This window comes from Trichococcus patagoniensis, assembly GCF_003051085.1.
Taxonomy (GTDB): Bacteria; Bacillota; Bacilli; order Lactobacillales; family Aerococcaceae; genus Trichococcus; species Trichococcus patagoniensis.
The window spans coordinates 1-41,048 of sequence record NZ_QAOM01000023.1 but is presented as its reverse complement, the minus strand read 5'-3'; the positions used below and the strand labels follow the sequence as shown (position 1 = coordinate 41,048).

Here is a 41,048-nt window from a genome sequence, read left to right as displayed (position 1 = left end):
CCCCAAAAGAGAAAAATTCTCTTCTGGAGTTTGTGAATGTGGCTCCCTTATTTCAACAGATAAAATGTCTCATCAACACCATTTGACAGAGAGCCCAAAAAAAGGAAGTGCTCCAACAATCGGAACACTTCCTCCTAAATCAGTAGTCTCATCTTCGCTTCATTGATTGTTCAATCTTAATGATCTACGAACTTTTCAATACTAGTTATGCTTGTCTTTCAGGCAAGTCATGTAAGCTTTCGCTTCTAGCTGCTTGAATGAAATCTACTGTTTATTAATCTTAGAATGGTTCAAGTTTTCATGTCTTAGAAATGCATCTAGAACACAAATTCCGAACCATCTAAGACTTTGCATTAACAGCTTAACTGAAAAGCTGTTAACCAGAAAATCTTTTTGAAGGATTTCCCTGAAAGAGTGGCATACTCTTTTGTGTTTCTTTGTTTTACTTAGTATGTTTCTCTTTGTATAGTTATAATAACATGTAAGCGTTACCATGTCAAGCGGAAAATGACGTTTTAAACAAAATATTTTCGCCCAAATTTTTGTCTAAAACGTCATTCCGTTCCTGCATATCAGTCTATCATCAGACTCATCAATACGCCATCGATAAATTCCCCATCGATCAGCATGGCACGCGGCATCACCGCTTCTTGCTGATAACCCATTTTCTCATAGAGATGGATGGCCCGTTCATTTTCTCCATGGACTGTCAACTCCAAACGGCGGATCACGCCGCTCTCGATTGCCCATGTTTCGATTTCTTCCATCAGGACCGAGCCGATTCCGAATCCCCAATAATCCTTCTCGACGGTGATACCGACTTCCCCTACATGCCTAAGCTTCGGTTTGTCTGTTGCCCCGACGGACGCCAACCCTATCAACTGTTTGTTGTTTATCGTCGCAATCAGCATCACATTGTTGTCTTTCTCCATCAAATCTTCCAGATACAATTCTTCGAAGGCTTCGGACAATTCCAAGCCTTCAGCCCCATATGCCAAATAAGGCGTTTCGGCGCCGGTTTTTTTGCTGAAGGCGATGATGTCCTTCGCATCTGCCGGGATGGCTTCCCGGATCATGATTTCGACTTTCTCTCTTTTTTTCCGCATGCTATTTCCCTTCTTCCTTGAGTATTCCCTGTAGTGTTTCGACTAAAGTGGCGTATCGTTCTCCAGTAGGGAGAAAAGTGATTTCTCGGTTTTCAAAAAATTCCCCGGTAGGAACCAGTCGGATCGTCAAATAAGCATCCGGCAACTCTTCTTTGATGAATTGAGCCCATTCGATCACGGAAACGCCATTACCATAGAGATATTCTTCGAACCCCAGATCATCGCCGCCGACATCCTCCAAACGATAGACATCCATATGGTACAGCGGCAGCCTGCCCTTTGTGTACTCTCTGATTAAAGTATACGTGGGGCTTTTTATAACAGTGTCAATGCCCAGCCCCTTTGCCAGACCTTTTGTAAAGGTGGTTTTGCCGGCCCCCAAATTCCCCTCAAGGAGAATGACATCTTTGGGTTCCAATAGCTGCGCCAGTTGTGCGGCTAGCTCCATCGTTTCTTCTTCATTCTTTGCTAGTAAGGTGAACATTCTGAATCTGCCCCCATCTTCACCAATTTATTTTATTCCATTCCTTATTATAGGAATATTCACTCCGGAATGCACCTTTTTTCTGCGGATGGCCTATTTTCAAGAACAATAAAAAAAGGAAAGCCCGATTTGATCCAGGCTTTCCGATATTTCATTAATCAAGTAATGTTTGGTTTGCTGTGATGATGGCTGTTTTGTAGACATCTTCTTCGTTACATCCGCGTGACAAGTCGGAAATCGGTTTGTTCAAGCCTTGCAAGATTGGGCCTACTGCTTCGAACCCGCCGAAACGTTGTGCGATCTTGTAGCCGATGTTTCCTGATTGGATTTCAGGGAAAATGAATACTTTAGCTTGACCAGCTACTGTTGAGCCAGGAGCTTTTTGTTTAGCGACTACTTCAGAAAAAGCTGCATCGAATTGTAATTCGCCGTCGATGTTGTATTGAGGCGCCAATTCTTTTGCGATTCTTGTAGCTTCCACGACTTTGTCGACTTCCGGTGATGCTGCTGAGCCTTTTGTTGAGAAGCTCATCAAAGCAACGTTTGGTTGGATTTCGAACATTTCAGCCGTTTTAGCACTTTCCACTGCGATTTCAGCAAGCTCTTGTGCATTTGGATTGATGTTGATTGCGCAGTCAGCGAACAGGAATCTTTCAGTACCACGGAGCATAATGAAAGCACCACTTGTGCGGCTTACGCCTGGTTTTGTTTTGATGATTTGAAGCGCAGGACGGACAGTATCACCTGTAGAGTGAACAGCACCGCTCACCAGACCATCGGCTAAGCCCATGTGTACCATCATTGTTCCGAAATAATTCTCATCCAACAACAATTTTCTCGCTTGTTCCTCAGTTACTTTACCGTTACGGCGAGCGACGAAAGATGCAACCATTTCATCGAGTTCAGCATAATCAGCTGGGTCGATGATTTGGATACCACTTAGTCTAAATCCGCGGCCTTTTGCAGCTTCTTTGACTGCATCCACATTTCCGATAACGATTGGTTCCACTAAGTCTTCCGCTTTAAGACGTACGACTGCCCCTAAAATTCTTGGTTCTAAGCCTTCCGGGAAAACGATTTTTATTTTTTTTCCTACGATTTTTTGGCTTAAGCCTTCAAACATGTCCAAAAAAAATCCCTCCAGATTCGATTTATAATACTCAACTATCATACAGCAAACGAGAATAAAAAAACAGTCATTTATGGAAATTACTGTTACAATTTCATCATTTCTCATCAAACTGTCATATCTCCTTCGATTTTTGCCAGGGCTTTTCTTTTGCAATCCTTTACATTGTTGTTTATACTATGTTTTAACACGTATAAGTAGCATAACCAAAGGAGTCCTTCGATATGTCCATATATGAATATCATGTAAGAAAAACAGATCAGTCATCTGTACCATTGGAACAGTACAAAGGAAAAGTCATCTGCATCGTCAATACAGCTTCCAAGTGCGGCTTAGTGGGTCAATTGGATGAACTGGAGGAACTTTACGAGAAATACAAAGACAAAGATTTCGTCGTTCTAGGATTTCCATCGAACCAGTTCAATAACCAAGAACCATTGGACGGCACCGAAGCAGCTGAATTCTGCCGAATCAACTACGGTGTCACTTTCCCGGTTTTCGATAAGATCGAAGTGAATGGGGACAGTGCAGATCCGCTCTACAAATATTTGGTCGAACAGACCGGTGGCGGCGCCATCAAGTGGAATTTCACGAAATTCCTGATCGGCCGCGATGGCGAAATCATCAAGCGTTTTGCGCCGATCACCACACCAAAGAAAATGACGAAGCTGATCGAAAGTGCTTTGGAGCAACCAATCAGCAACGATTAGACAAAAAGAAAAGACATAGCCACTGAATTTCAGTGAGTATGTCTTTTCTTTTGGTTCCATTTCATTTTTCCGTATAGAACTCCTGTAACAACTTGCTCATCTCTTGATAACGAGGGAACATCGCTGCATAGACAGACTTGCTGTCTTCATTCGGTTGATGTTCGATCGATGCGCCCATCATTTCCTCCGCATCATCCACAGATTCCACCAACCCCAAGCTCTTCAGTGTGATCAAAGCGGCACCCGTACAGGAACTTTCGAAAGTTTCCGGGAATTCGATCGGCATACCGATGATATCCGTCAAGATTTGGCGCCAAGCCTGCGAGCGCGAAAATCCCCCGCTGGCCATAATTTTTGTCGGTTCGCCGTTCATCGAGATGACCGACGCTAGCACATCCTTCAGATTCAGGCAGATGCCTTCCAAAACGGAGCGCAAAAAATGTTCTTTCGTGTGCAACATGTTGATGCCGCTGAAATTCCCCCGGGCATCCGCATTCCATAAAGGCGCCCGTTCGCCATTCAGATAAGGATGGAAAACCAATCCATCCGCTCCCGGTGCAACGTTTGCGATCATCTCCATCGCTTTGTCATAGAGATCTTCATCAGCAATGTTCGCCGGCAAAAATTGTTTGATGGCCCAATCAAAGATGTTTCCGCCATTGTTGACGGCGCCGCCGTTCACATAATGGTTTTCATCCAGGATATAACTGAACGTACGTCCTTCCGGGCTTACATAAGGTTTTTCGCTCGTCATCCGGACCGCACCACTCGTACCGATTGTGATTGTTGCCGTACCCGCGCGAATCGCTCCCATACCCAGGTTGGCTAAGCAGCCATCATTCCCTCCAACTATAAAGGGTGTATCCGCAGCCAGCCCCAGCAACTCAGCAACTTCCTCCGAGAGCCCGCTCAGCTGGTGACGAGGATTTACCGGCAACGACAACATTTGACTCGTGATACCGCAGAATTCGAGAATTTCCTCATCCCAGCGGAATTCCCTGATGTTGAACAAACCGGTAGCCGAGGCAACGGAATAGTCCACGACGAATTCACCGAACAGGCGCCAAAAAATGTATTCCTTGATGCCGATGAACCAGCGCGCTGCTTGGAACACTTCGGGCTTTTCCGCCTTCAGCCAGAGAATCTTGTTCAAAGGGGACATTGGGTGCAATGGTGTGCCTGTTTTTTCGTAAAAACGCTGGCCCACTTCGGAATGTTTCAACATGCTTGCGTATTTTTTCGAACGATTGTCGGCCCAAGTTATGCTCCTCGTCAACGGAGTACCTTCCGCATCCATGAGGATCAGGCTGTGCATAGCGCTCGAAAAACCGATGCCGGCAATATCCGTCGGACCCAGTTCCGCTTTCTGTATGACTGCTTTTATTGTTTTTAATACGGCTGAAAAGATTTCATCCAAGTCTTGTTCCGCCATTTCGGGATTCTCTTTAATTAATGGATAATGCGCGTACGCTGATTCATAAGCTGAGCCATCCGTTTCGTACAGTACGGCTTTTGTGCTTGTGGTACCGACATCCACTCCCATGACATATCGTGCTGCCAAATAAAAAACCACCAATCCAAAAAATTTATCTTATTTTTCCACGACCTTAACCATTATAGCAAAATTCAACAAGCATTGGTGCAAATTTTTTGATAATGTTTGATATTCTGCCTTCGATCGTTTACATTTTCTTAACGCAATCTTTTCTTGAAATCCATCGCTGTCTGCTATACTGATGGCATCTACGCACAAGGAGGAATGATTTTGGGATACTACGATCAACATATGCATACGTATTTTTCGCCCGATTCTGCGGAATCATTTGAAAATTATCTGGAGCAAACAGACGGTCTGCTCGTCACAACCGAGCACTTGGATTTTCATGATGCCTACAACGGCGGCGTGGATACAGTCCTGAATTATGCCGCCTACTCAGAAAAAATAGCTGCTTTGAACGCGCTCCATGACGGACGCATCCGCCGGGGCATCGAAGTCGGCTACACGCCGGAATCCCACGACCAGATCATATCCTATCTGGAAGGCAAAGCGTTCGACGTCATCCTGTTAAGCGTCCATCAAAACGGGCGCTATGATTACCTGCAGCCGATCATCGATGAGCTGGATCCCAAAGCGGTCATGCAGGAATATTTCGAACTATGCGCGGAAGCCGTAAGGCAAGTGGATGGCGCCAACGTGTTCGCGCACTTTGATTACGGGATCCGTCGCCTGCCGGTCACTGTTGACGATCTGCGGGAATTCGAGCCGGCATTGAAAGGGCTGCTCGCTGAAATTTTGGCGAAAGACATGGCGCTTGAATTGAACACGCGCAGCATGTATGAATACAAAAATTCAGACTTGTACCGCTATATGGTTGGTCTTTATCTGGAAATGGGCGGCTCCCGTTTCAGCCTTGGTTCGGATGCGCACAGCATTCAAAAGTACCGTTACCATTTCGACGATGCCATCGCGTTGTTGCGCGAATTGGGTGTGACCGGATTGACCCTGTTCAAAGACGGGATTGCTTATACAGAAAAAATCTGATTCCGCTTTTTGGCGAAAAAAATTGTTGGAGGAAATTTATGTCCTATTCGAAAGAAATATACAAAGAAATCTGCCTTGTTTTTGCGCGGCTGGGCCTCTTTGCCTTCGGAGGTCCGGCCGCCCATATCGCCATGATGGAGGACGAACTGGTGACGAAGCGCAACTGGCTCACCAAATCGGATTTCATGGATCTGCTCGGCTTCACGAATCTCATCCCCGGACCGAATTCGACGGAGTTGGCCATCGCTTTGGGCTACAAGCGTGGTGGAAAGCTTGGGCTTTTCCTGGCGGGCATCTGCTTCATCTTCCCAGCCATGACGATTGTGCTTTTGCTGGCGATGTTCTACAAGGAATATGGTGCAGTGCCGTTCATCGAAGCGATCTTCACCGGCATCAAACCGGTGATTGTGGCTGTCATCATCCAGGCGCTTTTCCGCCTGGGGCAGACGACCATCAAGGATACCAAATCACTGGTGTTGTTCCTGGCGGCCTATCTTTTATCGTTGATGGGTGTCGGCGAAATCACGATTCTTATCCTGACCGGGTTGACGATGTTGCTGGCGCAACAGTTATCCAAATGGCGCTCGCGCCACCTGGCGATCGAGCCTATGTCACTGACCTTGTTGTTTCTGACTTTTTTGAAAATCGGTTCGGTCCTGTACGGAAGCGGCTATGTTCTGATAGCGTTTCTGCAAGCTGAATTCATCGACCGCTATGCCGCGTTGACCAGCACCCAATTGCTGGATGCTGTAGCGATCGGACAGTTCACCCCCGGTCCCGTCTTCACAACGGCAACTTTCGTGGGCTACCTGATTCAAGGAGTACCCGGTGCCATCTTGGCGACCGTCGGCATCTTTTTGCCGTCCTTCCTGTTGATCCTGTTGCTGCATCCCTTGTTCAACAAACTGCGTTCATCAAAGATCTTCGCCGGCATTCTGGACGGAATCACCCGAAAAAAACCTCTCCGCCGCCATTTTAGGCAACGGAGAGGTTTTTTAAAACTCCAGGACATTACGTTTCTCCACTTTCAAAAAGACGCGCGCGCCTTTATCAAGCAGATTGAAGGTTCGGTAGAGATGATCCGCCCGTAAATGGACACCTTGATCGGTTTCGATCACATAGGATAAGATATTCCCGCTGATTGTTTCGTCGATTACTTTCCCTTTAAAATATAAATGATCTTCCGTTCGGGGCTGAGGCTCCTTGAAATACTCGATGGCTTCCGGACGGATGGCAATTTGGCTTGCCTGCGTTTTTTTCTGGGTCAATTTTTCAAAATCCGAACTGCTCAACAGATTATAGTTGCCGATGAACGAAGCGACGAAATGCGTTTCTGGATGCGTGTAAATTTCGGTCGGTGTGCCCGACTGCTCGATTTTTCCGGAAGCCATGACATGGATGACATCCGACATCAGCATCGCTTCATCCTGGTCATGCGTGACAAAGATTGTTGTGATATGCAGTGCCTTCTGGATGCGGCGGATTTGCTTTTGGAGATTTTTCCGCAGCAACGCATCGATGGCGGACAAGGGCTCATCCAGCAACAACACTTTCGGCTCTGTTACGATGGCCCGCGCCAAGGCTACCCGCTGCTTTTGACCGCCTGACAGCTGCGTCGGATAATGGTCCTCTTTCCCCGACAATTCCACGAGTTCAATGATGCGGGCGACTTTTTCTTTGATTGTCGCAGCGTCCATTTTCTGCATCTTCAAACCGAATGCGATATTTTCCGCTACATTCATGTTGGGGAACAACGAGTATTGTTGGAAAACCATCCCGATATTCCGTTTCCCCGGCGGAAAATCCGTCACATCCTGGCCGTTTATGTGGATGCTGCCCCCGTCAATACTTTCAAAACCGGCAAGCGAACGCAGCAAGGTAGATTTCCCGCACCCGGACGGTCCTAACAGAGTGACCAAATCGCCTTCATTCACCTGCAGATTGAGATCTTTCAAAACTAAATTTTCACCGTCATATGATTTTCGAATGTTTCTGAACTCTATATACGCCATTATTTCTCCTCTATACTTCACAAAATGTGGTTCTTATTCATTTGTTGTGGCGTTCGTTTTTGCTTTTTTGGTCTCTTTCGATCCCAAATATCCCGCCAAATTGGTCAAAATCAGCATCATGCAGAAGATGACTACCGAAATCGCGCTTGCGGCATGACCCGATACGCTTCTGGTTTTATCCAGGAAAATGCTGGTTGTTTCGTAGTAGCTGCCGGCAATGATGTTAACCAGCACGAAATCGCTGAACAGGATGCCTATCGAGAGCAGTATCGTCGCAACCAACCCTTTCAATACACTGGGCACGATGATCCGGAAATAGGCATAAAGCTTGCTCGCCCCCAGTGTCTCCGCAGCCTCCAGAATCGGCATAATTTCCAATGTGGTCAACGCATTTTTTATGCCTTGGTACATATAGGGCAGAATCACGACCCCATAGGCACAGCTCAGCAAAAAAATACGGTTCGACAGAAAAGTGCTGGAAGAAGCATATAGCGAAATGATCGAGACCGCGAGGATGACCCCTTGGATGCCATACGGGATTTTCGACAACAGATCCAGGTATTTATCCCACTTTGGATAATGGATCTGCACGACATACATCGCCAATAACAGAAGCACCAATAAAACGAGCGTCGGTATGATGGCAATCACCAAAGACCTGCCGATCGCGCCTGTCATGCCTCCCGAACCCGCAAAAATATCTGCATAGAACGATAAAGTGAAGCCTTCAGGGATGATGTTGCTCAAGTCCCTGAACAAAGAATTCAGCAGCGTCACAAACAGAGGCAGCAACAGGAGGATCGAAAGGATCAGGATTATGAATGAAGAAAAGGCATTGCTTCGTTTCTTCATTTTTCACACACCCTTTCTGAATTTCTTCAATAGACTGTTGCTTATCAAGGTCATCGTGCTCATCAATACGAGCATCACGATCGACAAGGCACTTCCCAATTCCACTTGTTGCACGACATCGCCCGTGAACATGGATGAAATCCTGATCGGCAACAAGGCATAATTGTTCCCCAACAGAGCATAGGGTGTCGCATAGGCCGCCAATGCATTCGAAAACAGAACGGAAAATGTTCCGAAAATGCTGGGCAACACCAATGGGAGACCAATTTTTGACCAGAATTGCCAAGTCGTCGCATTCATCAGACTGGCGGCTTCCTTATATTCTGTCTTGATGCCGTCAAAAGAAGGATAGAGCAATAAGGTAGCCAATGGTATTTGGAAATAAATGAAGGTAATCAGGATACCCGATGTTGTGTACAGATCATAGTTGTTCAAGGCGGCCAAGTTCCATTTTTCACCCAAGGTTGTCAGGATCCCTGAATTCCCCAAGAGCAGAATGAAGGCAAAAGCCAATACGATGCCTTGGAAGTTCGAGGTCATATTCAATGTCGTGATATAGAGCTTTTTCATTCTGTCTCCTGCCGTATGGATGGCATAGGCGCCCAGGAGCGCGATCGCAATCCCGATAAATGCGGAAAGCAAGGAAACGAACAGGCTGTTCTTGATCGACATCAGATAATAATCGCTCGTAAAAATGGTCGTGAAGTTGGCGAACGTAATGCCGCCTGTTCCGGGTTCCAAAAAACTGTTGATGAGGATATTGGCTAACGGCAGCAGTTCGAACAGGAGGATCAGCAGCGCGAACGGCAACAACAATACTAGGTACTTGCGTTTTTCATTCCGCTGCATCATCATCTGAGCCCCTTTTCATAAGGATGCCCTGAATCGCCTGCATCCGATCCCCAGCCGGAATGCCCAATAATCTGCATAAGAATGGCGCTATTTCCAGTTGGGGCACAACGGCACCTTCTTTGCGGAAATCCTTGATGATCACTTTTTCCGAAAACAAATACAGCGGGACAAGACGGTCTTCATCCGAGATGCCATTATGCGTATGATAATCATTCATGCCGTGGTCGGAAGTGACCACAATCTGATAGCCTTCGTTCATCCATCTCCAGATGTACTGGGAAAGTTCGGCATCCACTCGGACGGTCGCCTGGACATATTCCTTGCTGCCGGCACCGAATTTATGGCCCGCGTCATCGATGTTCATCGAATGGATCAGCGTATAATCCGTCGCCTTCTTCCGGATCAGGTAATCGCCGTCCGCAATCAGATGGCTGTCCGGGTAATGATCCTCGTGATAAAAAATGCCATGCTCGATGAGGGAATCCGTATCCAGTTGGATCCTGTCCTCCATCAATTGAAACGGTGCGCGGTTATAGAGTTCGCTTACCCAGTAATAACTGGCTGCACCCGTTTTGAGTCCATTATCCTTGGCGATCTCAAAAACGCTCCGTTCTTTGGAACGACGGACCGTTCGGTTTGAGGTAATGCCATTTTCAGAAGATGGCACACCAGACTGCAAGACTTCATACAGAGGCCTTGATTGCGCAGGCATCTCTGATTTGACGGTATAAGCCGCCATAATTCCCTTTTCGACCAGATGCTCCAAGAAGCCCATATGGTTATGGGCTGTCTTGGCATTCAATCCGTCCAACACTACAAAAATCACTTTATCCACTGTATTCAACCTCGATTATTTTACTTTCGTCAGGACTTCTTCTTGCCATCTTTGGCCAAGACCGGCTGCAGCCTCTTCCCATGCATCGAAATCGGAAACCGGTTGTGCCTTGACATATTGTTCTGCCGGAAGCAGGATATCCTGCACTTCTTGCGGCAATTCGACATTATCGCGGATCGGACGTGCATAGCCTTTTGCCAAATTGATCTGTCCTTCATCAGAAAGGATATATTCACGGGCCAATGCTGCGGCATGCGGGTTAGGCGCGGTCGCATTGATGACTGTTGCGTATCCGCTTTGGATCGTTCCATCCTGCGGAATGGTCACTTCAAAACTGGCGTTCGGATTCGTTTCTGCAACCTGGTTTGCATAATTCAATGCGTTGAAGTCCCAGAACAATCCGACTTCGATTTCGCCTGATTCCAAACGGGCCAATGACGTATCGCCCAAGTCCAATCTGCCTTGTTCAGCTAATTGCGCGAAGAAAGCAATGCCGGGATCTAAGTTTGTTTCATCTCCGCCATTAGCGATTGCCGCTGCCAATACTGCGTTTTGCGCTTGTGTAGCGGCATTTACATCGCCAACCGTTACTTTGTAATCGCCCGCCAGGATATCGGCAAAGCTTGTCGGGGCGTCTGTTACTTTTTCCGAATTAGTGATGAACGAAAGCGTTCCGTAGTATCCGACGATCCAATCGCCGTCATCATCCTTGGCCCACTCGGGGATATCATCCCAATAAGAAGTTTTATAAGCTAAGGTCAACCCGTCCTCTTCTGCTACGGGCCCGAACGATTGACCGACGTCGCCGATGTCTTTCGTCGGATTATTCTGTTCAGCCTTGAATAACGCCAATTCTTCCGCTGAACTCATATCCGTATCGGCATGCGTCAAACCATATGTCGTATCCAGCTCTTCCCAAGTCTCGCCCCAGTTAGCCCACGTATCCGGCATCCCTACTGATTCCACATGGCCCTCTTCTTGGGCTTGCGTTTCGATTTCACCCAGTGTCAATGCATTCAGATCGACTTCCGCCTCAGTAGTAGTCGCTGCCTCTGTTCCGCACGCACTCAAAATTAGCATACTGCTTAAGGCCAAACCCGCAAACAATCTTTTGTTGGACAATCTCATTTTTTTCTCTCCTTATTTATGAATGATGTTTCATTCATTCTCATTCCGTATTTGACTACAAATAAATACTACCAGATGGTTGTAAATATCAGTTAAATTCGTTGTAATGGTTTTGTAAACAGCAATGAAACCATGCGGCTGCAGCATTTTTGTACAGATAGGCAGTCAGGTATAGCCATAAAGATGGATAATCGGAAATTATTCATCTTTATGGTCCGATTTCAGGCTGAAACCATGGATAAGCGGAAATTATTCATCTTTATGGCCCGATTTCAGGCTGAAACCATGGATAAGCGGAAGTTATTCATGGTTTCAGACCCAATTACGAGCCAAACCATGGATAAGCGGAAGTTATCCATGGTTCTGGCCCGATTTCAGGCTAAAACCATGGATAACAGGATGTTATTCATGGTTCTGACCCTGGCTCAGCAAGCAACCCTAGAATTGTCGAGGGACATATGCAAAAAAGCAAGGAAAGCAGCGAATCGATCCGCCGCTCTCCTTGCTTTTTATTTTAATCAATCCATTTGACGTAATCTTCGTCTTCCATCGCCTCGACGGCACCCAACAGGTAGCCGTTCCCGACTTGCGAGAAGAAATCGTGGTTGCTGGTGCCGGTCGAAATACCGTTCATGACGATTGGATTCACATCATCAGCCGTGTCAGGGAACAAGGGATCGAAGCCCAAGTTCTGCAGGGCTTTGTTCGCATTGTAGCGGATGAAAACTTTGACGCGCTCCGTCCAGCCCAACTCGTCGTAGATGTATTGCGTGTATTTCACTTCATTGTTGTACAGTTCATACGTCAGCATATAAACCCAATTTTTCATTTCTTCCTGTTCCGTTTCGGACAGTTGGTTAAATGCGATCTGGAATTTGTAGCCGATATACGTGCCGTGGACCGATTCGTCGCGCAGGATCAGTTTGATGATCTCCGCCACGTTCGGCAATTTATTGTTGCCCAGATACCAAAGCGGTGCGTAGAATCCCGAATAGAAAAGGAAAGATTCCAGCAGCACGCTGGCGGCTTTCTTTTCCAACTGATTCCCGGTCTTGTAGATATCGTTGATCAGACTGGCTTTACGCTGGATGAATTCATTGCTGTTCGTCCAGTTGAAGATGTCCTCGATTTCAGCCTTCGTGTTCAACGTGCTGAAGATCGAAGAGTAGCTTTTCGCGTGCACAGATTCCATGAACTGGATATTGTTCAATACCGCTTCCTCGTGTTGTGTGCGCATATCTTCCTTCATGGCTGCGATGCCGTCCTGCGATTGCAGCGTGTCCAGAAGCGTCAATCCGCCGAAAACTTTTCCCAACATATCCTGCTCGGGTTTGCTGAGGGTGCGCCAGTCGTCCAAATCATTGGACAATGGAATCCGCGTATCCAACCAGAATTGTTCCGTCAGTTTCTCCCATGTCAACTTGTCCAGCATGTCTTCGATGCTGTTCCAATTGATTGCTATATAAGGCTTGTTTGCCATCCTTCATTCCTCCGTTAGACTTTCCGATTATTACATGACGGGTAATCAAATACCGTTGCGCTGCATCATCAGATCGTGCATGATTCGCAAGCATTCGCTCCGATTTCGTCGTTGTTTTCCGTAAATGTACGCACATAATAAATGGATTTTGCGCCTTTTCTCCAGGCGTAATTGCGCAGAATGTTCAGGTCGCGTGTCGTCATTTTATTGGTGCGGCCTTCTTTCCATTCGTACATGCCTTCAGGTAATTCGGAACGCATGAACAACGTCAGGCTCATGCCTTGATCGATGTGCTTTTGGGCAGCGACATAAATATCGATGACCCGGCGCATATCGATATCATAGGCCGAACGATAATAAGGCATCGTTTCGTTGGAAAGCTGCGGTGCCGGATAATAAGTTTTGCCGGTTTTCTTCTCTTGCCGCTCTTCAATCAGACGCGTAATCGGGTGCAGGCTCGCACTCGTTTCATTTACATAACTGATAGAACCTGTCGGCGCGATCGCCAAACGGTTTTGGTGATACAAGCCGAATTCATGGACGGATTTTTTCAGACCAGACCACTCTTCCTTCGTAGGCACCTTGATTCCTTCGAAGATTTGTTTCACTTTTTCGGATTGGAAGACGACATCGGAATCGGTGTACGCATCAAAATATTCGCCTGTATAGTATGTGGATTTCTCGAAATTGACGAATGCTTCCCCGCGTTCTTTAGCGATTTTGTTGCTGGCCGCCAACGTATAATAATTCAAAAGCATAAAGTAGATGTCCGTGAATTCGATGGATTCCGGCGAACCGTAATGCATCTGATTGGTTGCGAACATCGTGTGCAGGCCCATGCCGCCCAAACCGATCGTATGTGCTTGATCGTTCCCATTTTTGATTGTAGGGACCGCATCGATGCTTGAGTGGTCGGTTACGTAAGTCAAGGCGCGGACCATCGTTTCGACCGATTTTCCGAAATCAGGCGATTTCATCAGGTTCGGAATGTTCGTTGAACCCAAGTTGCAGCTGATGTCCGTTCCCAGCACTTCATATTCTTGTTTATCATTCAATAAGGAGGGTTGCTGCACTTGCAGAATTTCCGAGCACAGGTTGCTCATGACGATCGTTCCGTCCACCGGATTCGCGCGGTTGGCCGTATCGATGTTGATGATGTACGGATAGCCGGATTCTTGCTGCAGTTTGCTGATCTCGTTTTCAAGGTCACGGGCACGGATCTTCGATTTGGAGATTTCCGGATTGTTGACCAGGTTCTCGTATTCCGCGGTGATGTCGACATAGGAGAAGGGTTTGCCGTAGATCCGCTCCACATCATACGGGCTGAACAGGTACATCTGGTCGTCCTTCGCCGCCAACTCATAAAATTTATCCGGAATGACCAGCCCCAGCGAAAGTGTCTTCACGCGGATTTTTTCATCGGCATTTTCCTTTTTCGTGGACAGGAAAGCCACGATGTCCGGATGGAATACGTTCAAATACACCGCACCGGCTCCGTTGCGTTGGCCCAGCTGGTTGGAATAGCTGAAGCTGTCTTCGAGAAGCTTCATGATCGGCACGACGCCGCTCGACGCATTCTCGATTTTTTTGATCGGATCCCCGGCTGCCCGGACGTTCGACAGGTTGACGCCGACGCCTCCGCCGATGCGGGACAACTGCAGCGCACTGTTGATCGTGCGGCCGATGCTGTTCATGTCATCCGTCGTTTGGATCAGGAAACACGACACCAATTCCCCGCGGCGTTTTCTGCCTGCATTCAAAAAGGTAGGCGTCGCCGGTTGGTAACGTTGATGGATCATCTCTTCCGCCAAGTCGACAGCCAACTGCTGGTCCCCGTCAGCCAAAAAGAGTGCATTGAAGACGATCCGGTCTTCGTAACGCTCCAAATAACGCTTGCCGTCGTTCGTCTTCAGCGCGTACTGGGTATAGAACTTGTAGGCCGCCATGAACGATCTGAAACGGAATTTCTTGTTGTACGTATCCTGCATCAACTTTTTGATGAAATCAAGTGGGTATTTCTCCAGGAATTCTTTTTCGATATAATCGTGTTCGATCAAATAATTCAATTTTTCATCCAAAGTATAGAAGAAAACCGTGTTTGGATTCACATGTTCCAGGAAATACGCCCTGACGGCTTCCTTATCCTTATGCAAAGGGATGGCATTATCAATCGGACGATTGATTTCATTGTTCAATTTATAATAGGTTACATCTTCTGTTTTGGTTACTAATTTTGGACTATCCAAGTTCCGTCACCTTCTCTTTCAAAATCTGAATGTCTTTCTCGTTTCCTTGAAACTCAAACAAGTGCAGCAGCGGGACGCCATAATCGTGTGCCAAGTCTTTTGCAGTAAACCCGAAAAGCTTACCGAAATTCAGGTTCCCACCACCTGCCACACCTTTGAAATAAGAACGGTTCCGATCGGTCTCGATGAAATCGACCAGAATATCCGTTACCTCTTTATCGTAGGTCGGGGCCACGATGATGAACGGCTCCTCAATCGGTTGGAAGGCGTTATCGGCCGTCAATTCGATAGTCTCAAGGTTCAGTTTGTTTACGAACTTCCTCGTTTGGCCGGTCAACGACATAAACACTACCTTCATTTTACCTCACCCTTTTCACAACTGTTATTCACCCATTATACGGTTGCGAGGATATAATTACAACAAGAAAGACACAATATGTAGTGTGCGTTTTTATAAATCACGCAACATATTGTGTCTTTGTTCGCATTTTCACTTTATCCGTCCAAAAATTGCGCGGCAGCGAATGACTGCCCCCGGCGACATTTCAGATTTTCATTCTAACATAATTTCCCGGAAGCACCGCCTGATACGCTCCGGAAATCACAAGGATGTATAGAATTTTTTTGCAAGACGTTCCAGCACTTTCGGATCATCCACGAAAAAGCCATGGCTTCCCCCGGGTACGATATATTTTTGCGATCCGGGAATCAGGCGATGCATCGCCTCCGTTTGGTCGTCGCGGATCAGATCGAATTCCCCCGCCAGCAGCAAGGTTGGCGCTTGGATGCTGCGCAAGGCTTCAGCCGAAAGGTCCAATTCCTCCAGCATCAGATTGTGGATGCAGAGGCGATGGATTTTTTCCGGATCGGTATCCGGCAAAGCAAGCAGCTCCTCGTATCGTTCCAGCGTCTCCTCATTGCAGGCGTCGGTCAGGCCGTCCGCTTCATAATTCGCCCCCATCGCGATCAATGAAACAATCCGATCCGGGTGATGGGCCGCAAAATACAGGCCCAGATTGCCTCCATCACTGAATCCCAGCACGTGGACCCGTTGAATCCGTTCCTTTTCGAGCAATGCAAGGATGTCCTCCGTAATCTGTTTGAATGTCAATCGCTCCACTCCCAGATCCGATCTGCCATGGCCTCGCGTATCGAGCGCCAAGACCCTGAAGTGTTTCGTGAAATAGTGAAACTGCTGAGCGAAGATGTCCGAACTCTCTCCGTTTCCGTGCAACAGAAGCAACGCATCCCCGTTACCGCCTACCTGATAGTAGAGTTTTCCTTTTCTGGTCTTCAATGATTTCCCTCTCACAGGCAGCGCCCCTTTCTTCTATTATTCCGGCAATTGCCAGTCGATCGGCTCCATACCGAACGATTTGAGTGCTTCATTCGTTTTGGAAAAAGGCTTCGACCCGAAGAACCCTCTATAGGAAGATAACGGGCTTGGATGCGGCGAAGTGAGCACAACATGTTTCGTTGCGTCGATGAACACTTTTTTGGCTATCGATGCATTTCCCCAGAGGATGAAGACAACCGGTTCTTCCCGCTCATTCAGCGCTCGGATGACGGCGTCGGTCAACATTTCCCAGCCTTTTCCGCGATGGGAATTGGCTTCCCCGCTTCGGACCGTCAGGACCGTGTTCAGCAGGAAAACGCCTTGCTTCGCCCAAGATGTCAAGTCGCCATGTTTTGCAATCGGAATGCCGAGGTCATCCTGCAGTTCCTTGTAAATGTTGACCAAGGAAGGCGGCAGCTTGACGCCTTTCTGCACGGAAAAGCTCAAGCCGTGCGCTTGGTTGGGTCCGTGATAAGGGTCCTGCCCCAGTATGACCACTTTCACCTTTTTGTAAGGCGTCAATTCGAAGGCTTCCCAGATATGCTGCATTCCGGGATAAACCGTCTCGTTCAGATACTCTTCCTTCAGGAATGCACGCAGCTGTTGATAATACGGCGCTTCAAACTCCTGTTCCAGCTTTTCTTGCCACTCGTTGTGGATAATTGCTTTAGCCATTTTTTTCACATCACTGTCCCTCAATATTTTCATTACTCGCATCGATAATCTTACCATAATAAGCAGATCTTTTTCAGTCCATCCGGCTTCCGTGCGGTTATTTTAGCCGGGCCTGAACAAATTTCAGGTCAAACTGAAAAAGCGTGGTAGAATATAAGTGTGAATATACTGCAATTACCGAACAGGAGGATGAATGTATGATTGAACTGATCGTCTCGGATATGGACGGCACTTTATTGAACGATAAGATGGAAGTCTCCGCATCGAACGTGAGCGCCATCAATGAAGCAAATAGATTAGGCATTAAATTTATGGTCGCTACCGGCAGAGGGTATACCGAAGCTGTTCCGGCCTTGCAGGAAGTCGGCATCGATTGCCCTATGATCACACTGAACGGCGGACAAGTCTTCGATGAAGACGGACAACTGGTCGAAAACTTGGGCATCGACAAAACAACCACCCGCCATATCTTGGAGGATGTGAAAAAATACGGACTCTATTGCGAAATCATGACATCCAAGGGCATCTTCTCGGATGACAAAGTGCGCCGGATCGAGTCAATGACTTCCTTGCTGCATGAGACAAACCCTGACACGACCTTCAAAATGGCGCTTGTTCTGGCGGTCGCCCGTTTGGAAGTGATGCATGTAAACTACGTTGAAAATTTCAAAGAAGTTCTGGAAGACAACGCACAGCAAGTCCTCAAGATTCTCGTCTTCAGCGATGTCGGCCAAAGCGAACTGGAGCCGATCCGCGCCAAACTGGCCGCAGACAGCCGTGTGGTCGTGACCTCCTCCTTCAAAAATAATATCGAGATCAACCATGTTGAAGCGCAAAAAGGGATCGCTTTGGCAAAGTTCGCCAAAAAAAGAGGGATTCCTTTGGAGAATGTCATGGCCATTGGGGATAACTTCAATGACGTCTCCATGCTGAAAGTAGCAGGCGCCAGCTTTGCAGTTGCCAATGCCGAGGATGGGGTCAAGGAATTCGCGAAGTACCTCACTTCCAAAAACTCAGAAAACGGCGTAGCCGAAGCCATCATGCGCTGCATCAACGAAAATTTGTGATTCCGACACAGAAACGCTGACAGTTACACATCCCTTCTTTCCTGCGTCTTTATAGATGTAGGAAAGGAGGGAAAATGAATGGATGCGAACGTGGATGTGCTGGCGTATATGGAATTGATCAGCAATACCGGCTTTCCGATCGTGATCGCGATGTACCTGCTGCACCGGATGGAAAAAAAGCTGGATGCACTGGTTGGCGCGATCGAAGACCTGAGCCGGGCCTTTAAATGATCACACACTTGCCTCACCAGACCTAAAAAAAGCCCTGACATGACAGCTTTTATGCCATCATATCAGGGCTTTTTGCTTTGCATTTCCGAACGCCCCCAAATATCCCGGATTGGTTGACACTTGTTTGTTAGCGTTTTTATAGCGCTCGGTTTTCGTGTTAGTTTTTCTAACATCATTTTGTCGTTATACGATTGTGGTTTCTGTGAATTTAAAATATAATCTCAATGTGGTATTATATGAATATTCAAGCAGAGGCTTCATCGTAATCTCATGGTTATTCAGAAGGAATGCTGATTATAAGGAGGAAAAAATATGTTAAGCAAGAAACTGCGACTAAAGTTGCCGATGCTCTTCATGGCTTTGGGCTTTTTTATTTTTGGGTCAGCCCAGCACGAAGTAGTTGAGGCAACAGAAACACAAATGTTTGTCATCGCGACAGACACCACTTTTGCACCATTTGAATTCCAGGATGTCAACGGAGAATTTGTCGGCATCGATATGGACCTTATTCGAGCGATTGCAGAAGATCAAGGATTTGAAGTGGAGATTCGTCCTTTGGGATTCAACGCTGCGCTCCAAGCCTTGGAAGCAAAACAAGTTGACGGCGTCATCGCCGGCATGAGCATCACGGACGAACGGAAACAGACCTTTGACTTTTCGGAACCGTATTTTGAAAGTGGCGTGGTCATGGCAGTTGCCGATGACAGCGACATCTCAAGCTACGAAGATTTGGAAGGCCAGAACGTAGCCGTTAAAACCGGAACGGAAGGGGCAACTTTTGCCGAATCCATCAAGGCTGAATATGGCTTCACTACAACTGTTTTTGAAGATTCCGCCAATATGTATCAGGATGTCCTATCAGGCAATTCTGTGGCGGCATTTGAAGATTACCCAGTAATGGCCTACGCCATCGAGGACCAAGGTCTGGCACTGAAACTGGCTACCGACAAAGAAGCCGGCGGTTCATACGGTTTCGCTGTAGCCAAAGATACTAATCCGGAATTGTTGGCAATGTTCAATGCCGGTTTGGCTAATCTGAAAGAGAATGGCAAATACCAAGCCATCCAAGAGAAATACCTCGGTGCTTCCGCGGATACGAGCCTAGATGTCCCGGCACAGAACGGAAAAACTTTTATCATCGCAACCGACACAACTTTCGCCCCATTCGAATTCCAGGACGCTAACGGCAACTATGTGGGTATCGACATGGATCTGATCCGCGAGATCGCTAAAGATCAAGGTTTCGGAATCGAAATCCGTCCACTGGGATTCAACGCAGCCCTTCAAGCGTTGGAGGCTAAACAAGTGGATGCCGTCATCGCCGGCATGAGCATCACCGACGAACGCAAACAGACTTTTGATTTTTCCGAACCGTATTTCGAAAGCGGCGTTGTCATGGCTGTGGCTGCCGATAGCGATATCGACAGCTATGAAGACCTGGAAGGCAAAACCGTCGCAGTGAAAACCGGTACGGAAGGCGCAACATTTGCCGAATCCATCAAGGATGAATTTGGTTTCACTTTATCGACTTTCGATGATTCAGCCAATATGTATCAAGATGTCATCGCCGGCAATTCCGTTGCAGCATTTGAAGATTATCCGGTAATGGCTTACGCTATCGAAGGCCAAGGCATCGCTTTGAAGCTGGCTACCGATAAAGAAGCCGGTGGTTCTTACGGAATCGCAGTCGCAAAAGATACGAATCCGGAACTGTTGAACATGATCAATACGGGATTGGCTAACTTGCAATCCAACGGCACGTATGAACAAATCGTGAATAACTACTTGGGATCCGACATTGAAGCAAGCAATACTTCTTTCTTCGGACTGATCCAAGAAAACTGGAAAACATTATTGCAAGGTTTGGGAAGAACGATCCTGATCACTTTTGCATCCATCGTGATCGCATTGGCATTGGGTATCTTCATCGGCTTGTTCAGCGTATCCCCTAACAAGGCATTGAACTGGATCGCAACCATCTATGTTGACATCATGCGCGGTGTGCCATTGATCGTCTTGGCATTCTTCGTATACTTCTCGATTCCGCAATTGATGGGCATCCGGATGAGCTCGACGGTTGCCGGTATCATCACGCTGAGTCTGAACGCTGCAGCTTATCTGGCTGAAATCTTCCGCGGCGGTATCAAAGCCGTTGATGTCGGACAGATGGAAGCAGGACGCAGCTTAGGATTACCTTATCAAACGACGATGAACAAAATCATTTTGCCGCAAGCAATCCGCATCATGATTCCATCATTCATCAACCAATTCGTCATTACCTTGAAAGACACTTCGATTTTGTCCATCATCGGACTTGTCGAGTTGACACAGACCGGTAAGATCATCATCGCCAGAACCTACGCTTCCGGTAATATGTGGTTGATCATCGGCTTGATGTACATCATCGTCATCACGATCCTTACGAAGATTTCCAAAAACCTTGAAGGGAGATTAAAGAATGGCTAACGCAAAAATAAATGTCATGAACCTGAAGAAAAGCTTCGGCACCAACGAGGTTTTGAAAGGGATTGATCTCGAAGTCGCTGAAGGCGAAGTGGTCTGCATCATCGGTCCATCCGGTTCAGGAAAAAGTACCCTTCTCCGCTGTCTCAATAAGCTGGAAGAAGTCACCGACGGACACGTGCTGATCGACGGAAAAGACATCACCGAAAAAACAACGGACATCAATGAAGTACGCGAAGAAATCGGGATGGTTTTCCAACACTTCAACCTTTTCCCGCACCTTTCGGTAATGGACAATATCACCTTGGCTCCGGTTGAACTGAAAAGGGAAAATAAAGAATCCGCAAAAGCGAAAGCTGTGGAACTATTGGAAACAGTCGGACTTTCCGAAAAAGCTGATGCATTTCCGAGTTCCCTTTCCGGCGGCCAAAAACAGCGTGTCGCAATCGCACGCGCATTGGCAATGAATCCGGAAATCATGCTTTTCGATGAACCGACATCCGCGTTAGACCCGGAAATGGTCGGCGACGTTCTTGAAGTCATGAAAGAATTGGCGAAACAAGGGATGACCATGGTTGTGGTTACGCATGAAATGGGCTTCGCAAGAGAAGTCGGCCACCGCGTCATCTTCATGGATGGCGGATACATCGTCGAAGAAGGCACGCCTGCTGAAGTATTCGGCAACCCGCAACACCCTCGTACGCAAGATTTCCTGAACAAAGTTTTGTAATAAGAAAAGCGGAACGGGTTCGTTCAGCCCTGAAAGAAATTTAGGAAATCGGTCCGCAACGTTCCCTACAGTCACCTTGTACTGGGGCTCTAAGGGATGAATCCCTAAGAGTCCCCATGCAACTGAGCATCGTAGAGCGCAATATGCTGAGAGACTTCCTGCGTCAGCAGGTTAGTCGAATAGTATCCTTGGCTCGTAGAGCCAAGGGGTTCCTTTTATTCTTTCCGAAGGGCTAACCCGTGTAGCTGGACAACTCAAACAGGCTGCTTCTCAAAAAAGAAGCAGCCTGTTTTTTGGCTTTTTTGCGTGAATGTGACAAAAACAGGAGCGGGAGAATTGGTTCGCCGGAGAAGCGCAGCGTTCGAGAGTCTGTCAACTCCGGAGAGCCTTTGCTTGCCCGGAGAAACGGAAGAACTCGGAGCTCGAACTCCGGCGAAGACCGGCTCGCCGGAGAAACGAAAGATAGCAGCCCCCGAACTCCGGCGAAGCCTCGCTTCTCCGGAGTTCGGGGCCGGAAAAAGCAGAAATAGCGTGCGACGGATACGTTCCCGTCGCACGCTATTCAAATTTCTATCTATTGCAGTATGGTGATCGTCAAAGTCTGTCTGCCGAAAGCAAGTGCAGCGTTCAGATCTTCCATATGCAAGTCAATTTTGTTTCCTATGATCGCTCCACCGGTATCCCCGGCAATCGCGATGCCGTAGCCCGGTACGCTGACTAAGCTTCCCAACGGAATCACGGAAGGATCGACCGCAATGACCATCGGATTGACCGACAAGTCGATGCCTGTAGCGGTAAAATTGGATAGGCCGGCTTCGTGGCGCGAATAGGCTGTTGCCGATACGACCAATGTTTTGCCTTGCGCAGCAGGTGTTTCCGTCACAGTCGGAGTAGCAACAGTCACGACTGGCGCGGTTTCAACTGCGGCAACGGAACTGTCTGTGATTTGGCTAACCGGTGCTTGCACGGATGATGCGACAGCACTCTCTTGCACGGACGCTGACGATGCCGATTCGGCAACCGCAACTTGCTGTTCTTCTGCCGCTTTCGCTGCAACTGCAACCGCCTCTGCATCAGCTTTGGCTTGAGCCTCTTCGGCAGCCAAGCGGGCAGCTTCATCCGCATACTCCGTTTTCACTTGCGACAACACGGTTTGGTTGTCGGATAGGATGCTCTTCAAAGAAGTCAATTCTTCCGCCAAGGCAGTGGATTCGGATTTAAGGCGGCTTTCTGCAGCCTTGACTGTTTGGATTTCATCAGCCAACTGCTCTTCCAATGCCGTTAGTTTCTCCTCTTCGGAAATGGCAGATTCGATTTGTTCATTATCGGCAGCCTGCAACTGACCGACTACATAGGCCCTATTGATGAAATCAGCAAAATTTTTGGAATCGATCAACATCAAAATTTGGTTCGTCGTTGCGTCAGAAGTCTGCAAGGCAACGAGCCGTGTTTTCAGTTGTTCCTTCCGCGAAGCGATCACTTCTTTTTGCGCTTCGATAGTCGCTCTTGTCTCGATTTGGCTCTCTTCAGTAGCAACAATCTGTGCTTTCAGGTCATCGATCCCCATTTTCTTCAGGTTGATCGACGCTAATGTTTCACCGATTGTCACTTCCACGGAAGCAATTTGGGCTTCCGTCTGTTTTTCTTCTTGGGTTAAGGTATCTAAGGTGGAACCTTGAACTTGTGTAATGGAAAGGGTCAGACTCGCTGCCAAGCCGGCCAACATCAGTTTCCCTATACGCTTTCTATGATTCAAAATCTCACGCCTCTCTTTTCTCGTTGGAAAATGCTCCTTCATTATATCGAAATTCCCTTAACGAAGGGTTGCAATCCTTTTACCGTTTCGTATCAAATGATTCAACCGCTGCTTATTTTGCCTTTTAACGAACGGTTTTGTAACCTGTCCGTAACATAAGATTCCCGACCGTAACAAAATTCCATGTTTTCTTACCTAAATCGGCAACAGCAAAAGATAATTTTATGACAAACTTGCCGAATTCCAGTAAAATGGAAAGTGAGGAATCTTGGAAGATCCGGGATTCAGAAGGAGACGCTCATGTTATTAGAGAGAATAGGTTTAATCGATATTGGATCCAACACCATCCGGTTGGTCATCTTTGAAATCGATGAACACTTTACGATGTTCCAAGTCCAGAATATCAAGACCCCCGCAAGACTGTTTCAGTATTTGGACAAAAAGAAAAAGATGTCCCAAGCAGGGATCGATGTCCTCATCAAAGTCCTGAAAAGTTTCAAATCGGTAGCTGACCAGTACCAAGTCAGCACGCTGATGCCGATAGCGACAGCCGCTATCCGCCAGTCCACCAACCGCGACGACATCATCGCGCAAGTGCGCAAGAAGACAGGCATCGAAATGCTGTTGTTGCCGGAAGAAAAAGAAGCCTTTTATGGAAATTATGCCGTTCTGCATACGACCCAATCCCCTAGCGGCATCACGATCGACATCGGTGGTGGCAGCACTGAAATCACTTACTATGAGAATAAAGAGCTCCTGCAATACCACAGCTTCCCGTTTGGGGTTGTGACCTTGAAACAGATGTTCTTTGACGGCAAGGAACACAATGACCCGAAAGCGATAAAGAAGATGCAGGAATTTGTGAAGGAACAGTTCAAATCGATCAAATGGCTGAGCAAGAAACAAGTGCCGATCGTAGCCATGGGCGGTTCTGCCCGCAGCATCGCAAATGTCCACCAACGCCAAGTCAATTATCGTTTAGCGGGCGTGCATGGTTACCGCATGTACCGAAATGACCTCCAACGGACAGTGGATTTGTTCCAGTCATTGAGCATTCCGCAACTGCAGAATCTCGATGGGTTGAGCCGGGACCGCACCGATTTGATCATACCGGCTAATGTGGTATTCAACACGCTCTTCGATGAAGTGAAGGCCCCAGTATTCCTGTTCAGCAATAAAGGCTTGCGCGAAGGCATTGTGATGGAATTTCTTAACAACAAGTACGAAAATAAAGCCTTCAGCGTTTTCAACATAGCGGCTCAAACGGTCAGCAGGTTGGCCGCCAGCTACCACACCTTAGCACATGTCGCACAACAAAGAGTGAAATTGGTCGATATGCTGTATGAGGAATTGTGCCGACTGGGTATATTTGAAAAAAATCCGGATATGGAAAAACTGTTGCATTTCGGAAGCTATCTTTATTATCTGGGTCAATTCGTCGAGACCGGCGCCAGTTCGCAGCATACTTTCTACATCATTTCCAACAGCGACTTGGATGGCATCAGCCACAAGGAACGGGTAAGCATCGCTTTACTGGCCAGCTTCAAAAACCGGTCGCTCGTCAACCAATACCTGGTGGGCTATACGGAGTGGTACACCGTGACCCAGATCGATCAGCTGCAATCAATGGGCGGCATCATCAAGTTCGCCGATGCCATCAACGACTCCCATATGGAAGTCATCCGGGACATCAAAATCAAAAAGACAAAAAACGGGCACGATCTGGTGCTCTATTACAAAGGTGATATCCTTGCCGAAGAGTACCGTGCCGAGCGTCAACGCAAACATATCGAGCGTCTGCTCAACGGAAAACTTAACATTGTATTTACAGAAATTTAACAAAATTATGCTATAAATAAAGCTTACAAATCGAACGAACGGATGTGTAATATGATGGAATCAGATAGTAAACCCAATCTTGCTCATGCAGATTATTATTTCAATCGAGAGTTGAGTTGGCTGGACTTCAACAAACGTGTCATTGAGGAAGCGAAAGATCCTCAGAACCCTTTGCTTGAACAGCTGAACTTTTTATCCATAGCAAGTTCCAATCTTGATGAATTCTACATGGTTCGGGTTGCCGGATTACAGGATCAGTTCAAACTTGGCTACCATATGACTGACCGCAAAACCGATATGAGACCCCTTGAACAGTTGTCTGCCATCTCCGAGAAGAATAACGGAAACATCTCCTTACAATATGAATACTATTATGAACTTTTGAATAAATTAGCTGAAAAGCATGTCCGCATCAAAAAAATCAGCGATCTTTCCAAAAGTGAATTCGCGCTGATAGAAGAAACCTTCCATGAGCAAATTTTCCCTGCTTTGACTCCGCTCGGGATCGATGCCTACCGCCCCTTCCCTAACTTGAACAACAAACTGATCCACATTTTCGTCAACTTGGAAAAGGAGGACACGACCCGGGTTGCGATAGTCCCTGTTCCCGCTCCGCTGCAACGGTTCATCTTGTTGGATGAAGACAAAAACGACATCGGCATCATCCTGCTGGAAGACGTCGTGCGCCATTTCATCCATACCTTATTCAAAGGCTTCAACGTCACGAACAGTTTCAGTTGCCGAATCACCCGCAATGCGGATTTGGAATTGCATGAGGATGGTGCGGATGATCTGCTGTTGGTCATCCAGGATTACCTGAAGAAGCGCAAAAACGGAATTGCAGTCCGCCTTGAAGTCGACACACGCGATACAATCGATTCACTACAGGGGGATGTGCGCTTTCTGCAGACAGAATTGGATCTTGACGATCGCGATGTCTACCTGATCAACGGCCCATTGGATCTTACTTTCCTCAGCAAATTGACCCGTCATCTGGCGATCGCTTCTCCGGATGACGTTTACCCTAGCTTCGCTCCTGTCACACCGAGTGATCTTTCAGGAAAAGACATCTTTGATGTGGTCGAAAAGCAGGACGTCTTCTTGCACCATCCTTATGATTCATTCGATCCGGTCGTCGATTTCATCAAGAGCGCCGCTGAAGATGAAGATACGATCGCCATCAAGCAGACCCTTTACCGCGTCAGCAAAGATTCGCCGATCATCGAAGGGTTGAAGACGGCAGCCGAATCCGGCAAACAGGTCACCGTGCTTGTCGAGCTGAAAGCCCGTTTCGACGAAGAGAACAATGTGCAATGGGCCAAAGAATTGGAAGAAGCCGGTGCACATGTCCTTTACGGGATGACCCACCTGAAGACCCACAGCAAGATCACGATGGTCGTAAAGAAACATCATGACCGGATCGTGCGCTATGTCCATCTGGCTACCGGCAATTATAACGACAAGACAGCCAGACTTTATACCGATATGGCCATCTTCACCGCCAATAAGGAAATCGGCGAGGATGCCACAAACTTCTTCAACTACTTGAGCGGCTATTCCGATCAACCGGAGTACACTCACCTGCACGTCTCCCCATTCGAAATCCGTGATTCCTTCATCGAGTACATCGACGACGAAATCGCCTCGCATGAACAATTCGGGAATGGGCATATCATCGCGAAAATGAATTCCTTGACCGACAAACGCGTCATCATGAAACTGTACGAAGCCAGCCAAGCCGGCGTTCGGGTCGATCTGATCATCCGCGGCATCTGCTGCCTGAAACCCCAAGTGCCGGGCGTCAGCGAGAACATCCATGTCCGCAGCATCGTCGGACGCTTCCTGGAGCATAGCCGGATCTACTATTTCCATCATAATGGCGATGAAAATCTTTTCCTGTCTTCCGCTGACATGATGACACGCAACATGATCAAACGCGTCGAAATAGAGTTTCCGATCCTGGACAAAGCCATCAAGAAGGAAATCCTGTCTTTGATGGATGTCTACCTTGCCGACAACACGAAAGCGCGCGAACTGCACCCTGACGGGACCTATCGACACGTCCGTAACGATAAGCCAGCCGTGGATGCGCAAAAATATTTCATGGAACTGGCGAATAAGGAAAAAGAAATCCCAATACTCTCTGAAAAAGATTCCTGGTTAAAAAAAATCCAACGAAGATTCAAGAAATAACGGAGAGTAAGACTGTCTCGCTGAGACAGTCTTATTTTATTGGAAAAACTTAGGGCTCTAAATGGCTCTCCTCCGGTGAACGCAGGTTTCACCGGAGGAGATGCCGACATTTAGTTTGCGTTCTCCGATGAGATCGGCTTCGCCGGAGTTCACGCCGATGGTTAACGGCGTGCTCCGGTGAACGTACCGCTGGCCGGAGCTGGGACTCGAATTCGCCGCCATCCTCCGGCCATCAATAGGTCAGCCAGCACTACGGAAAAACGGGGCTATCTCCGATTGAGACAGCCCCGTTCCTTCAATTTTTATGCTGTTTTATTGTTTTTCGAAACCGCCAAGCCGATCGCAAAACCGATCACGGATGGGATCAGCCACCCCATTCCGATATCTGATAAAGGAATCGCTGAATCGGTCCAGGCGATGACACCGTTCATGCCGACAGCATCCTTGATTCCTTGCGGCAAAGCTTTCAGGAAATCAATGGTCGCGAAAGGCAAGGTGAACAGGGTCGTCATCTGATAGACAATCGTCCGGTCATTGAAAAGGCTGCTCATGATCGACAGCAAAATCAAAGTGATCGCCAATGGATAAAGGAACATCAACACCGGAATCGAGAAAGCGATGATCTGACTCAAGCCCAGATTCGCCAAGCCGAATGAGATGGCTGTAAAAAGGTAGACGTATTTTTTGTAGTCCAATGAGTTAGGAAACATAAGCACAAATGTTTCGCTGATCGCCGTGATCAGCCCGATGGCCGTTTTCAGACAGGCCACGGTAATGATGGCCGCAAACAGAACAGCACCGAAGATGCCGAAGTACTCGTTTGAGATTTGCGCTAAGGCGATACCGCCATTGTCGCTTATTTCCAAAACACCACGGCTCGTTGCACCCAAGTAAACTAGCGAACCGTAAATGACAGCCATCAACAGCATGCTGATCGTTCCGGCTTTTATCGTATCCCTCGCGATGGTAGTCGTTTTTGTGACGCCCAGGCCTTGGATCGTCGTTACGACGATGATGCCGAAAGCCAAGGAAGCCAGAGCATCCATCGTGTTGTACCCTTCCAAAAAGCCTTTGAAGAATGCGCCTGTCTGATAGCTCGCATCCACCGGTATCTCACTCGCTGTACCCATCGGCGCGAAAAAGCCGAAGAGGATCAGAATCGAAAGAAAAACCAGGAAGATCGGGTTCAGAACCTTGCCTACCCATTTCAAAATTTCCGATGGCTTCAGCGAGAACCACAGCACAGCCGCGAAGAAAAGCAACGAGAACAGGAACAGCGCCATTTTTGTCATTGATGGATCCAGATATGGCGCAAAAGCTGCCTCGAACGAGACGGTCGCGGTACGCGGCGTCGCAAAGAAAGGCCCGATCGTCAGATAGAGTGCCGCTGTGAAGAAAACGCCGTACTTCGGATGGATCTTGCTCGCCATTTCCAACAGGCTTTCTTTACCGGACAACCCCATCGCCACGATACCCAGAAACGGCAGACCCACTGCCGTCACGATAAATCCTAGTATCGCCGGAATCAAGTTTTGTCCAGCCAATTGCCCCATATGGACCGGGAAAATCAAATTGCCGGCGCCGAAAAATAAACCGAAGAGCATGGAGCCTATGTATATGTATTCTTTATTCGATAATTTCTTATCCATTAAGTCTCAGCCAACTTTCTGTTTCAATTTTGTTCATTCTATCACGGCATTTCACCTGAGACTAGAATTGGGAGCGTTAACCAAAAAAACTTACCAATTTCTCATTTTCTCATCTATCCCCCAAGCATTGGTTGCCATCCGCAAAATAACAGCAATATTGCAACAAAACAGCACAAACGATTGCCACAAAAGATACAATCTCACTCGATTTTTGTAAACAGTATGTAAAATCCTTTTATTTTTTCAGGAATATGCTAGAATTAATTGACTATAAACAAGAATTGAGGAATGTAAAAAAATGATTACCGTATCAAATGTCAGCCTACAATTTTCCGATCGCAAGCTGTTTGACAATGTCAATCTAAAGTTCACCCCTGGTAACTGCTATGGCGTCATCGGTGCTAACGGAGCTGGAAAATCTACTTTTTTGAAGATTTTATCAGGCGTCATCCAGCCCACCACCGGAGATATCATTATGGATCCAAATGAACGTTTAGCTGTACTGAACCAAAATCACTATGGTTTCGAAGACCATCAAGTACTGGACACTGTCATCATGGGTCACAAACGTCTTTATGCCATCATGGATGAAAAAAATTCCATCTATGCAAAAACCGATTTCACTGAGGAAGACGGCATCAGAGCCGGCGAACTTGAAGGCGAATTTGCCGAATTGGATGGATGGGAAGCCGAATCCGATGCTGCAAGTCTCTTGCAAGGTTTAGGAATCGGTGAAGACTTGCACTTCAAGCAAATGAGCGACCTATTGGAGCCGCAAAAAGTAAAAGTTTTACTGGCGCAAGCATTATTCGGCAAACCGGACGTATTGCTGTTGGACGAGCCGACAAACGGTTTGGACAAAGAATCAATCGAATGGCTATCCGAATTCCTGATCAATTTCCCGAACACCGTCATCGTTGTTTCCCATGACCGTCACTTCCTGAATACGGTTTGTACGCACATGTGCGACGTCGACTTTGGAAAGATCAAACTTTATGTCGGAAACTACGACTTCTGGATGCAATCCAGTCAATTGGCTTCTAAACTGGCAGCCGATTCCAATTCGAAAAAAGAAGAGCAGATCAAGGAATTGCAGGACTTCATTGCGCGATTCAGTGCAAATGCATCGAAATCCAAACAAGCTACTTCACGTAAAAAGACCTTGGATAAAATCACCTTGGATGATATTCAACCGTCATCCCGTAAATACCCATTCGTCGGCTTCACCCCGGAACGCGAAATCGGTAATGACTTATTGATTGTTTCGAACCTTTCCAAGACAATCGATGGCGTCAAAATTTTGGACAACATCAGCTTTGCGTTGAACAAAAGCGATAAAGTCGCTTTCGCAAGCCGCAAAGATATCGCTACTACCACCCTCTTCAAAATTTTGATGGGTGAAATGGAAGCTGACGGCGGTACCTTCAAATGGGGCGTCACAACGTCACAAAGCTACTTGCCGAAGGACCACACGAACGAATTCCCGGTTGCCGACATCACTATCTTGGAATGGTTACGCCAATTCGCAGGCAAAGAAGAGGACGACAATACCTTCTTGCGCAGCTTCTTGGGCCGCATGCTGTTCTCAGGTGAAGATGTCATGAAGAAAGTTTCTGTCCTATCCGGGGGAGAAAAAGTACGTATCATCCTATCGAAAATGATGCTTACCAAAGCAAACGTCTTGGTATTGGATGATCCGACGAACCACTTGGATCTGGAATCCATCACTGCCTTGAATGACGGCATGATCGCCTTCAAAGGCGCTTTGTTGTTCACTTCACACGATTACGAGTTCATCAACACGACTGCGAACCGCATCATCGAAGTGACTCCAAACGGCGTTGTGGACAGAATGGAAACAACCTATGAAGACTTCTTGGCGGATAAAGATGTCCAAGCAAGAATCAACGCACTTTATAAAGAACAAGCATAAAGACGATTACCTGAAAAGCCTGAAGCGACCAGTTTTATCTGGTCGTTTCAGGCTTTTTTGAGGTTGCAGCGTTCTGTCGGGTTTTTGATCCATTTTCGTCGGCGAAATCCCGACACTGAGGCGTTCTGTCGGGTTTTTGACCCGCATTCGTCGGCGAAATCCCGACACGGGGGCATTCTGTCGGGTTTTTGACCCATTTTCGTCGGCGAAATCCCGACACGGGGGCGTTCTGTCGGGTTTTTTTCCCGCATTCGTCGGCGAAATCCCGACACCGGGGCGTTCTGTCGGGTTTTTGATCCGTTTTCGTCGGCGAAATCCCGACACCCAGATTTTTGTAGCCCTAACGCATCTTGCGGATCAAAAAAGAAGCAACAGCCACCGCATTGGGTCGCTGCTGCTTCGTTCTCATACTTTTTTCCAGATCATATGGGCTTCGCAGGCCAAGTCTTCGCCGTTCATGATGCGATGGGCAGTGATGATTTCGCCGTTCTCCGCTTCTTTCGTCGACATGACGCTGGTGATGCTGTTGCCGTACTCGACTTCTTTTTCATACTTGATGGTGACTCCGGACATCTGGTGATCCATGATGAACTTCGGGTCGATCGTGTTGATGATCCAATCGAAATATTTCGCGTTGTTGACATGGCGATTGTAGTCGATATCCAAGTATCTGACACGAAAATCCTGTTCTTTGCGGTTTTCCGGCTCCAGTTGGATCGGCTTCTGCATGCGCACCATCGTCCGGATTTCATCGGCCTGATAGACGGTCAGCAGGTCTTTTTGGATCTGGACCATTTTACGGGTCTCGATGTCCATCATGACGAAGTTCGTCATCACTTCCACACACAGTTGTTCGCTTTCATCATAAGCCCGGAAGCGGCGATAGGTGAAGAAGCGGTTATAACTCATCGCTTCCGTTTCCAGGATGATTGCTTCTCCCCTATGCGGCATGCGTTCGATCTGCATGTCGGACTGCACGATGATCCAACTGAGTCCTCTTTCGGACATCTGATCATTCGTGTTGCCCAATGAATCGCTCTGCTGTCCCGACAAATCCATCATCAGATTGACGAGCGATGGCAACGTGATTTCACCTGTGATGTCACATTCATAGCCTTTGATGCGATGGTTTCTGCGATAAGTTAATCCACTCAAGGTTTTGCGCCTCCAAAATCAATATTATAACAGAAAGCATACCACACTTCACAAAGCGATCCAACAAAAAATGGACAGGCTCAGACCCGCAGTTGCTGTCTGTCGTTGTAAAATTCGCGGTAGGCCAAGAAAGAGGCGATGTAGGAGGAGATACTAGTCGTCGCCACCAACATGAAAGTCACCATGATCTGATACATGATGGCCGTCATCGGTACGGTCCCGGCAAACATCAGACCCGACATCATACCAGGCAAGGATACGATGCCGATTGTTTTGGCGGAATCCAAGGACGGCTGCATGCCTGATTTGATTGTTTCCCGCAAAATGGTGCGCGATGCTTGATTAGGAGTCGCTCCCAGTGAAAGTTTTTCCAGAATCTGCTGGCGCTGATCGCGGAACAAGGAATTCAGGTTGCGGTAACACAAGCCGATGGTCGTCATCGCATTCCCGGCTATCATTCCGGTGATCGGCACGATCTGTGAGGGAATAAATTTGACCGATCCCGATAGGACCAGTACGGATAACGTCAAAATCGCTGAAGAGGAGATGGCGATCAAGGAAATCTTCAAGGAATTCGGGATACTGCTGCTGCGTTTGTGGGCATTCCATGACGCATTGAAAACGATGACCGCAACCATCACCAAGGTGACGATCGTATTGTTCACATTGAACAAATACGTCAAAACGTACCCTACCGCAATCAGCTGTACAACGGCTCTGGCGATGCTGTACAAAATGTCTTTGGCCGTGCCTAATTTTTCTTTGTAAGAGATGTAAACTCCCACCATTACCAATGAAAAGCTCAACATGAGCGTGATTGGGCTGACTTGTAGATCCATCTTAGTTCCCCTCCCCTTTTACGATTTTTCCAGCAACGATATGGATGTTCTTATCCGCCAAGCGGGACTCTTCCTCGTTATGGCTGACCATGATGATCGTCATATCGGCATGCTCGCGCATTTCGTGGAGCCATTTCCAGATGATTTGGCGATTCGCTTCATCCAAGGCGCTCGTCACTTCATCGAGCAAGAGGATTTTTGGTTGAAACAGGACGTTGCGGATCAAAGCGACACGCTGTTTTTCCCCGCCTGACAAGGTATTTATTTCTTTATCCAAATATTCCTTCAGCAGCCCGAGCGACTCCAGATATGCGACAGCTTTCTTTTCATCAAATTCTATTTTGCGGATTTCGTAAGGGAAAGCCAAATTATCGCGGACGGTTTTTCCGAACAAAACGGGTGTCTGGAACGTGTAGGAAACCTCCTTGCGGTATTCGGTGGGCTCGTAAGCATCCAGCGATTTGCCTTGGTACCGTATTTCCCCTTCGGTACGCGAAAGGATCGTCGCAATGATTTTCAGCAGTGTGCTTTTGCCGCTTCCTGAAGGGCCGGTTATCGAGAGAAACTCACCCTCCTCCAGCGAATAGCTGATGTCGTCCAGAATGACTTTGCCATCCGACACAAAACTCAGATGTTCCATTTCCAATAATGCCATTTTTAAGTTACTCCTTTATCATTCATTATGCAGCCGAATCCGGTGCGACCTCCAAAGATTGCTGTTCAGATTGGCTATGCCTCATCCCTCTATTCTATCACTTTTTGCCGCTTTTTCATTAATGATAATGATTATAATTTGGTAATAAATACAAAAAGATACGCAACTACCTAAACCCTGGCTGCGCTGCCCGCTCGCCGGAGGAGCGCAACGGTTTCTTCCCTTAGCTCCGGTGAGGCGGCAGCTCACCGGAGGACACCGGTAACTGTCAGCCGCAACTCCGATGAAGCCGCCCTCATCGGAGGACACACCTCCAAACGCTGGCCGAACTCCGGCGAAGCCTCCGTTCACCGGAGAACGACAAAGGCTGTCCCAAAAATGGGACAGCCTTTGTCGTTGCTCATTTCACTATTCTTTCAATTCAGCGTACGAAATCAACTGGATTGCCTCATCTTCCCGAATCCGGTCCGCAAAATCGGAATGCATCAAGAATTCCGCCATGTAGGCCCGCTCCTTCTGCAGACTGCTCACGCGTTCCAGACTTGCGTCGACATAGCCCGGATGGACAATCAGTTCAACCGATATGTCCGATTTTTCCATGACGGCCATGATGTCATCCAATTTCTCCATTACGTCCATCCCCAATTCGGCCTGCGGTTTTTCGGCTACGAAGCCAAGGTCGAATTGACGATCCGTGTGCAACACCCCATGGCTGCCTTCAAAGTGATCCCGGATAGGCAGTTCGTACTGGATCGCCAACGACAGGATGACTTTGTTGAGCGGCTCCAACATATGCACATGGTGATGCGAATCCAAATGCGTTGGTTTGATGCCCGCCTTGCGCACCTTTTCGATCTGTGCATGCCACTCCGCATAGACTTCATCCAAATCCAGCGAAGCCGCATGCTGCTGCACGTATTCCCTGGTGAGGAAACGCCCATTGGCACTGATGCTGTCTGCATCAGGCAATAAAGGCTTCCCGAGCGTCAAATTCAGATGGACACCGATTTCCAGATCCGGATAATCGGATGCCAATTCCACCGCATGATCGAATGCGGCTCCGTTCGCCAGCAGGGTCGTCGAGGTGGTGATGCCGTACAAAAAACTGTCGATGATGCCGTAATTCACGCCATTTGTGAGACCAAAATCGTCTGCGTTGATGATTACTTGTCCCATATTTCATTCTCCTGTCTGTTTCGGATGGCGGCTCGGCTTCAAATCGCTTTGACTGCCCCACCATCCACATATAGTGTGCTGCCGGTGATGTACGTATTCGCCTCGGAAAGAAGGAAAACGACGGCCTTCGCGAATTCTTCCGGTGTACCGTAGCGGCCTAAAGGAATGCCTGCGATCGCGTTCTTGTCGACTTCCGCCAATGACAACTCTTTCGCTCTGGCATTCGCTTCATTCAGGTATTTCAGGCGATCGGTTGCGATTTTTCCCGGCGCAACGACGTTCACGAGAATATTGTCGGGCGCCAATTCATCGGCAAGCGTCTTGCTCAGGCCGACGATGCCGTTCCGGAACGTATTGGACAATACCAGATTCGGCAACGGCGTCTTCACCGAAATCGAAGCGATATTCACGATGCGTCCGCCCTCTTTGCGCAGATCCGGCAGCACTTCGCGGATGATCCGGATATAGCTCAACAAGTTCAATTCGAATGCCTGTTGCCACGCCTCATCTGAAAAGGAATCGAATGTCCCGCTTGGTGGACCACCTGCATTGTTCAACAAAATATCGATTTTCCCGAACACTTCATGCGTCCTTGCCACAAGCTTTTGGATATCCTCATTTTTGGTGATGTCACAAGGAAAATATGCGACCTTACCGCCATGCAAGGCTTCCAGTTCTTCTTTCACCTCAGCCAATCGGTCTTCACTCCTGCTCGTGAGCATGACATGTGCGCCTTCTTTGACGAGTTCCTTCGCCACCGCCTTGCCCAACCCTTGGCTCGAAGCGATGACCAATGCCACTTTATTCGTTAACCCCAGATCCATTTCGGCTCCTCCTTCAACTGCTTTATCTTCCTTATCTCATACCCATACTATAGCCCAAAAGTGCCAACATCACTAGCATTTCACTCACCCCACTGCATTTGTCCCTGCTAGCCTCCAGGATAGTCTGTTATAATGGTAGATGAACTTATTTGCCTTACCGATAAGATACGCGCAACTGTTTTTTACAAAATACTAACCGATGGACAGGAGACTTTCCCATGAGAATACTGCATACAGCTGATTGGCATCTCGGCAAAATCGTCAATGATTTTTCCATGCTGGACGATCAGCGCCATTACTTGATGAAGCTGATTGAAACACTCAAAGAAAAAGATATCGATGCGATCATCATGGCCGGAGACCTTTACGACCGCGCTTTGCCACCGAAAGAAGCGGTGGCGCTGGCCAACCGGACACTGACCCGGATGGTGAAGGAATTGGGCGTGCCTGTGTTCGTCATCGCCGGCAACCACGACAGCAACGAGCGGATCGAATATGCCGCCGATCTGCTGGCCGAAAGTCGCCTCTACATAGAAGGAACCCTGAAAAAAGAGGCCATCCGAAAAGTTACTTTCGAGGGAACCAATTTCTATCTGCTGCCCTTTGCTGACCATGTATATGTCCGCGAAACGCTTCAGGACGACACCATCAAAAATATGGAAGATGCCGTTCGTGCGCAGTTGGCGACCGTCAAAGCAACGATGAACCCGGATGAAGTGAACATCCTGATTGCGCACGGTTATGTGATCCAGGCCGGAAATGACACAAGCGAACCATCCGATTCGGAACGTCCGCTCAGCATCGGCACTTCCGAATACGTGGATGTGTCGCTGTTCGAGGACTTTGATTACGTCGCTCTGGGACATCTGCACAAAGCCCAGAAAGTCAAAAACGACAAAGTCCGCTACAGCGGCTCGATCCTGAAGTATTCCAAATCGGAAACCCCGCATCAAAAACAGACGAGTATCGTAACCATAGAAAAAGGCAAGCTGGAGATTGAACCGCTCCGCATCAAACCTTTACGGGATATGCGCACGGTCAGAAGCACGTTCCCTGAACTAATGAAAGGCCAATCCGACGATTACCTGTTTTTTGAACTGGAAGATACGGAATATGTGCTGGATGCGATGAATCAATTGCGCCGTCGCTATCCGCAGGCGATGGGCCTCGAATACGTCAGCCGGAGAGAAACCGAATCGGTGGCCCTGCAGCATAACCGCGAGGACCTCCAACAGTTGTCCTACCCGGATCTGTTCAAGGACTTTTATGAGCAATACCGCGCCATAGAATTGGATGAATCCGGTCAAAAAATCGTTGCGGATGTCTTTGCCGCTCTGGGGAGGAAAGATTAGATGAGACCCTTAAGATTAGAAGTGAGTGCCTTCGGGCCATACAAAGAAAAAATCGTATTGGACTTCACGCAATTCCAGAACCAAACGCTGTTCCTGGTGAGCGGGCCTACGGGTGCCGGAAAAACCACGATTTTCGACGCCATTGCCTACGCCCTTTACGATGTAGCCAGCGGCAGCAGCCGGGAAAAAGACACGTTCAAGTCCCAGTTCGCAACGGAAGAGGCAATCTGCTACGTCGATCTGACGTTCGAATACAATGGAAAGACTTACCGCGTCCGACGCTCCCCTGCCCAGATGGGTCCCGGAAAGAGCGGGAAAATCATCAATCTGTTGGCTGATGTGGCCTTTTATCACGATGACACCGTGACGACGAAAGCGCGCGATGCCAATGCTGAAATAGAACAGCTGCTTTCATTGAACTATGAGCAGTTCAAACAGATCGTCATGCTGCCGCAAGGGGAATTCAAGAAACTGCTTGAGTCGAACAGCAACGAAAAAGAGACGATCTTCCGGAACATCTTCGGGACCGAAATACTGAAAAGTTTCCAGGAGGAGCTGAAGGAAAAAGCCAAATCGCTCCAGAGCCAAGCGACTTCCGCTCAGGATTCCCTGCAGACCGCCTACTCGTTTGCCTCCGGAATCAACGATGACGCCCTGCAGGAAGTACTCATCTTGCAGGACACCGAGCGCATCCTCGTTCGGATCGCGGAACTGTTGGCGGCCCTCGAAGAAGAACGCAACGCCAAAGAACTGCAGCTCACCGATTTGCGTTCACAAAGCCAATCCGCTTCCGATACCATCAGATTGCTTGAGGAAATCGCACGGCTGGAAGCCATGTTGAAAGTTCTTGAGGAAGAAGAATCGTCTGTCCTCGAATGGAAACAGCAGCTGGAACGCCATGAACAAGCCGTCAAAGCCGAGGAAAAAAGATTGCTGTGCGTTACAGCATCCACAAACCAGAATGCAAAACAGGAAAAAGCCAAACAAAATGAGGATCTTTTCGACCAATTGAATCAGACTTCACGCGACAAAAAACCAGCGTTCGAAGCAATTTCGCAAGCCTTTTCCCTGATCCCGGGCATGCGTGAGCAGATCGACGCCGTGAAGGAACAGGAAAAACAGCTTGTCACATTGGCGAAGAAAGAGAAAGAACTGACCGGTTGCCAGAAAGCGTGCGAAGATGCCACGAAAGAACTGCAGAAACATGCGGATCTAAAACAAGCGCAAAAAGTAAAACAGGAACAGTGCCAGCAGAAGCTTGCGGAAGTGAAACAAGCTCAAAAGGATGCTTCCATCATTCAAGGGCAATTGAATGCCTGCAGAATGAACGTGCAGCAGTCCGATCAGCTTCACAAAAGGATTACCCAAACCGAAAAATTGTTGGCGGAGCAGACGGTAAAAGCTGAGCACTTCCTGATTCTCGAAAAAGAATACACGACGGTCGATCAACAGTTCAAGGATGAAACCCTCCTCTACAACCGCAACATCGCCGGCATCTTGGCCGAGCAGCTAGTTGGCGGAGAGGCTTGCCTTGTCTGCGGTTCAACACACCATCCCGCACCCGCGCAAAAAACGGCGGACACCCTCTCGGATCAGGAGCGGGAGTTGCTGGAGAAAAAACGGAATCAGGCCTATGCGGATTACCAACAGGCAACTGCCGAACTTACCGGCATCCGAAAACAGCTGGCAGATCTCTTCGATGAATTCGCCGTCCCGGCTGAAACGTTCGAAATCTACAAACAAGAGCAGAAAGAAAAACGCGATTCGGAGATCGCGTCAGAAAAAGCATTCCTGTTGGAGATGAAAAATCTGCAGAAGGTGCTTGATGAAGAAGATACTCTCGTTAAGGTGCAAAGCGACATCGAAGCGAAGCTGCAGGCGATCGAACAGAACCGTATTGCCCTTCAGCAAACGCTGCTCTTGAACGAAACCCTTTCCCGGGACCTCTTGGCCGAGATTGGCCAGGATAAACAAGTTTTGGGCGACAAGGACCTTGCAACCGTGCAAAAAGAGATCCTGCAGCTCAACGAAAAGATCGATACTTGCACAAGCGACTACAACCAACTGAAAAGCGAGTTGACCGAACTCGAGAAACAGCTTGCTGTCTGCCTTGCCAACCGGACCACCTACGCAGCTCAGGTAGAGGAAGCCAAGACTGCTTTGCTGGATGCTGAGACGATATACGCAACCGTTCTGGTTGCTGCCAGTCTGGAAGAACCTTTCAACCATCTGATACTGGATAAGTCACTGTTTCTGGACATCCAGAAACGGATCCGGAGTCATGAAGACGACCTGAACGTCACTGCGACCCGTTTGAACGACCAAAGGAAAGCCGCAGCAGCACTGGATCCAGATCAGACAATCGCTGCTTGCGCCGATCAAAAAGTGCTTCTCGACAGTGTCATCCGCGAGTTGGAAGAGCAAAAAGATCAGCTCGCAGGCGACATCCAAATGCTCAGAAAAGCAGCCCAAGAAATCGCAGCAATCTACAAAAAGCAGCAGCAGATCATTGCTGATTACCAGAAATACAGGACCTTGTCGGACATCGCCAACGGTACCAAAGAAACCGACTACATTTCCTTCGAACGCTATGTGCTGGCGATCTACTATGAAGAAATCATCGAAGCCGCCAACCTGCGCTTCCAACAGATGACGAACAACCGCTATCTGTTGTTGCGCAAGGAAGACAAAGGAAAAGGTGCCGGAGCCAAGGGTCTGGATCTCGATGTATTCGACCATTATACCGGCCAAACCCGCAGCGTCAAAACCTTATCCGGCGGCGAAAGCTTCAAGGCTTCACTGGCGCTTGCCCTTGGCCTCAGCGACGTGATGCAGAGCCGCAGCGGCGGCATCCAGATCGACACCCTCTTCATCGATGAAGGCTTCGGTTCGTTGGATCCCGAATCATTGGATTCCGCAATCGAAGCGTTGTTCTCCTTGAACAGCAGCGGACGTCTGGTCGGCATCATCTCGCACGTCGAAGAACTAAAGGCGCGGATACCTGTCCACATCGAAATCGACCGCACAGCGGAAGGAAGCACCGCAAAAATTGTCCTCTAGACAAAGGAAAGTCCAGCTACATTTACGTAACTGGACTTTTTTTGCGTCTCCTGATTCGTTTGTTCAAAAGCGTCTGATTAATTTTTCCTTACGATTAATACATCACACGGCGCATGTTTGATGACATGATTCGTCACCGAGCCGACCACCAATTTTGCGATGGTGCCCTTGCCTGTCGCCCCCATTACAATCAAATCACAATTCCATTCCTCCACAAGCGTCTTCGCAATCATTTCCTTGGCGTTGCCTGAGCGCATTTCCTTGTGGACAGCGACCCCGTTAGCCCGCGCGTATCTGTCCAATTCATCGAACAAAGAGTCCTTATCCTTCTGCAGCTGTGCGGCTTCTTCGGCATTATCTTTTTTATCCATTATCGCAATCAGATAAAGCGCGGCATCGTTCCTTTCAGCGATATGAACCGCCTGTTTGAACGCCTTGATCGAAGCCTCCGATCCGTCCACAGGGATCAAGATGTTTTTATACTGAACCATTCAAACCCACTCCTTTGGAATAATCAACCAGAAAACGCTTTCCTTACTCTTATTTTACTATACTTACAGAAGAAACAAAAGATTGGCCGTCTTCGGTTGATAAATTTAGGTTCTATAATAAATGGTGTTGATGAAGTAAATTTCATCAACACCTTTTGTTTGAAAATAAATAGCTGAAAAATGCGCAAAAAGTCACTCCCATGCTATAATTTAAGTGGAAAAATTTTTTTTAGTTTGCTCTAGCCTGT

At 47.8% G+C, this 41,048-nt stretch carries 34 protein-coding genes; 12 read left to right on the top strand and 22 right to left on the bottom strand.

The features are described 5' to 3' along the window. Positions 1–572: 572 nt before the first annotated feature. The 3 genes from C8U37_RS12950 to pta form a co-directional block, all read right to left on the bottom strand. A complete protein-coding gene (locus tag C8U37_RS12950) occupies positions 573–1,106 on the bottom strand; it encodes a GNAT family N-acetyltransferase (RefSeq protein ID WP_108033628.1) in 534 nt (177 codons plus the stop codon). Position 1,107: 1 nt separating this feature from the next. Continuing rightward, complete coding sequence (gene tsaE, locus C8U37_RS12945) at positions 1,108–1,590, bottom strand: tRNA (adenosine(37)-N6)-threonylcarbamoyltransferase complex ATPase subunit type 1 TsaE (RefSeq protein ID WP_108033627.1); 483 nt, start codon at positions 1,588–1,590, stop codon at positions 1,108–1,110. Between the two features lie 154 nt (positions 1,591–1,744). After that, positions 1,745–2,719: a phosphate acetyltransferase gene (pta, locus tag C8U37_RS12940; RefSeq protein WP_108033626.1), complete on the bottom strand. Its 975-nt coding sequence runs from the start codon at positions 2,717–2,719 to the stop codon at positions 1,745–1,747. A 224-nt stretch (positions 2,720–2,943) separates the two neighbouring features. Between pta and C8U37_RS12935 the strand changes: the two genes are divergently transcribed. Beyond that, the gene (locus C8U37_RS12935) at positions 2,944–3,429 is read left to right on the top strand and encodes a glutathione peroxidase (protein WP_108033625.1); all 486 of its coding nucleotides are present in this window, start codon (positions 2,944–2,946) and stop codon (positions 3,427–3,429) included. 61 nt (positions 3,430–3,490) lie between these two features. On the opposite strand, the gene C8U37_RS12930 is transcribed toward C8U37_RS12935, so the two are convergent. Next, complete coding sequence (locus tag C8U37_RS12930; RefSeq protein ID WP_245879845.1) at positions 3,491–4,990, bottom strand: gluconokinase; 1,500 nt, start codon at positions 4,988–4,990, stop codon at positions 3,491–3,493. Positions 4,991–5,194: 204 nt separating this feature from the next. Between C8U37_RS12930 and C8U37_RS12925 the strand changes: the two genes are divergently transcribed. After that, the gene (locus tag C8U37_RS12925) at positions 5,195–5,971 is read left to right on the top strand and encodes a PHP domain-containing protein (RefSeq protein ID WP_108033624.1); all 777 of its coding nucleotides are present in this window, start codon (positions 5,195–5,197) and stop codon (positions 5,969–5,971) included. A 38-nt stretch (positions 5,972–6,009) separates the two neighbouring features. Further along, on the top strand, positions 6,010–7,062 hold the full coding sequence (locus C8U37_RS12920; RefSeq protein ID WP_108033623.1) for a chromate transporter: 1,053 nt from the start codon (positions 6,010–6,012) through the stop codon (positions 7,060–7,062). Here C8U37_RS12920 and C8U37_RS12915 read toward each other — a convergent pair. From C8U37_RS12915 to C8U37_RS12865, 10 genes are all read right to left on the bottom strand, one after another. Further along, on the bottom strand, positions 6,967–7,983 hold the full coding sequence (locus tag C8U37_RS12915) for an ABC transporter ATP-binding protein (protein ID WP_108033622.1): 1,017 nt from the start codon (positions 7,981–7,983) through the stop codon (positions 6,967–6,969). The genes C8U37_RS12920 and C8U37_RS12915 overlap by 96 nt on opposite strands. Before the next feature lie 33 nt (positions 7,984–8,016). Then, complete coding sequence (locus C8U37_RS12910) at positions 8,017–8,835, bottom strand: ABC transporter permease (protein WP_108033621.1); 819 nt, start codon at positions 8,833–8,835, stop codon at positions 8,017–8,019. Positions 8,836–8,838: 3 nt separating this feature from the next. Beyond that, positions 8,839–9,690, bottom strand: coding sequence for an ABC transporter permease (locus C8U37_RS12905; protein WP_211306252.1), 852 nt, complete (start codon positions 9,688–9,690; stop codon positions 8,839–8,841). Then, entirely contained in the window at positions 9,671–10,522 is an 852-nt protein-coding gene (locus tag C8U37_RS12900; protein ID WP_108033620.1) for an alkaline phosphatase family protein, read from the bottom strand. The genes C8U37_RS12905 and C8U37_RS12900 overlap by 20 nt, the downstream gene beginning before the upstream one ends. A gap of 15 nt (positions 10,523–10,537) precedes the next feature. Further along, complete coding sequence (locus tag C8U37_RS12895) at positions 10,538–11,650, bottom strand: ABC transporter substrate-binding protein (protein WP_108033619.1); 1,113 nt, start codon at positions 11,648–11,650, stop codon at positions 10,538–10,540. Positions 11,651–12,164: 514 nt separating this feature from the next. After that, a complete protein-coding gene (gene nrdF / locus C8U37_RS12885; protein ID WP_108033617.1) occupies positions 12,165–13,130 on the bottom strand; it encodes a class 1b ribonucleoside-diphosphate reductase subunit beta in 966 nt (321 codons plus the stop codon). A gap of 68 nt (positions 13,131–13,198) precedes the next feature. Next, on the bottom strand, positions 13,199–15,376 hold the full coding sequence (gene nrdE / locus C8U37_RS12880; RefSeq protein ID WP_108033616.1) for a class 1b ribonucleoside-diphosphate reductase subunit alpha: 2,178 nt from the start codon (positions 15,374–15,376) through the stop codon (positions 13,199–13,201). Next, positions 15,369–15,734, bottom strand: coding sequence for a class Ib ribonucleoside-diphosphate reductase assembly flavoprotein NrdI (gene nrdI / locus C8U37_RS12875; protein ID WP_108033615.1), 366 nt, complete (start codon positions 15,732–15,734; stop codon positions 15,369–15,371). Before nrdI ends, nrdE begins: the two co-directional genes overlap by 8 nt. Positions 15,735–15,977: 243 nt before the next feature. Next, the gene (locus C8U37_RS12870; protein WP_170100297.1) at positions 15,978–16,673 is read right to left on the bottom strand and encodes an alpha/beta fold hydrolase; all 696 of its coding nucleotides are present in this window, start codon (positions 16,671–16,673) and stop codon (positions 15,978–15,980) included. A 36-nt stretch (positions 16,674–16,709) separates the two neighbouring features. Beyond that, positions 16,710–17,387: a uracil-DNA glycosylase gene (locus C8U37_RS12865; protein ID WP_108033632.1), complete on the bottom strand. Its 678-nt coding sequence runs from the start codon at positions 17,385–17,387 to the stop codon at positions 16,710–16,712. 197 nt (positions 17,388–17,584) lie between these two features. Between C8U37_RS12865 and C8U37_RS12860 the strand changes: the two genes are divergently transcribed. The 4 genes from C8U37_RS12860 to C8U37_RS12845 all read left to right on the top strand — a co-directional run bounded on the left by C8U37_RS12860 (position 17,585) and on the right by C8U37_RS12845 (position 21,878). Then, on the top strand, positions 17,585–18,454 hold the full coding sequence (locus tag C8U37_RS12860) for a Cof-type HAD-IIB family hydrolase (RefSeq protein ID WP_108033613.1): 870 nt from the start codon (positions 17,585–17,587) through the stop codon (positions 18,452–18,454). Between the two features lie 78 nt (positions 18,455–18,532). After that, complete coding sequence (locus tag C8U37_RS12855) at positions 18,533–18,685, top strand: YvrJ family protein (protein WP_084253768.1); 153 nt, start codon at positions 18,533–18,535, stop codon at positions 18,683–18,685. 312 nt (positions 18,686–18,997) lie between these two features. Next, positions 18,998–21,151: an amino acid ABC transporter substrate-binding protein/permease gene (locus tag C8U37_RS12850; RefSeq protein WP_170100295.1), complete on the top strand. Its 2,154-nt coding sequence runs from the start codon at positions 18,998–19,000 to the stop codon at positions 21,149–21,151. Then, positions 21,144–21,878: an amino acid ABC transporter ATP-binding protein gene (locus tag C8U37_RS12845; protein WP_170100294.1), complete on the top strand. Its 735-nt coding sequence runs from the start codon at positions 21,144–21,146 to the stop codon at positions 21,876–21,878. Before C8U37_RS12850 ends, C8U37_RS12845 begins: the two co-directional genes overlap by 8 nt. 574 nt (positions 21,879–22,452) lie before the next feature. Here the strand turns inward: C8U37_RS12845 and C8U37_RS14780 are convergent. Continuing rightward, the gene (locus C8U37_RS14780; protein ID WP_170100293.1) at positions 22,453–23,634 is read right to left on the bottom strand and encodes a 3D domain-containing protein; all 1,182 of its coding nucleotides are present in this window, start codon (positions 23,632–23,634) and stop codon (positions 22,453–22,455) included. A 300-nt stretch (positions 23,635–23,934) separates the two neighbouring features. Here C8U37_RS14780 and C8U37_RS12835 point away from each other — a divergent pair, with 300 nt between their 5' ends. Then, positions 23,935–25,473: a Ppx/GppA family phosphatase gene (locus tag C8U37_RS12835; protein ID WP_108033611.1), complete on the top strand. Its 1,539-nt coding sequence runs from the start codon at positions 23,935–23,937 to the stop codon at positions 25,471–25,473. A 51-nt stretch (positions 25,474–25,524) separates the two neighbouring features. Continuing rightward, on the top strand, positions 25,525–27,666 hold the full coding sequence (locus C8U37_RS12830) for an RNA degradosome polyphosphate kinase (RefSeq protein WP_245879844.1): 2,142 nt from the start codon (positions 25,525–25,527) through the stop codon (positions 27,664–27,666). Between the two features lie 302 nt (positions 27,667–27,968). Here C8U37_RS12830 and brnQ read toward each other — a convergent pair whose 3' ends face one another. Then, a complete protein-coding gene (gene brnQ, locus C8U37_RS12825) occupies positions 27,969–29,315 on the bottom strand; it encodes a branched-chain amino acid transport system II carrier protein (protein ID WP_108033610.1) in 1,347 nt (448 codons plus the stop codon). Positions 29,316–29,613: 298 nt separating this feature from the next. On the opposite strand from brnQ, the gene C8U37_RS12820 reads away from it, so the two are divergent. Further along, a complete protein-coding gene (locus C8U37_RS12820) occupies positions 29,614–31,248 on the top strand; it encodes an ABC-F family ATP-binding cassette domain-containing protein (RefSeq protein WP_108033609.1) in 1,635 nt (544 codons plus the stop codon). A gap of 405 nt (positions 31,249–31,653) precedes the next feature. Here C8U37_RS12820 and C8U37_RS12815 read toward each other — a convergent pair whose 3' ends face one another. From C8U37_RS12815 to C8U37_RS12795, 5 genes are all read right to left on the bottom strand, one after another. Further along, positions 31,654–32,403, bottom strand: a complete 750-nt coding sequence (locus C8U37_RS12815) for an acyl-[acyl-carrier-protein] thioesterase (RefSeq protein WP_108033608.1) — start codon at positions 32,401–32,403, stop codon at positions 31,654–31,656. Between the two features lie 80 nt (positions 32,404–32,483). Then, positions 32,484–33,242, bottom strand: coding sequence for an ABC transporter permease (locus C8U37_RS12810; protein ID WP_108033607.1), 759 nt, complete (start codon positions 33,240–33,242; stop codon positions 32,484–32,486). A 1-nt stretch (position 33,243) separates the two neighbouring features. After that, positions 33,244–33,897, bottom strand: a complete 654-nt coding sequence (locus C8U37_RS12805) for an ABC transporter ATP-binding protein (protein ID WP_108033606.1) — start codon at positions 33,895–33,897, stop codon at positions 33,244–33,246. 408 nt (positions 33,898–34,305) lie between these two features. Further along, positions 34,306–35,073 carry a carbohydrate deacetylase gene (locus C8U37_RS12800; protein WP_108033605.1) on the bottom strand — a complete coding sequence of 256 codons (768 nt, stop codon included), beginning with the start codon at positions 35,071–35,073 and terminating at the stop codon, positions 34,306–34,308. Between the two features lie 38 nt (positions 35,074–35,111). Beyond that, entirely contained in the window at positions 35,112–35,897 is a 786-nt protein-coding gene (locus C8U37_RS12795) for an SDR family oxidoreductase (RefSeq protein WP_108033604.1), read from the bottom strand. Between the two features lie 218 nt (positions 35,898–36,115). Here C8U37_RS12795 and C8U37_RS12790 point away from each other — a divergent pair, with 218 nt between their 5' ends. Both C8U37_RS12790 and C8U37_RS12785 read left to right on the top strand, forming a co-directional pair. Next, positions 36,116–37,249 carry an exonuclease SbcCD subunit D gene (locus tag C8U37_RS12790; protein WP_108033603.1) on the top strand — a complete coding sequence of 378 codons (1,134 nt, stop codon included), beginning with the start codon at positions 36,116–36,118 and terminating at the stop codon, positions 37,247–37,249. Further along, positions 37,250–40,309, top strand: a complete 3,060-nt coding sequence (locus C8U37_RS12785; protein ID WP_108033602.1) for an AAA family ATPase — start codon at positions 37,250–37,252, stop codon at positions 40,307–40,309. A gap of 77 nt (positions 40,310–40,386) precedes the next feature. Here the strand turns inward: C8U37_RS12785 and C8U37_RS12780 are convergent, their stop codons facing one another. Continuing rightward, entirely contained in the window at positions 40,387–40,800 is a 414-nt protein-coding gene (locus C8U37_RS12780; RefSeq protein WP_108033601.1) for a universal stress protein, read from the bottom strand. Positions 40,801–41,048: the final 248 nt, after the last annotated feature.

Bases quoted from the DNA above. Each gene is read 5' to 3' on its own strand.
- C8U37_RS12910 (WP_108033621.1), bottom strand. From the start codon at position 8,835: ATGAAGAAACGAAGCAATGCCTTTTCTTCATTCATAATCCTGATCCTT.
- C8U37_RS12795 (WP_108033604.1), bottom strand. From the start codon at position 35,897: ATGGATCTGGGGTTAACGAATAAAGTGGCATTGGTCATCGCTTCGAGC.
- C8U37_RS12830 (WP_245879844.1), top strand. From the start codon at position 25,525: ATGATGGAATCAGATAGTAAACCCAATCTTGCTCATGCAGATTATTAT.
- C8U37_RS12905 (WP_211306252.1), bottom strand. From the start codon at position 9,690: ATGATGATGCAGCGGAATGAAAAACGCAAGTACCTAGTATTGTTGTTG.
- C8U37_RS12920 (WP_108033623.1), top strand. From the start codon at position 6,010: ATGTCCTATTCGAAAGAAATATACAAAGAAATCTGCCTTGTTTTTGCG.
- C8U37_RS12805 (WP_108033606.1), bottom strand. From the start codon at position 33,897: ATGGCATTATTGGAAATGGAACATCTGAGTTTTGTGTCGGATGGCAAA.
- C8U37_RS12855 (WP_084253768.1), top strand. From the start codon at position 18,533: ATGGATGCGAACGTGGATGTGCTGGCGTATATGGAATTGATCAGCAAT.
- C8U37_RS12820 (WP_108033609.1), top strand. From the start codon at position 29,614: ATGATTACCGTATCAAATGTCAGCCTACAATTTTCCGATCGCAAGCTG.
- nrdF (WP_108033617.1), bottom strand. From the start codon at position 13,130: ATGGCAAACAAGCCTTATATAGCAATCAATTGGAACAGCATCGAAGAC.
- C8U37_RS12845 (WP_170100294.1), top strand. From the start codon at position 21,144: ATGGCTAACGCAAAAATAAATGTCATGAACCTGAAGAAAAGCTTCGGC.
- nrdI (WP_108033615.1), bottom strand. From the start codon at position 15,734: ATGAAGGTAGTGTTTATGTCGTTGACCGGCCAAACGAGGAAGTTCGTA.
- C8U37_RS12850 (WP_170100295.1), top strand. From the start codon at position 18,998: ATGTTAAGCAAGAAACTGCGACTAAAGTTGCCGATGCTCTTCATGGCT.
- tsaE (WP_108033627.1), bottom strand. From the start codon at position 1,590: ATGTTCACCTTACTAGCAAAGAATGAAGAAGAAACGATGGAGCTAGCC.
- C8U37_RS12865 (WP_108033632.1), bottom strand. From the start codon at position 17,387: ATGGCTAAAGCAATTATCCACAACGAGTGGCAAGAAAAGCTGGAACAG.
- C8U37_RS12800 (WP_108033605.1), bottom strand. From the start codon at position 35,073: ATGGGACAAGTAATCATCAACGCAGACGATTTTGGTCTCACAAATGGC.
- C8U37_RS12915 (WP_108033622.1), bottom strand. From the start codon at position 7,983: ATGGCGTATATAGAGTTCAGAAACATTCGAAAATCATATGACGGTGAA.
- C8U37_RS12810 (WP_108033607.1), bottom strand. From the start codon at position 33,242: ATGGATCTACAAGTCAGCCCAATCACGCTCATGTTGAGCTTTTCATTG.
- C8U37_RS12895 (WP_108033619.1), bottom strand. From the start codon at position 11,650: ATGAGATTGTCCAACAAAAGATTGTTTGCGGGTTTGGCCTTAAGCAGT.
- C8U37_RS12860 (WP_108033613.1), top strand. From the start codon at position 17,585: ATGATTGAACTGATCGTCTCGGATATGGACGGCACTTTATTGAACGAT.
- brnQ (WP_108033610.1), bottom strand. From the start codon at position 29,315: ATGGATAAGAAATTATCGAATAAAGAATACATATACATAGGCTCCATG.
- C8U37_RS12780 (WP_108033601.1), bottom strand. From the start codon at position 40,800: ATGGTTCAGTATAAAAACATCTTGATCCCTGTGGACGGATCGGAGGCT.
- C8U37_RS12935 (WP_108033625.1), top strand. From the start codon at position 2,944: ATGTCCATATATGAATATCATGTAAGAAAAACAGATCAGTCATCTGTA.
- C8U37_RS12835 (WP_108033611.1), top strand. From the start codon at position 23,935: ATGTTATTAGAGAGAATAGGTTTAATCGATATTGGATCCAACACCATC.
- C8U37_RS12790 (WP_108033603.1), top strand. From the start codon at position 36,116: ATGAGAATACTGCATACAGCTGATTGGCATCTCGGCAAAATCGTCAAT.
- C8U37_RS12785 (WP_108033602.1), top strand. From the start codon at position 37,250: ATGAGACCCTTAAGATTAGAAGTGAGTGCCTTCGGGCCATACAAAGAA.
- C8U37_RS12950 (WP_108033628.1), bottom strand. From the start codon at position 1,106: ATGCGGAAAAAAAGAGAGAAAGTCGAAATCATGATCCGGGAAGCCATC.